Origin of the sequence: Pseudomonas sp. A-RE-19, from assembly GCF_019956555.1 — a bacterium.
Lineage (GTDB): Bacteria > Pseudomonadota > Gammaproteobacteria > Pseudomonadales > Pseudomonadaceae > Aquipseudomonas.
On record NZ_JAHBDQ010000016.1, the window covers coordinates 56,238 to 113,908 of the forward strand.

Annotated in this window: 48 protein-coding genes and 5 pseudogenes (1 of these 53 only partly in view); 22 read left to right on the forward strand and 31 right to left on the reverse strand. The window is 59.9% G+C overall.

The window, feature by feature from the left end:
- Positions 1–1,356: the 3' portion of a DNA ligase D gene (ligD, locus tag KGB14_RS12355; protein ID WP_223486956.1), read on the forward strand. It extends 1,242 nt beyond the left edge of the window; only the last 1,356 of its 2,598 coding nucleotides appear in the window; the start codon falls outside the window, past its left edge; the stop codon is at positions 1,354–1,356.
- Between the two features lie 41 nt (positions 1,357–1,397).
- On the opposite strand, the gene KGB14_RS12360 is transcribed toward ligD, so the two are convergent.
- From KGB14_RS12360 to KGB14_RS12375, 4 genes are all read right to left on the reverse strand, one after another.
- Entirely contained in the window at positions 1,398–1,679 is a 282-nt protein-coding gene (locus KGB14_RS12360) for a DUF3303 domain-containing protein (protein WP_223486958.1), read from the reverse strand.
- A gap of 212 nt (positions 1,680–1,891) precedes the next feature.
- Positions 1,892–2,293 (reverse strand): hypothetical protein, encoded by a 402-nt coding sequence (locus tag KGB14_RS12365; RefSeq protein WP_223486960.1) that lies wholly within the window; start codon positions 2,291–2,293, stop codon positions 1,892–1,894.
- 89 nt (positions 2,294–2,382) lie between these two features.
- Entirely contained in the window at positions 2,383–2,871 is a 489-nt protein-coding gene (locus tag KGB14_RS12370; protein WP_223486962.1) for a VOC family protein, read from the reverse strand.
- Between the two features lie 92 nt (positions 2,872–2,963).
- On the reverse strand, positions 2,964–3,185 hold the full coding sequence (locus KGB14_RS12375; RefSeq protein WP_223486965.1) for a hypothetical protein: 222 nt from the start codon (positions 3,183–3,185) through the stop codon (positions 2,964–2,966).
- 326 nt (positions 3,186–3,511) lie between these two features.
- Between KGB14_RS12375 and KGB14_RS12380 the strand changes: the two genes are divergently transcribed.
- Positions 3,512–4,525: a GlxA family transcriptional regulator gene (locus tag KGB14_RS12380; protein ID WP_223486967.1), complete on the forward strand. Its 1,014-nt coding sequence runs from the start codon at positions 3,512–3,514 to the stop codon at positions 4,523–4,525.
- Here the strand turns inward: KGB14_RS12380 and KGB14_RS12385 are convergent.
- The 9 genes and pseudogenes from KGB14_RS12385 to KGB14_RS12425 form a co-directional block, all read right to left on the reverse strand.
- Positions 4,518–7,637, reverse strand: a complete 3,120-nt coding sequence (locus KGB14_RS12385; RefSeq protein WP_223486969.1) for an efflux RND transporter permease subunit — start codon at positions 7,635–7,637, stop codon at positions 4,518–4,520. The two genes, KGB14_RS12380 and KGB14_RS12385, sit on opposite strands and share 8 nt — an antisense overlap.
- Positions 7,634–8,746 (reverse strand): efflux RND transporter periplasmic adaptor subunit, encoded by a 1,113-nt coding sequence (locus tag KGB14_RS12390; RefSeq protein WP_223486971.1) that lies wholly within the window; start codon positions 8,744–8,746, stop codon positions 7,634–7,636. Before KGB14_RS12390 ends, KGB14_RS12385 begins: the two co-directional genes overlap by 4 nt.
- Before the next feature lie 30 nt (positions 8,747–8,776).
- Positions 8,777–10,285, reverse strand: coding sequence for an efflux transporter outer membrane subunit (locus KGB14_RS12395; protein WP_411740783.1), 1,509 nt, complete (start codon positions 10,283–10,285; stop codon positions 8,777–8,779).
- A gap of 116 nt (positions 10,286–10,401) precedes the next feature.
- Positions 10,402–10,617, reverse strand: coding sequence for a hypothetical protein (locus KGB14_RS12400; protein ID WP_223486975.1), 216 nt, complete (start codon positions 10,615–10,617; stop codon positions 10,402–10,404).
- A gap of 96 nt (positions 10,618–10,713) precedes the next feature.
- Positions 10,714–13,641 carry an AAA family ATPase gene (locus KGB14_RS12405; RefSeq protein WP_223486977.1) on the reverse strand — a complete coding sequence of 976 codons (2,928 nt, stop codon included), beginning with the start codon at positions 13,639–13,641 and terminating at the stop codon, positions 10,714–10,716.
- 716 nt (positions 13,642–14,357) lie between these two features.
- A pseudogene (locus KGB14_RS28655) lies at positions 14,358–14,804 on the reverse strand (4Fe-4S dicluster domain-containing protein); the annotation flags it as partial.
- Positions 14,797–17,796 carry a molybdopterin-dependent oxidoreductase gene (locus KGB14_RS12415; RefSeq protein WP_223486981.1) on the reverse strand — a complete coding sequence of 1,000 codons (3,000 nt, stop codon included), beginning with the start codon at positions 17,794–17,796 and terminating at the stop codon, positions 14,797–14,799. The gene KGB14_RS12415 and the pseudogene KGB14_RS28655, both read right to left, overlap by 8 nt.
- Before the next feature lie 143 nt (positions 17,797–17,939).
- On the reverse strand, positions 17,940–18,854 hold the full coding sequence (locus KGB14_RS12420; RefSeq protein WP_223486983.1) for a VOC family protein: 915 nt from the start codon (positions 18,852–18,854) through the stop codon (positions 17,940–17,942).
- A gap of 151 nt (positions 18,855–19,005) precedes the next feature.
- Entirely contained in the window at positions 19,006–19,356 is a 351-nt protein-coding gene (locus tag KGB14_RS12425) for a winged helix-turn-helix domain-containing protein (protein WP_411740782.1), read from the reverse strand.
- Positions 19,357–19,722: 366 nt separating this feature from the next.
- On the opposite strand from KGB14_RS12425, the gene KGB14_RS12430 reads away from it, so the two are divergent.
- The 5 genes from KGB14_RS12430 (at position 19,723) to KGB14_RS12450 (ending at position 26,035) form a co-directional block, all read left to right on the forward strand.
- Positions 19,723–20,337, forward strand: a complete 615-nt coding sequence (locus KGB14_RS12430; protein WP_223486985.1) for a TetR/AcrR family transcriptional regulator — start codon at positions 19,723–19,725, stop codon at positions 20,335–20,337.
- An 87-nt stretch (positions 20,338–20,424) separates the two neighbouring features.
- Positions 20,425–21,516, forward strand: a complete 1,092-nt coding sequence (locus KGB14_RS12435) for a VOC family protein (RefSeq protein ID WP_223486987.1) — start codon at positions 20,425–20,427, stop codon at positions 21,514–21,516.
- A 177-nt stretch (positions 21,517–21,693) separates the two neighbouring features.
- Positions 21,694–22,650 (forward strand): fumarylacetoacetate hydrolase family protein, encoded by a 957-nt coding sequence (locus KGB14_RS12440; protein WP_223486989.1) that lies wholly within the window; start codon positions 21,694–21,696, stop codon positions 22,648–22,650.
- Entirely contained in the window at positions 22,650–24,551 is a 1,902-nt protein-coding gene (locus KGB14_RS12445) for an acyl-CoA synthetase (protein ID WP_223486991.1), read from the forward strand. The genes KGB14_RS12440 and KGB14_RS12445 overlap by 1 nt, the downstream gene beginning before the upstream one ends.
- Positions 24,552–24,715: 164 nt before the next feature.
- Positions 24,716–26,035 carry an outer membrane protein transport protein gene (locus KGB14_RS12450; RefSeq protein ID WP_223486993.1) on the forward strand — a complete coding sequence of 440 codons (1,320 nt, stop codon included), beginning with the start codon at positions 24,716–24,718 and terminating at the stop codon, positions 26,033–26,035.
- Between the two features lie 564 nt (positions 26,036–26,599).
- Here KGB14_RS12450 and KGB14_RS12455 read toward each other — a convergent pair.
- Both KGB14_RS12455 and KGB14_RS12460 read right to left on the reverse strand, forming a co-directional pair.
- Positions 26,600–27,085, reverse strand: coding sequence for an AAA family ATPase (locus tag KGB14_RS12455; protein WP_223486996.1), 486 nt, complete (start codon positions 27,083–27,085; stop codon positions 26,600–26,602).
- 169 nt (positions 27,086–27,254) lie between these two features.
- On the reverse strand, positions 27,255–27,530 hold the full coding sequence (locus KGB14_RS12460; RefSeq protein ID WP_223486997.1) for a DUF2798 domain-containing protein: 276 nt from the start codon (positions 27,528–27,530) through the stop codon (positions 27,255–27,257).
- Between the two features lie 131 nt (positions 27,531–27,661).
- Here KGB14_RS12460 and KGB14_RS12465 point away from each other — a divergent pair, with 131 nt between their 5' ends.
- Both KGB14_RS12465 and KGB14_RS12470 read left to right on the forward strand, forming a co-directional pair.
- Positions 27,662–28,603: a LysR family transcriptional regulator gene (locus tag KGB14_RS12465; RefSeq protein WP_223487043.1), complete on the forward strand. Its 942-nt coding sequence runs from the start codon at positions 27,662–27,664 to the stop codon at positions 28,601–28,603.
- Positions 28,604–28,749: 146 nt separating this feature from the next.
- The gene (locus KGB14_RS12470; protein WP_223486999.1) at positions 28,750–29,520 is read left to right on the forward strand and encodes a class I SAM-dependent methyltransferase; all 771 of its coding nucleotides are present in this window, start codon (positions 28,750–28,752) and stop codon (positions 29,518–29,520) included.
- Positions 29,521–29,675: 155 nt separating this feature from the next.
- Here KGB14_RS12470 and KGB14_RS12475 read toward each other — a convergent pair whose 3' ends face one another.
- Positions 29,676–30,233, reverse strand: a complete 558-nt coding sequence (locus tag KGB14_RS12475; RefSeq protein ID WP_223487001.1) for an NADPH-dependent FMN reductase — start codon at positions 30,231–30,233, stop codon at positions 29,676–29,678.
- 522 nt (positions 30,234–30,755) lie between these two features.
- Positions 30,756–30,845: pseudogene (locus KGB14_RS28660) on the reverse strand (transposase domain-containing protein); the annotation flags it as partial.
- 19 nt (positions 30,846–30,864) lie between these two features.
- On the opposite strand from KGB14_RS28660, the pseudogene KGB14_RS28545 reads away from it, so the two are divergent.
- Positions 30,865–31,218, forward strand: a pseudogene (locus KGB14_RS28545) (site-specific integrase); the annotation flags it as partial.
- Positions 31,219–31,231: 13 nt separating this feature from the next.
- On the opposite strand, the gene KGB14_RS12480 reads toward KGB14_RS28545, so the two are convergent.
- The gene (locus tag KGB14_RS12480) at positions 31,232–32,509 is read right to left on the reverse strand and encodes a sugar MFS transporter (protein WP_223487003.1); all 1,278 of its coding nucleotides are present in this window, start codon (positions 32,507–32,509) and stop codon (positions 31,232–31,234) included.
- 285 nt (positions 32,510–32,794) lie between these two features.
- Here KGB14_RS12480 and KGB14_RS12485 point away from each other — a divergent pair.
- Both KGB14_RS12485 and KGB14_RS12490 read left to right on the forward strand, forming a co-directional pair.
- Positions 32,795–32,994 (forward strand): annotated as a pseudogene (locus tag KGB14_RS12485) (transposase domain-containing protein); the annotation flags it as partial.
- Between the two features lie 75 nt (positions 32,995–33,069).
- Positions 33,070–33,477, forward strand: coding sequence for a DUF3224 domain-containing protein (locus tag KGB14_RS12490; protein ID WP_030131260.1), 408 nt, complete (start codon positions 33,070–33,072; stop codon positions 33,475–33,477).
- Between the two features lie 243 nt (positions 33,478–33,720).
- On the opposite strand, the gene KGB14_RS12495 is transcribed toward KGB14_RS12490, so the two are convergent.
- The gene (locus tag KGB14_RS12495) at positions 33,721–34,020 is read right to left on the reverse strand and encodes a hypothetical protein (protein WP_223487005.1); all 300 of its coding nucleotides are present in this window, start codon (positions 34,018–34,020) and stop codon (positions 33,721–33,723) included.
- 201 nt (positions 34,021–34,221) lie between these two features.
- A complete protein-coding gene (locus KGB14_RS12500; protein ID WP_223487007.1) occupies positions 34,222–35,082 on the reverse strand; it encodes a LysR family transcriptional regulator in 861 nt (286 codons plus the stop codon).
- A 193-nt stretch (positions 35,083–35,275) separates the two neighbouring features.
- On the opposite strand from KGB14_RS12500, the gene KGB14_RS12505 reads away from it, so the two are divergent.
- The gene (locus KGB14_RS12505) at positions 35,276–36,790 is read left to right on the forward strand and encodes an MFS transporter (protein ID WP_223487009.1); all 1,515 of its coding nucleotides are present in this window, start codon (positions 35,276–35,278) and stop codon (positions 36,788–36,790) included.
- A gap of 187 nt (positions 36,791–36,977) precedes the next feature.
- Here the strand turns inward: KGB14_RS12505 and fabV are convergent, their stop codons facing one another.
- The 7 genes from fabV to KGB14_RS12540 form a co-directional block, all read right to left on the reverse strand.
- Complete coding sequence (fabV, locus tag KGB14_RS12510) at positions 36,978–38,174, reverse strand: enoyl-ACP reductase FabV (protein WP_223487011.1); 1,197 nt, start codon at positions 38,172–38,174, stop codon at positions 36,978–36,980.
- Positions 38,175–38,245: 71 nt separating this feature from the next.
- Positions 38,246–38,446, reverse strand: coding sequence for a GNAT family N-acetyltransferase (locus tag KGB14_RS28550; RefSeq protein WP_223487013.1), 201 nt, complete (start codon positions 38,444–38,446; stop codon positions 38,246–38,248).
- A 104-nt stretch (positions 38,447–38,550) separates the two neighbouring features.
- Complete coding sequence (locus KGB14_RS12520; protein ID WP_223487015.1) at positions 38,551–39,252, reverse strand: VIT family protein; 702 nt, start codon at positions 39,250–39,252, stop codon at positions 38,551–38,553.
- Between the two features lie 69 nt (positions 39,253–39,321).
- The gene (locus KGB14_RS12525; RefSeq protein ID WP_223487044.1) at positions 39,322–40,287 is read right to left on the reverse strand and encodes an FAD:protein FMN transferase; all 966 of its coding nucleotides are present in this window, start codon (positions 40,285–40,287) and stop codon (positions 39,322–39,324) included.
- Positions 40,277–42,457 carry a PepSY domain-containing protein gene (locus tag KGB14_RS12530; RefSeq protein ID WP_223487017.1) on the reverse strand — a complete coding sequence of 727 codons (2,181 nt, stop codon included), beginning with the start codon at positions 42,455–42,457 and terminating at the stop codon, positions 40,277–40,279. The genes KGB14_RS12525 and KGB14_RS12530 overlap by 11 nt, the downstream gene beginning before the upstream one ends.
- Positions 42,458–42,482: 25 nt before the next feature.
- Entirely contained in the window at positions 42,483–42,953 is a 471-nt protein-coding gene (locus KGB14_RS12535; RefSeq protein WP_223487019.1) for a DUF2271 domain-containing protein, read from the reverse strand.
- An 86-nt stretch (positions 42,954–43,039) separates the two neighbouring features.
- Positions 43,040–43,363, reverse strand: coding sequence for a PepSY domain-containing protein (locus KGB14_RS12540; RefSeq protein WP_223487021.1), 324 nt, complete (start codon positions 43,361–43,363; stop codon positions 43,040–43,042).
- Positions 43,364–43,494: 131 nt separating this feature from the next.
- Between KGB14_RS12540 and KGB14_RS12545 the strand changes: the two genes are divergently transcribed.
- Positions 43,495–44,154 carry a response regulator transcription factor gene (locus KGB14_RS12545; RefSeq protein ID WP_223487023.1) on the forward strand — a complete coding sequence of 220 codons (660 nt, stop codon included), beginning with the start codon at positions 43,495–43,497 and terminating at the stop codon, positions 44,152–44,154.
- The gene (locus KGB14_RS12550; RefSeq protein ID WP_223487025.1) at positions 44,151–45,494 is read left to right on the forward strand and encodes a sensor histidine kinase; all 1,344 of its coding nucleotides are present in this window, start codon (positions 44,151–44,153) and stop codon (positions 45,492–45,494) included. Before KGB14_RS12545 ends, KGB14_RS12550 begins: the two co-directional genes overlap by 4 nt.
- Positions 45,495–45,683: 189 nt before the next feature.
- Here KGB14_RS12550 and KGB14_RS12555 read toward each other — a convergent pair whose 3' ends face one another.
- The gene (locus tag KGB14_RS12555; RefSeq protein WP_223487027.1) at positions 45,684–47,399 is read right to left on the reverse strand and encodes an amidase; all 1,716 of its coding nucleotides are present in this window, start codon (positions 47,397–47,399) and stop codon (positions 45,684–45,686) included.
- Positions 47,400–47,615: 216 nt separating this feature from the next.
- A complete protein-coding gene (locus KGB14_RS12560; protein ID WP_223487029.1) occupies positions 47,616–47,996 on the reverse strand; it encodes a RidA family protein in 381 nt (126 codons plus the stop codon).
- A gap of 365 nt (positions 47,997–48,361) precedes the next feature.
- Between KGB14_RS12560 and KGB14_RS12565 the strand changes: the two genes are divergently transcribed.
- Complete coding sequence (locus KGB14_RS12565) at positions 48,362–50,038, forward strand: MFS transporter (RefSeq protein ID WP_223487031.1); 1,677 nt, start codon at positions 48,362–48,364, stop codon at positions 50,036–50,038.
- 149 nt (positions 50,039–50,187) lie between these two features.
- Here the strand turns inward: KGB14_RS12565 and KGB14_RS12570 are convergent, their stop codons facing one another.
- Positions 50,188–50,829, reverse strand: coding sequence for an FMN-dependent NADH-azoreductase (locus KGB14_RS12570; RefSeq protein WP_223487033.1), 642 nt, complete (start codon positions 50,827–50,829; stop codon positions 50,188–50,190).
- A gap of 97 nt (positions 50,830–50,926) precedes the next feature.
- Between KGB14_RS12570 and KGB14_RS12575 the strand changes: the two genes are divergently transcribed.
- Positions 50,927–51,781 (forward strand): LysR family transcriptional regulator, encoded by an 855-nt coding sequence (locus KGB14_RS12575; protein ID WP_223487035.1) that lies wholly within the window; start codon positions 50,927–50,929, stop codon positions 51,779–51,781.
- Positions 51,782–51,883: 102 nt separating this feature from the next.
- Here the strand turns inward: KGB14_RS12575 and KGB14_RS12580 are convergent, their stop codons facing one another.
- On the reverse strand, positions 51,884–52,972 hold the full coding sequence (locus tag KGB14_RS12580) for a LacI family DNA-binding transcriptional regulator (protein ID WP_223487037.1): 1,089 nt from the start codon (positions 52,970–52,972) through the stop codon (positions 51,884–51,886).
- 138 nt (positions 52,973–53,110) lie between these two features.
- Here KGB14_RS12580 and KGB14_RS12585 point away from each other — a divergent pair, with 138 nt between their 5' ends.
- From KGB14_RS12585 to KGB14_RS12605, 5 genes and pseudogenes are all read left to right on the forward strand, one after another.
- The gene (locus KGB14_RS12585; protein ID WP_223487038.1) at positions 53,111–54,034 is read left to right on the forward strand and encodes a TIM barrel protein; all 924 of its coding nucleotides are present in this window, start codon (positions 53,111–53,113) and stop codon (positions 54,032–54,034) included.
- A 25-nt stretch (positions 54,035–54,059) separates the two neighbouring features.
- A complete protein-coding gene (locus tag KGB14_RS12590; RefSeq protein ID WP_223487039.1) occupies positions 54,060–55,229 on the forward strand; it encodes a Gfo/Idh/MocA family protein in 1,170 nt (389 codons plus the stop codon).
- A gap of 165 nt (positions 55,230–55,394) precedes the next feature.
- Positions 55,395–56,615, forward strand: a complete 1,221-nt coding sequence (locus KGB14_RS12595; RefSeq protein WP_223487040.1) for a helix-turn-helix domain-containing protein — start codon at positions 55,395–55,397, stop codon at positions 56,613–56,615.
- Between the two features lie 50 nt (positions 56,616–56,665).
- Complete coding sequence (locus tag KGB14_RS12600) at positions 56,666–57,298, forward strand: PQQ-binding-like beta-propeller repeat protein (protein WP_223487041.1); 633 nt, start codon at positions 56,666–56,668, stop codon at positions 57,296–57,298.
- Between the two features lie 83 nt (positions 57,299–57,381).
- A pseudogene (locus KGB14_RS12605) lies at positions 57,382–57,531 on the forward strand (DUF2238 domain-containing protein); the annotation flags it as partial.
- Positions 57,532–57,671: the final 140 nt, after the last annotated feature.

Below are 57,671 nucleotides of genomic sequence, written 5' to 3' on the forward strand. Positions count from 1 at the left end.
CATCGACAGGAATTCGTCGTGGTAGGCCTCACCGATCCCAAGGGCGCGCGCAGTGCCTTTGGCGCATTGCTGCTGGGTTTGCATGACCGTGACAGCGGCGAGTTACGTTATGCCGGCAAGGTCGGCACCGGGTTCAACGAGGCGACCCTCAAGCGCATTTACGAACGACTCAAGCCCTTGCAGACGAAAAAACCGTCGGTGGTCAATCCGCCTGGCGGTTTTGAAGCCAAAGGCGTGCATTGGCTCAAACCCACGCTGCTGGCGGAAGTGGCCTTTGCCGAAATGACCAAGGAAGGCTCCGTGCGCCATGCTGTGTTCCATGGGCTGCGTGACGACAAGCCTGCCGAAGCAATCACCGAGGAGCTGCCGAAAACCGTGAACACTTCAGCCTCGAAAACCTCAAAAACTGCCGACTCTAAAAGCGCCGCGCCAAAATCCGCGACGACGGTGGCTCCGTCGCAGATCGGCCTGGCCAGCGGCAAGGTGCGCATCACGCACCCGGACCGGGTGATCGATGCCAGCAGCGGCACCACCAAAATGCAACTGGCGCAGTACTACGCCAGCGTTGCCGAGTGGATCCTGCCGCAACTCAAGGACCGACCGGTGGCGCTGGTACGCGCGCCGGACGGCATCGCCGGTGAATTGTTCTTTCAAAAGAACGCCGAACGCCTGGCCATTCCGGGAATGACTACCCTGGACAAGGAACTCACGGGCCAACCGGTGATGATCATCAACAATGCCAAAGCCCTGATCGGTGCCGTGCAGATGAGCACGATAGAGCTGCACACCTGGAACGCCACCGCAGTCGATCTGGACAAACCCGACCGCTTCGTCCTCGACCTCGACCCGGACCCGGCGCTGCCCTGGAAGAGCATGATCGAAGCAACCCAGCTGACCCTCACGGTACTGGATGAACTGGGGCTCAAGACGTTTCTCAAAACCAGTGGCGGCAAGGGGATTCACCTGATCGTACCGCTGACCCGCAAACACGGCTGGGACGAGGTCAAGGACTTCAGCCACGCGATCGTCAGCCACATGGCCAAATTACTGCCAGATCGTTTTTCCGCGGTGTCCGGGCCGAAAAACCGTGTCGGGCGAATCTTCATCGATTACCTGCGTAACGGTCTGGGCGCCACGACTATTTGCGCCTACGCCGTGCGCAGCCGCGAAGGGCTGCCGGTGTCGATGCCGATCTTTCGGGAAGAGGTGGCCGAGCTCAAGGGCGCCAATCAATGGAATGTGCACAACGTGCATGAACGCCTGGCCGAGATCGGTGACGAGCCCTGGGCTGACCTGAAGAAAACCCGGCAGACGATTACCGCCGAAATGCGGCGACGGGTCGGGATGAAAAAGTAGTGAATCAGTAGAAGGCGGCGAGGGCCTCGCCGCCTGAACGGCTATTGCTTGCCGACGGCGGCAGCCAGCAGCGGCGCCACCTGTTCATCGGTCAATGCCGCGTGGACTTCCATGCTCATGAGGTCGTTCCATTCCAGCACCCACTTCTGTATCGACACCGGATCACTGGCTTCTGCAATGCCAAAACCGCTCGAACCGCCGACGGCATGCCAACGCCCCAGCATGCTGACGCCTGCGGGTGGCGCGCCACCGGTCTTGAGAAAACGTTCGATCGCGCTATTGCGATGTTGCGGACTGATGGTCCAACTGACCATGAATAACATCTGCCACCTCCTGCTACGGATGGGCACCTTTTATCTTCGCGCACCTGGCTGGCGCCGGGGCCGCGGTCACGCGTTGTTTCCAGCTCCATCCTGTCTGGCCTGAAACCCTTTCTCCCATGAGTAGGCATAGCAGCGGCCCGTGCCTGGCGTACGACCGCTGATCATCTTTCAGGGCATTTGAAATGAACATATCGGGATAACAGAGCAAACCATCAGGCATCACGCAACAAGTCGTTGGCATTGAGCAACTCGTAGGCAATCTCGGGGCGCTTTTCCAGCCCACGACGAATCGCCGCCGGAATCGATTGACGGGTTTTGCGGCACAGGCCCGGCAGTTCGCCGAGGGTGATATTGATGCCGCGCATGGTGCGCACTTCGTTGAAGCCCGGAGCGATCTCCACGCGCAGACCCAATTGTTCGTACATCCGGCGTTGCAGACGCTCCAGGTCGCTCAGGCTCTGGAGGTTTTCCAGGCGTTCGATCAGGCGCTTTTCTTCCGACCGGGTCAGACTCAGGATGCGCAGGTCCGCGCCGGGAGTTTCCAGCAACGGCTCACGCTCGCAGATGCAGGCACCGGGCGGGCAGGGTTGGCGGATCGGAAGAGAGGTCGTCATGGGGCTCAATCATAGAGCGCTATGATCGGGTTTGCCCATGGGGTTGTTGTGCCTTCGAGCGATGGCTTGCAAATTCAAGACGGAGTCATCTAATCCGGTCGGGCCTCCAGAGCCGCTTCAATCGCAGCGATGTCGATCTTTCTCATCCCCATCATGGCGTCGAACGCGCGCTTGGCGGCCGCTCGATCAGGATCGGCTATCGCGGCCGTCAGAACCCGTGGCGTGATCTGCCACGACAGTCCCCACTTGTCCTTGCACCAGCCGCATGCGCTTTCCTGACCGCCGTTCCCGACAATCGCGTTCCACAAGCGGTCCGTTTCGGTCTGGTCGTCGGTCGCGACCTGGAACGAGAAAGCCTCGTTATGCTTGATCGCCGGCCCTCCGTTCAGGCCGAGGCAAGGGATGCCCATCACCGTGAACTCGACCGTCAAGACATCGCCTTGCTTGCCCGCCGGATAGTCGCCTGGCGCGCGAAGAACAGCTCCCACCACGCTGTCGGGGAACGTCTCGGCGTAGAAGTTCGCAGCATCCAGCGCGGTGCCGTCGTACCAGAGACAAATCGTGTTCTTGCTGATCATTTTGGTTCTCCAAAATCGGGACTTTTGAATTCTAGCAGCGCAGGCAACCGGACTATTTCGGCAGCTTGAGGTCGCGTCCCTGCGGCATTTTTCTAGTTACCATCCGCCACCTTACGTTCTATCTCCGCGATTTTCCGACTGCGCTCTTCAGCCTCCTGCTCCTGGGTGTGAGTTTGATTTATACCTTCGGCGTCACTCTCGCTGTCTTCAAGCTCTCTTTCGACCACATCGACGGGTTTGCCAGACGTATCGGTAGATGGGGCGTTTGAGGTCGTTTCTGATTCGTCGTCATTAACACGGTCATCATTGTTCATTTCGCTCACCTCCATTGGCCTACACATTGGATACGGTGGCATGGATGGAGTTCGGGTTTTTCAGCGTTTAAGACGCGGCTCATCGTTTTTCGCCTTGTCTCAATGGCATGTCGCAAACGCTCTCTGGAGTGTCGTCCCGGCCAACCGCGCTAAACGTCGCTGCGCTGGTAATAAGCCTTATTAGGGAATGATCTAGGCGGGTGGCACCTGTACCTCGGCGCGCATGGTCCAACTGTTTGCTAGGGCTTTTTGAGCTTCTGCAGGTAGCATTACGCTTATCAGCGCACCAAATGACAGGTTGGTTAACGTACCGAGTGGGTCGAACATTGATCGAACGACGTCAATTCAGCGGAGGCATGAAAGGAAAAAACCTCCGCTATCTGAATGAAAACCCCAACGGGCCGACTCAAATGGTACGAGCAGGATTTCTGCTGCTCGAACATTTCTCGCTGCCCGCTTTCACGCAAGCACTGGATACGATTGTCACCGCCAATCTTCTGCGCCCCGGGTTGTTCTCTTCGCGAACGTTCGGCTTGGATGAAGGGGAGGTCGTCAGCGATCTGGGCCTGGTCATTCGGCCAGACGCACGTATCGATTCTTCAGCCATTCACAACCTGGATCTGCTGGTCATTTGCGGCGGCTACAGGACAGAACTGAAGGCGACCGATGAGTTCATCAGCCTGTTGCGAATGGCGGCAGATCTGGGTGTCAGTCTGGCCGGGTTGTGGAATGGTGCCTGGTTTCTGGGAAGCGCAGGCTTGCTCGATGGATATCGTTGCGCCATTCACCCCGAACATCGTCCCGCGCTCGCGGAAATCTCCAAGGCGACGCATGTCACCAGTGAGCCCTATGTCATCGATCGAGACCGGCTCACCGCTTCCAGTCCTTCGGGGGCATTCCACATGGCGTTGGACTGGATCAAGGGCTTACACGATAAAGCCCTCGTCGAGGGTATTGAGGACATTCTTGCTTTCGAGGAGTCTCGCTACCGGCGCATAAAGCCGACTGAAAATATCTGTGTCAGCGCGCCGTTACGAGAGGTGGTCAAACTCATGGATGCCAACCTTGAAGAGCCTCTGGAGCTGGAACAGTTGGCGGTCTACGCGGGCCGCTCCCGGCGACAACTCGAACGTTTGTTCAAGGAGCAACTCGGGACAACGCCGCAGCGGTATTACATGGAGCTGCGTATCACCGAAGCGCGTCGACTCCTGCAACACACGGAGTTGTCCCAAGTTGATGTGCTGGTTGCCTGTGGCTTTGTGTCGCCCAGTCATTTCAGCAAGTGCTACAGCTCGTACTTTGGGTACAGGCCTTCCAAGGAAAAGCGACTCGTTAAATGATTTTTTGAGTCTGCTGAGATACCCCTGCGAGCGTGGCTTCCTCCATCACGTGTTGGGGGCCGGCGGCCGTCTGGCGACCCACCTTGAACCATGCGGCGTACAGCGCCGGGACGAAGAAGATCGTCAGTAGCGTCGCCACGGTAAGGCCGCCCATGATCGCAATTGCCATCGGCCCCCAGAACACACTGCGCGTTAGCGGGATCATTGCCAGCACGGTGGCCAGCGCCGTCAGCATCACCGGACGGGCCCGGTGAATGGCGGCATCGAGCACAGCATTCCATGGGTCGCGCCCTTCGGCGATTTCGGTCTGCACCTGGTCGATCAGGATCACCGAATTGCGCATGATCATGCCACCCAGCGCGATGATGCCCAGAATCGCGACGAAGCCCAGCGGCGACTGGAACACCAGCAGCGCCGGCACCACGCCGATCAGGCCCAGCGGCGCGGTCAGCACCACCATCCACATGCGGGAGAAGTTCTGCAGTTGCAGCATCAACAGCAGAAGGATCGTGACCATCATCAGCGGGGCCACCGCCAGCAGCGCCTTGTTGGCCTTGTCACTTTCCTCCACCGCACCGCCCACGTCGATGCGGTAGCCCGACGGTAGCTTCGCTTCGATGTCCTTGAGCAACGGCTGGATTTCCTGCGTCACCGATACACCTTGCTCGCCATCCTTCACGTCGGCACGCACCGTGATCGCCATGTCGCGGTTGCGGCGCCACAGTACCGGCTCTTCCAGTTCAGAGCGCACCTGTGCGACTTGCGACAGCGGTACCACCGTGCCCTGGCGCGTGTAGAGGTTGATGTCTTTCAGTGTGTCGAGGCTCAAGCGCTCTTCAGGCACGGCACGGGCCACAATGTCGATCAGGTCCTCGTGCTCACGCAGCTGCGACAGGGTTGCGCCGTTCATCACGGTCTGGGTCGCCAGCGACACATCGGCCGGCGTGAGGCCCAGCGCGCTCGCCTTGTCCTGATTGAGCTCGACCTTCAGCGTGCGCACCGGGTCGTTCCAGTCGAGCTGCAGGTCGCGCACTTTCGGGTTGGCCCCGACCACCTTCTCCACGTCGCGGGCGATCCGGCGCACCACCTGGGTATCGGGGCCGACGACGCGGAACTGCACCGGGTAGCCGACAGGCGGCCCCAACTCGAGCCGGGTTACGCGCACCCACGCCTGCGGGAATTGTTGGTCGGCCGAGGCCACCAGCCGCGCACGTACCCGCTCGCGTGCATCCAGGTCCTTGGTCATCACAACGAGCTGGGAAAATCCCGGATTTGGCAGTTCGGGGTTGAGCGAGAGATAGAAGCGCGGTGCGCCGGCGCCGGTGTAGGCGGTATAGAAACGCACGTCCTCGTCCTTCGCCAGGATCTCCTCCATACGCTTGACCTGCTCGGTCGTCGCGGCGAACGAGGCGCCTTCCTTGACGCGCAGGTCAATGACCAGTTCAGGACGCGCACTGTTGGGGAAGAATTGCTGCGGCACCAGCTTGATACAGGCCAGAGCAAGCACCAGAGCGCCAAGCGTCGCACCTATGACCACCCAGCGGCGCTCGATGGCGGCGTCGATCAGGCGGCGCAGGCTGCGGTAGAACTTCGTGTCGTACAGATCACCATGCTGGTGCTTGCCCAAGTCGTTGGGCAGCATCTTGACCGCCAGGTACGGCGTGAAGATGCCGGAGCAGATCCACGAGAACAGCACCGCGGCGCCGACGATCCAGAAGATACCGCCCGCGTACTCACCGGTGGTGGACTTCGAGAGGCCGATCGGCAGGAAACCCACGACGGTGATCAGCGCGCCGGTCAGGCGCGGCATGGCAGTAGACTGATAGGAGAAGGCGGCTGCCTTCACGCGGTCCATGCCGGTTTCCATTTTCGCCACCATCATCTCGATGGCGATGATGGCGTCATCCACCAGCAATCCCAACGCGATAATCAGCGAGCCGAGCGAGATACGCTCCAGGTTCCAGCCCATCGCCAGCATCACCAGCGCCACGCCGCCCAGCACCAGCGGCACCGTGGTCGCGACCACGAGGCCGGCACGCCAGCCCAGGCTGGCCAGGCTCACCGCGATCACGATGATCAGCGCCTCGGCCAACGCGTGCGCGAAGTCGTGGATGGCATCCTTCACCGTGGTGGGTTGGTCGGCCACGAGCTCCAGCTCCACGCCGTGCGCAAGTTCCGACTGGATCCTGGTGACTGCCGTGTCCATCGCCTTGCCAAGGTCCACGATGTTGCCGTCGCTGGTCATCGTGATGCCGAGCATCAGCACGGGCTGACCGTTGTGGCGGACCGTGTAGGTCGGCGGATCCTCGAAACCACGGGTGACGGTCGCGATGTCGCCGAGCTTGATCTGCCGCCCGCCTGCGGCGATGGGCACATTACGGATAGCCTCTTCGCCGGCGAATTGGCCGCTCACGCGCACCATGACGCGGTCGCCGTTGGTGTCGATCTGGCCTGCGGGCAACATGGCGTTCTGGCTTTTGAGGCTTTCGGCGATGGCCAGCGGTGTAATGCCCAGCGCTGCCAGGCGCTCGTGCGAGAACTCGACGTAGACACGCTTGGCCTGCCTGCCGATGAGATCGATCTTCTTGACCATCGGCACCTTCAGCATCTGGCGCTTGATGTCCTCCGCCGCGTCCGACAGGTCGGCGTGACCGATGCCGTCACCCTTGACGGCGTACATCAGGCCATACACGTCGCCGTACTCGTCGTTCAGGATCGGGCCGATCACGCCGTCAGGCATCTCCAGGCTCAGGTCTTTGAGTTTCTTGCGTGCCTGGTACCAGGCCTCGCGCTGGTCGGCCTTGGAAGTGCCGCCGCGCACGGTGAGCGTCATGCCGGCGTAGCCTTGGCGTGCGTAGGTGACCACTTTCTCGAAGTTGTCGATTTGCTCGAATTTCTTCTCCATGCGGTTGAGGACCTGGTCCTGCAACTGCTGAGCGGTGGCGCCCGGCCAGATGACCATGGCGGTCATGGAGGGCACGGAAAAGTTCGGATCCTCGAGCTGACCGAGCCGGGTGAAGCTGAAGGCGCCGGCCGCTGCGACAATGAGGAGCATGAACAGGACGATGGCGCGATGGCGCAACGCCCAGTCGGTGAGGTTGAGGTTGTTCATCGGGCGGCCTGCTGTGTGGTGTTCGCGTCAACGATCGCCGCGCCGGGAAGCGCGACCTTCAGTCCGGACGCCATCTTCTGCACCCCGGCGGTGACGACCAATGCGCCGGCCTGCGGCCCGGAGACGAGTACTTCGTCGTTGCGGTAGCCCCACACCGCCACAGGCACCAGTTCGACGGTACCTATCGGATTCTTGCCCTCGGGCGTGACCACCCACAGCGCCGGCTGGCCGCCGTTTTGTGTCAATGCCGTGGCCGGCACCGCAGCCACCGAGACACTGGCCATCATGCGCTCGGCTTTTACCGTGGCAGTGGCGCCCAGTGGCAGCGCCTGCAGCGGCTTGAGCCGCGCGCGATAGGTGCGCGTCTGCGCCGCAGCCTGCGGCGACAGCTCACGCAGCGTGACATCGAAGGTCTCATTCGGCGCACTGGCCAACGAGGCCTTGAAGCGCGCGTCCTTGAAGACGGACAGCTGATCCTCGGGCACATCGACAACGATCTCGGATTCGTCCGGGTTCGCAACCGAGACAACCGGTTGGCCCTCCGCCACGACCTGCCCGGCCTCAAAGCGCACGGCCGTGACGACGCCGCTACGCGAGGCGCGCAGCACGGTGTACTTGAGCCGGTTGCGCGCGAGCTCAAGCTTTCGCGCCTCGGCTTCGGCGTTCGCATGAGCGGTCTGGGCATTGGTATGGGCACGCTCGTCGTCGGCCGCACTGACCGAGCCGTCAGCCTTCAGCGCGGTCAGGCGCTGGCGGTCCGATTCGGCCTGGCGCGTCTGCTCGACGGCAACCGCCCACTGCTGTTGCGCCGCTTCCTCGGCGAGGCGGTAGTCGCTGTCATCCAGCACAGCCAGAATGTCGCCTTCGCGCACAAACTGGCCAACCTCGACCTTGCGCTGGGCTACCTTGCCGCTCACGCGAAAGGCCTGGTCGACTTCATGCCGCGACTGTACGGTGCCCACGTAGCGACTGACTTCGCGGGCGTTGTCGTAGCTGATTTCAGCGGTGCGTACCGGACGTGGTACTTGCACGGTGGGCTGGTCCGGGCTACACGCGGACAGCATGACGGCTACGACCAAGGCGCCGGCCGCAGTAAGGGAATTCTTCAAGGCGGTTCCTCTTTGAAAAACGACAGATTCTTAGGAGAGTGGTGGCCGGTCGGCTTTGGTGGCGGCAGTGGAAGGGGCGGGTTGTTCGAACACCTGCCAACCCCCGCCCAGTGCCTTGTAGAGCTGCACGCTATCGAGCAGCAGCCGGGTGCTGCTTTCGTTGGCGTTCAAGCGTGCCGCCAGGCGCGCCCGCTGCGAATCCAGCAGCGGCAACAGGTCGATCTGCCCGCGGTTATAGAGCGACTGGGCGCGGTTCTGCGCAGACTCCGCGGACGCGGCGGCCAATTGCAGCGACCCGGAGCGGCGACGTTCCTGCGTCAGCGTGACGAGGGCGTTCTCCACATCCTCGAGCGCCCGTACGATGCCGTCTTCGGCGCGCAGCAGCGCCTCTTGTTGAGCACTTTCGGCAGCGTCGTTGATCGCTTGCGTGCGCCCGGCGTTGAAGATCGGCATCGCCAGCAGGCCCGCCACGTTGGTGAAGCGCGCAGCGCCGAGATCGGCGCCGTTCAGGTTCAGGCCCTGGCGACCGAAGGACGCGTCGAGGAAGAGCCGCGGAAACCACTCGGCCGCGGCCTGTTGGCGGCGCGCATTGGCTGCGTCGAGCTGCGCCATCAGCGCCAGCACGTCAGGTCGACGTTGCAGCAGCGCGGCGGGCTGGCCCGGCTTGGCCTCGGGCACTACCGCCACATCGCTATTGGAGGACTGGATGTTCGCGGTATTGAAAGACTGGTCGGCGATCAGCACCGCGATGCGATGGCGCGATACCTCCGTCAGCGTTTCCAGCGGCGGAATCTGTGCCCGTGCCGACAAGGCGTCGGTCTGTGCACGCTCGACATCGAAGGCGGATGCCAGCCCCACTTGCTGGCGCGCGGTGACCAGACGCAGCGTCTCGTCCTGCATCGCCGAGATGGCGCGCAGGGTCGCGACCTGGCGCTGCGCGCCGATCAGAGTGAAGTAATTGCTGACGACGTCGCTCATCACCAGCAGGCGTACACCGCGCATGCTGTCCTCGGCGGCCAGCGCATCGGCGTTGGCCGCCGCTGCGCCGGCGCGCAGACGGCCGCTCAGGTCGAGTTCCCAGGAGACGTCCAGACCCACACTGGTGGTCTTGGTATCCGGATAACCCTGTTTCGTGGCCGAGTTGTAGCCGGTGCTGCGATCGCTGCCGGAGGCGGATGCGCCGACGCTCGGGAACAGCCAGGAACGGCTGACCGTTTCGCCGGCACGCGCGGCGCGCAGACGCTCGGCGGCAATCTTGACGTCGCGGTTCTCGCGCGCGGCTCGGCGCACCAGATCCGTCAGCACCGGGTCATGGTAGACCTCCCACCATGCCGTCTCGGGTTCCATCTCGGAGGCTGTGCTTGCGGCGAAGTTGCTCGGCAGTTCGACCGACGGCTTGACGACCGGCGTGGAGCAACCGCCCAGGGCGAGGGCGATCGAAGTGGCAAGGGCGGCCGCCACAACGGCGAGCCCGGCCCGTTGCAAGGTCGGCCGACCGGTGTGGAGGGGCAGTGGAAAGGAAACTGGAAGTCGCGGCATCGCATTGGACTCGTGTGAATTCGAGATGGCATCAGCGTAGGGTTCGGTGTGCGCGAAGTCGTCAGCGAAACGTCGCCATTGGGTCGCCATATCGAGCGCTGTTCATGTTGGAGGCGTCACTCGCCGTCGGTGTCTGCCGTGTGCTCGTCGGCCGTCGACACGAGGTCCGAGGCAATCGACTCCAGCAGCTCTTCGGCGCACGAGAACTCGTGCTGTCGTCCAGTGACCAGGTTTTCGAGGCGGCCCACGAGGGCCCCTGGCGCGGCATCGCTACGCAGCTTCACGACGTAGGAGCGGCGGCTCGGGTACTTGGATTCAGGGTTCAGGCTCATCGCAGACCAGGGGCAAGAAAGTTCGCCGACAGCGTAGGCCGGGTCCCCTGGTCGAGTCGTAAGCGAAAGGTCAGATTTCGGTCGGGACAGTGCCGATCACACAGAAATTAATGCCGGTAAGTTGGGGGCTTGAACACCGCAGCCCTGTGGGAGCGAGCGCGCACGTTCCACTAGCTCAGTTCCATCCGTTTCGGGCAATTGGTCAATCAGCGCCGCCAGGGCCTGGCGGTCCTCGGTCGTAGCGTTGTGGTGCCCACACAGTTCGACTAGCGCCTGCATCTCCAGCCACGGTGCTTCCTGGGCGCGAGCCTCCTCAACCGCGCGCCGCACCGCAGTGTTGCCGGCATCGAGCCGGCCCTGCATCCGCGCAATCGTTGCCGCCAGCAGCAACAATTGCGGCAGGTACACGCGCTCGCCCAGTTCTTCCCCCATCCGTAGTGCTTCCTCTAGCTCGACTCGCGCGGCGTCATAATCACCCGCCAACAGCAACGCCTCGGCAGCGTAGCCGAGCACTTCGCTGGCACCGGAGCGCATGCCCAGTCCGGTGTGTTCTTCGTAGGCCTCGCGGATGCTGCGGTAGCCGTCGCGCGGCGCGCCGTTGCGCGCGCTGGCCCAGCCGCGCCACCAACGGCAAGCCGTGCGCCCCAGTGCGAGCGAATACTCATCGACCAGCGTCTGCATGTCGTCAGCCAGCGCTGCCACACGCATAGGGTTCCCCATCCGCACTTCGATCAACACCTCCTGCCAGGCCGCGACCAGCCAGGTCATAGGCTGGCGAAGCGCCTGCGCGCGGGTCCGCGCCTGCTGCATGTGGGTTCGGCCTTGCTCAACCAGGCCAGAACGCACCAGTTCGATGGCCAGCATCCCGTGGAGCATGACCTGAGGGTCGGCCGCAAAGATCTCGTTCGCCCCGATGTCCAGCGGCTCGGCGATCGCGAGCGCGCGCTCCAGCCAGCGGCGGGTCGCCTGCGTGCGCCCCTGGAGATGATGCACTTCGCCGTGCACGATGCACGCCACCAGCATGAGCGCTGGATCGTTCGCCTCGCACGAGAGGGCTTCGGCGCGTTCCGCTACCGCCAGCGCCAACGTGTAGTCGCCGCGCAGACCGAGCAGATAGCCGAATCCGTGCAGCAGGCGACCGCGCATGGGATGTTCGGGTACATCCGCTAGCAGCATGTACGCACGCTCGAACGCGTTCCTGGCTTCGCTGCCGACACCAAGTGTGTGGAAAGCCGACACGCCTTGCAGCGTGGCCAGGGTCATTTCGAGCGCATCGCGCTCCATCCCTTCTGGTGCCTGGCGCAACAGGACCATCGCGCGCTCAGTGAGACTGATGCATGAGACCGGGCTGAAGTGCAGCAGCGCGGTTTCCGCGGCCTCGGCGTAGTAGCGCAGCGCGATCATTGGTTGCCGAGCCCGGTCAAAGTGCGTCGCCAGCTCCGAGGCAGCAACCGGCACGCCGGCCGTGCGCTCGCGTTCGAGCGCAGCGCCAACCTGGCGATGAAGGTGGGTGCGCAATGAGCGCGGGGTGCGGTCGTACAGTACCTGGCGGAAGAGGGCATGTCGGAACGAGTAGGGTGGCTCCACCGTCTCTTCAGGTTCGACGGCCCGCGACCGCGTGAGCCACACCTGCTCGCGCACCAGTTCCTCGCAGGCGTGGGCCACGGAAGCGAGGTCGCGCTCGAGGGCCAGCGAAACCGTCTCAACCCGGAATTCGACTCCGCAGGCCGCTGCCGCCGAGAGCAGCGTTCGCTGCTCTTGCCCGAGCTTGGAGATGTAATGATCAATGATGGCCGCGAGGTTCTCGGGAACCGCCATTCCCGCCAGCCGGGCCTCGATGGTGGCGTCGTCGTCCGCGAGGTCCATCACTTCACTGATGACTGACGACACGAACAGCGGCACACCGTCGGTGCGCTCGTGCAGGGCACGCACGAAAGCTTCATCGTGCGCCAGCGAGGTCGAACGCAGCGCGACATAATCAGCGACCTCGGTTTCCGAGAACGGATCGAGCACCACTTCCTCGCACAGACATTGCAGGCGCAGTTCATGGCGCAACGAGCTGAGCGGATGATCGAGCGCTACCACCTCGGCGACGCGGAAACTGGACAGCCACATAAGCCGCGTGCGGCCACGTCGCCGCGCCATATAGTCGATGAGCTGGAGCGTCGCCCGATCGCTCCAATGCAGGTCTTCGGTCACCAGCAACAGCGGCCGCTGCTCGGTGTAGCGGTCCAGCAGTTCGCCCATTTCCCGCAGCATGCGATCCGGACCGATGCCGGCCAGTTCACGCCGCAACGCGTCCCGCTCCTGCGTAGTACTCAGCCACGGCAGCTGCAGCAGCCAGGTCGGCGCTACCGCGCGGAGCAATGCCGGCAGGGCAGGGTCGCTGCGGCACAAATCAGCCAATGCCTCCAGCACTGGCAGGTATGGCTCGCCGGTGCCGTAGTGCTCCACGCAATGGCCGCGCGCGCAGGCGATGCCGCCAAGGCTGGCGAGGAAATGCTCGATCAACGTGGTCTTGCCAATCCCCGGTTCTCCAGCGAGCCAGACCACTGCACGTTGGCCGCCGTAAGCCCGTTCCCACGCCCGTTGCAACCTTGAGACCTCGTCGGTGCGACCAATGAATGGCGGCGACGGATGTGCATCGGCAGCCGGTACCGTCGCGGGTGCCGGCGGCATTGAAGGCGCAGAGGAGGGCGCGGCGATGAAGCGATAGCCGCGCCGCGACACAGTCTCGATGAAGCGGGGCTGCCTGGGGTCGTCACCCAGCACCTTGCGCAGATCACTGATGGCCGTCTTCAGCACCGAATCGCTGACGAACCGATGCCCCCACACGGCATCAAGCAAGGCGTCTTTGGTCACCAGCGATCCTGGCTGGCGTGCAAGTGCGCACAGCAGCGTGAAGGGCGTTGGAGCCAACGCCACGGCTTCGCCGTTACGTAACAGGCAGGCGTTGGCTTCATCGAGTTCGAACTCGACGAAGCGCAGCTGGACTGGGTTCGGATGGGGCTGCGGACGCGCCACGTTTGATTCCTGAAGACTAAAACATAGTTGTGCGCTGTGTGCGCTCGACACCTGGCTCTCCAATAACAGCGCTGATCGGCGCTGAAGCCAAGCCTCATCGGTCGGAAAATGACGCACGCGTGACTTCACTCCTCGAGCCTGCGGCATTCATCGCTTCGCAGCGGACTCGATTCGCAAGTCCCTGACATCTCGGTATGCCTCTCATCGGGACCTACGGGGCGCAGAAATGACCCTCAAGGCTCTGGACGTTCACCCGCCAGAGCCAAGAAAATTGCCGGTCTGCCGTTACCTTCCCGAGCCTGATCGCAGAGAGCGTTCCTGAGGGCTGCTTACAGCCGGATTTCGCCGAGATAGAGGCTTTCGTCGAGTTCGCATTTCCGCTGCGCATCACCCAGGCCGTGGTGGATTTCGATGCGATAATCGCCGCTTTTCTTTGCCAGATCGCCAAAGCGGAAGTCGCCAAAGGCGTCGCTGGAGGTGACCGCGATGCATTTGTCGTTCTGCAAGAGCGAGATTTCGGCACCGACGACACAATCGACTACGCCGTCAACGCTCGCACTGATGCTGCCGCTGATGAAGCACGTGTCCCAGCGATCCAGATCCCGGTAATAGACCCTCGGTTTTGCGTTCAACTTTGGTAGCAACACCCGTAGCCCTTCGTTGCGCGCCTTCTCCTGCATCGCCTTGTCATCGAGCTTCACCGCTTCGAACACGTCTGTCGGACACACCTGCTGGCAACGCGGGCCTTTCCAGCCGCTGTCGAGCAGGTGAGCGTCGAAGATCCAGGTCTGAGGAAGCTGCAGCTCTTCGTTCCAGACGATGGCCTTGTATGGGCAGGAGCGAACGATGTCCTTGCGGCCTTTGGCCTTCACCGGATCAATGACGACGATGCCATCGGCACGTTTCTTGATCGCGTCGCCGCCGACCTTCATGCACGGTGCATCGTCGCAATGGTTGCACATCACCGGCAGATAGGTCGTCTCGACTAGTGGCGCCGCCCCCTGCACCCGCCGCAGGATGCGAATCGACGCCTCGCTGTCGAGGGAGGCCGGCGCCGCATAGCCCGGATAGTCGTTGCCAACGTGTTCGTCCTGCTCGGCGAGCACGCAGTTGTAGCAATTCTCGCAACGTCCCACGCTGATGATCAGGTTCCACTTACTCATGTTCTGCTCCCGCCTCGGCGCGCAGGCGCTTGAACGCCTCGGTGCCTTGCCATTTTTCGATTTGGACCAGGCATGAATTCGGACTCATGCTGCTGGTCCCCTGGGTCTGCGACCGATCCGGGGTGAGCATGTTCATGCAGCCACCGATTTCCACTGTTTCGCCATCCACTTCCAGCATCTGGAACTCTGCGCTGGCCTCGTAGGACTTCACCACCCCCGGCACCACCAGGGCGGAGACGTCGGCGGCGCAGATCACCACCCCGCGGTCGTTGTAAACCTTGACCAGGTCGCGATGCGAAATGCCGCGGCCAGTCGCATCGACAGGGCTGATGCGCAGCAGCCAGAAATCGTGGCCGGCGATGCGGGCACGGTGGTCCTGCACCCGACTGGTCACGCTATTTTTGCCATCGCTCGAAGTGTGGAAGCTGTAGCGTGAATGGGTCGCAATCATCTGCAGCGGATACTTGCCGACCAGCTCGGTTGTCCCTAATCCTTCCCAGGAGGGGATGTAACGGTTGAGCGCCGGCCGGTCGGAATCATCCTTGGTGTGGCGTTTGAGGATTTCGGGAACGAACTCCAGCTTGCCGCTGGGCGTCTGCAAACCCTTGCCGAATTCCTCCGACCATTGGGATGGCAGCGGATGTGGCTCCGGCACGTCCTTGCCACGCCCTTCGGCGAACCAGCGCATGTCGACCGCCGGACGCAGTTCGGGCTTCTCCGGCGGGACGACGTAATAGCCCTTGCGGCAGAAGTCGGCCCACGAAACATGGTCCGGCAGGTCGGATGAGTCGAAGACCCGTTTGGCCCAGTCGAGTTCGCTGCAACCCTCGGTGAATACCCCGCCCAGGCTCAGGCGTTCGAGGATGGCCGTGAAGATGTCGTAGTCCGAACGAGACTCGCCGAGCGGCTCGATGCACTTGTGTTGCATTGCCATGATGCGATGGTTGACCAGGGTGTAGCCGTGGTGGGCATAGCCGCCTGAATTGCACCATTCGCCGATGTCCCAGCGCTCCAGCTGGGTGCAGGCCGGCAAGATGATGTCGGCGAACTGAGCCTCTCCCTCCATCCAGATCGACTGGTTCACGACGAATTCGATGCTGTCGTGGCGGTAGGCATCGATCCAGCGCCCGGAGCGGGTCACCGTGCTCAGGGACGAGCCGCCGTAGCGGTAGATCATATGGATGGGCGAATAACCCGGCATCGGATAGGTGAAGGGCGCGAATTGCGCCTCCTGCGACATGCCATCCCACAGATAGCCCGTGGCGTGGCCGTCGATGATGGCGTCGGGCAGCTGCTGGCGCGGCACCATCTGCTTGACCGGGTTCATGGTCAGGATGTGCGGCATGCGCTGGTAGTTGTTCACGGCGTTGCCGGTCCACATCAGGTCGCCGGATATCCCGCCGTCGGCATAGCCGGGGAAGTAGAAATGATGGTCCACCGGCGTACCCACCTGCAGGCAGCCGAAATTGACGCCGGGTTTTCCCCAGCCTTGCATACCCATCATCATGATCATGCAGCGCGCCCATTGCTGCCCGGTTGCTCCGCGACAGGCGCCGCCGAAGCCATTCCCGGTCATGCCGGTGGCCAGATAAACTTTGCGGTTACCCCACTTGCGGGCCAGGGCGCGCGCGTCCTTGGCCGGCACGCCGGTTTCCCCTTCTTGCCACTCGGGGGTCTTGGGGATGCCGTCGGTTTCGCCCAACAGATAGGCTTTCCACTCATCGAAGCCGGTCGTGCGGGTGGCGACGTAATCCTTGTCGTACAGTCCTTCGACGGCCCACACGTACATGATTGCAGTGGCCAGGGCGGCGTCGGTCTGCGGCCGGATCGGAATCCAGCGCCCGCCCAGGAGCTGCGCCGTCGGGTTGTTGTGCGGATCGATATGGACGAACTCGATGCCGAGCTCCTTGGCCCACAGGCGGCGGGGCGTGCCCTCGAAACCGGCATAGGCGCCGTTGGTGCTCTCCGGATCGCAGGACCAGAAGACCATCATCTCGGCTTCCTTGAGGCAGTCTTCGATACCGCCATAGCCGGCCGGCACACCGATCCGCATGGAGTTGCCGAAATGGTGCATGGCGCCCCAGTACCAGCCTTCCCAGCTGTCCGGGTTGGCGGCGACACGGGTGAAGCCGATCAGGTTGGCGAAGCGCGTCAGCGAACTGAGGTAATAGCCGACATTGCCCCATTGGTGGTGGGACGACATCGGGAAGGTGATCGAACCTGGCCCGTGAACGCGCTTCTGCCGGTTGATTTCCTTGGCGACGATCGTCAGCGCCTCGTCCCAACTGATGGGCACATAGGGCGACTTGCCGCGGTTCTGCGGATTGCGCTCACCGTCGGGGTCGAAATCGACCCGCTTCATCGGCGTGAGAATGCGCTTTTCGGAGTAAACCAGGGACTTCAGCGACAGGGCGTGCGGCGCTACCAGCGCGCGGCGTTTGGGCCGGAAGGTCTTGCCCCGCGCGTGCAATTCCCAGCTTGGCGCATCCTTGTTGTCCAGTTCGAGCGGCGTGACACGCTGGATCCGACCGTTCTTGACATAAACGAACAGCGGGCCGCCATTAGTGCAAGTGGTGTAGCGGCGTGTGCCGTCGCGCATCGGCAGGCCCATCTCCAGGCTGATCGTCTGGCTCATGCTTAGTGTCTGTGTGAACCACACAATCAGATGGTCCGGGCCTTTGGCGATGACCTTGAAATTCTTGGCCGCATGGACGATCTCACCCATGTCCGGATTGGGCATCATGAATTTCAGCGCGGTCGGCAGGTCCTTGAACAGGATGCTGACATCGGCCTGCGCCGCTGTGCCGGCGCGCGTCGTCACCTTGCCGCCTTTGATCTGCAGGAAGCGGCCGATGCTGCCGTCCTGCAGCCCCATATAGGCGGTGCAATTCTTCTGCTTGAGCCGGGCACGAAATTGCGGATGTTTGCGAGCGGTGAAGCCGAGCACCTTCGGCAAGGCGAACAAAATGGTCTTCAGTATTATTTTTTTCATGTCTGATTAGTTTGCCAAATGCAAGGGGGGGGCAGTTACCCCAAGGGGGCGATTCGCCCGATTCGGAACCGCGGTGGTCGGGACGCCCGTCCGGATTGCGGGCGGGCTCCTTTCACCGGTCGATTACCGTCCGTCCAGCGGCCTCAAATACCGGGGAAGGCCGGCCCCCACTGGAGCAGGGTGTCGCGGCCAAAGGGGTAGCGCAGTGTTTGCGTATCCTCGTTGACCATGTCGCCGTCGCAGTAATGCTCCACGTGGAATCCGGCCGGATCGGTCCAGTAGTCGAAGATCTGACTGCCGTAGAAGTGCCGGCCGATGCCCCAGCGGTGCTGGTATTGCTTGTCCTGCATGACCATGTGCCCCATGCCGACATCATCGAAATCGCGGCATTCGAAGGAAGCATGCTCCAGACCCGGCGCCGGCGCCCCGACGATTGCCAGGGTGTGGTGGTCAGTCCATTCCGATCCCTTGTTCAGGTGCATGAAGGCGGCCAGCACGCTGGTCTCGTTGTCGCCGTGGATCAGCTCGGACGGTTTCATGCCGAGGTTCTCGCCATACCACTCGATGATCTGCTGAGGCGCCGGGGAGAAGACCGCTACGTGGCCCAGCCGCTGGATGTGCGAAGGGGCATACTTGGGGCGCTGGTAGCGACCGAGCCGGTTCTTCGCGTGTGCATCGTTCCAGGCTATCGGCGCGCCGTCGCAAGGCACGGGCTGAAGGCGTTGGGCGCCGAAAACGAATTCCAGCCGACGGCCGTCCGGATCGATCGTATGGAAATACTTGCCACCGCCAGGATGCCGGCAGTCCTCGATGTCCGCACCGAAGCGGGCGGCGAGTTGAGCCAGGGCTTCCTGGCTGGCGACGCGAAAGCCCATGCCGACGAAGGCGGCTTCGCCTTGGGTGGTCACGTAGGAAAACGGTGCGTCGCCATAGGCGCGCAAATACACGGAGTCCCCCTCCTGCGAAACATCCAGCAGGCCGTAATCGATCATGAACTGGCGGACCGCAGAAAGGTCGGGGTGGCGGAAGATGACGTATTCGATATCGTCGATGAGCATTTCTTATTCTCCTGACTAAAGGGTGCGCCAAGTCTGATTGCTTGAAAAATCATCAATCCTGGCGAGATGGAACAGATGAAACCGAGTCCTCGCGAAGACAGCTGAACGAAGATGCTTGCGCAAGGCGGAGCGGGCATCCGGACTATTGTTTTTATGTTTTGGCAGCCTTTGGCGTGCCTCTTGTTTCCACCGTGTCAGTTTCGCGCGCGATACTTTGGGTCAGGCAATACCCTCGGTTTCTCACGCTGCAGAACAATCGTTCACCGCTGCTGGCCCTTTTGAATTTGTCCTGCAGGCGGCTGAGGCACATTTCCAGGCCCCGGTACTGGTCCGGTTCTCGACCGATACTTCGAATCAAGTCATCTCTACTGACCACACAGTTATCCGCTTGCAACAGGGCCCTCATCAGAGCCGACTCGATGCAGGTGAGGATTATGTTGACGTTATCCTTGGCCAGCGCCTTGCGGCCGATGTCCAGCTTCCAATCTTCCTTGATGGGCACGATCTGTCGGGTCTCCGCCAGTTGAATACAGGTGTTCACCGCACCTGTGCAGCGCACCTCGCCATGTGTAACGTGCGTTCATCGGTTGCAAACCGTATCCAGGCTGGCCAAAGCCAGGCGAATGGCTGCGGTCGGAACGTCAGATCGCTCGACGTATTTCACATCAATTGAACACGGATGTTCAATTACGTCAAAAAAATAATGATCTCGCAAGCGATGAGCAGCCAGAAAACCTTTCTCTAATACCCAGATTTGTTGAGCCTGACGACAAATCAGGTACGACAACCGATCTTGGTCAAAAAAACGCATTGACACGAATTGAACACGTGTGTTCAATTCGTAATCAGACAAGTCTGGAGATAAATTGTGCAATCCCTGAATCCAGTACAGCGACGCATCCATCAAGCCGCCGTTCGCCTTTTCTCCGAGCGAGGCGCGATTGACGTGAGCATCAGCGATCTCGCGCTTGAAGCCGGTGTTGCGCGCGGGACGATCTACAACAACGTACAGAGCATGGAGCAGCTGTTCGAAGCGGTTGCCGCGCATCTGAGTGCTGAAATGCATGAGCGGGTCAAGAAAAGTTTCGAAGGCCTTGCCGACCCTGCTCAGCGCCTTGCCAATGGCATTCGATTCTTCATTCGCCGAGCTCACGAGGACTCCCGGTGGGGGGCATTCATCCATAAATTCGCCATGAGCAATTCTTCGTTGCGCGAAATGTTCAGCAGCCAAGCGACGACGGATCTTCTGAGTGGACTTTCCACCGGGCGCTACACGTTTGCGCAGGAGCAATTGCTCTCAGTACTGACGCTGATATCGAGCAGCGTCCTCGGCTCTATTTTCCTGGTGCTGGAAGGGCACAAAACGTGGCGCGAAGCGGGCTCTGACACGGCCGAGCTGGTGCTGCGGGCATTGGGCGTGCCACCAGAGGAGGCTCGTGCGCTGGCGACCATAGAGTTGCCGGCACTTCCCTCTATCGACTGAGCTCGTTAACCGTCAACCAGACAACACCCTTGGCATTTTCAGGGGTGCGGGGACGGCTTTACCCTTAAAAACCGGAAAACAAGAACAATGAACAACAAAAATGAAATGCCTCAGTTGGCGACGCCACAACCTGCCCGGCATCCGCAGCCGACGGTGAAGGCCCGGAATCTGACTCACCTGATCTTTCAAAGACCGGATTTGAATGAGGCGGCGCGTTTCCTGACTGACTTCGGCCTGACGGTAAGTCAGCAGGATGCCAATACGCTCTATCTACGGGCCACCGAACCCACTGCATATTGCTACCGTGTCCATCGTGCGGAGCAGGCACGTTTTGTCGGGTTCGGCCTGGCAGTCCAGTCTCGCAAGGATCTTGAAAAACTGACGCGAATCCCAGGCGCGTCACCGGTAGAGAAATCGGAACATCCTGGTGGCGGGTATCACGTCAGACTGACCGATCCTTCCGGTTTCATTGTGGAAGCTGTTTGCGACCAGACTCCAGGTAAAACACTGGACCACAGAGCTCCTCTTCTTTGGAATCTGGCGCACGAGCAACCGCGAATCAACGCCACGCAGCGCCCACCAGTAGCACCGCCGCAAGTGCTGAAACTCGGCCATATCGTCATGGAAGTCGCCGACTATCAGGCAACCTGTGCCTGGTATTCGCAGCATTTCGGGTTTATTCCCAGCGATGTACAGGTACTCCCCGACGGCACGCCTATCGTCGCCTTCATGCGCCTTGACCTCGGTGAAACGCCCGCGGATCACCATACGCTCGCGATAGCGCAAGGCTTCATGGCGACCTATAGCCATAGCGCCTATGAGGTCGTCGACGCAGACGCTGTCGGAATGGGGCAGCGTGTCCTGCGCGAGCGCGGTTGGGAGCATTCATGGGGCATCGGCCGACACATTCTGGGCAGTCAGATTTTCGATTACTGGCAAGACCCTTGGGGCGATAAGCATGAGCATTACTGCGACGGCGATCTCTTCACGGCCGTACAGCCCACCGGCATTCATCCCGTGAGCCCCGAGGCAATGGCCCAGTGGGGGCAGCGCATGCCCAAGCGTTTTACCAAACCCAAGATGAGCCTGGCCAATGTGCGTCTGCTGATCCGCAACCTGCGACGCAGCCCGGACTTGACCCTTCGCAAGTTGATAACACTCATGCGGATGTTCGGGTAAAGCTGCCGCCATATCGGGTCATTCAACCCGATATGGCCGTCGCGATGTGCTCAAAGCCGGCGCTTTGATCGCCGGCGGCTCGTTGGTCTATAGCGTCACCAGCAGCCCTCCTCAGAACAACACCCTAGTTCTCGCGCCGACGAGCGCGAGACAAACACTGCTCCAGGAGTACCTTCAATGTCTGCAGTACACGTAGTCCGCTTTGAATTTCAGAATGGTATCCATTGGGGCGTGCTGCGCCAGGGTCGTATCACGGTTGTTCCCGGTACTTTTGAAACCACCGGTGACTTCATTCGCCAGAACAGTATCGAGGACCTTGCTCAAATCAAAGGTACGGAGTTGGATGAGGTTGAGGTGAAACTGCTGTCGCCGGTGACCCGTAACCAGCAGTTCGTCTGCCAGGGTGCCAACTACCGTCAGCACATGATCGAGTCGGGCATGGACCCGGATGCGAAGAAATTCAACATGATCTTCACCAAGGCGACGAGTTGCCTGGTGGCGGCTGACAGCGACCTGATCAAGCCGCGCCACGTGCGCTTCCTCGACTACGAGATCGAACTGGGCCTTGTGATGAAGCGCTCGATCACCGGGTCTGTGACTGTCACCGACGCCAATCTGCATGAGTTCATTGCAGGCGTCGTCATCGTCAATGACTACTCGGCGCGTGACATTCAGATTCCCCAGATGCAGTTCTACAAGGGCAAGAGCTACCGCACTTTCGGCCCGGTCGGCCCGTACCTCTGCCTGCTGGATGCCAAGAGCATCCGTTACCTGAAAGAACTGCAACTGCGCCTGACGGTCAACGACCAGGTGCGACAGAACGACAGCACGGCCAATCTGGTTTACGGCCCCGCTGAAACCCTTGCCGAACTCTCCGGCTTGCAAGATCTCGCCGTTGGCGACCTGATCGCCACTGGTACGCCTGCCGGCTGCGCTCTGACGATTCCTTCGCCAGCCAAAATGCGCATTGCAGCCCTGTTGCCAGAAGCCACCAAGTGGAAGCTTTTCCTCAAGGCGCAGGAGGGCCGGACGCAATATCTCAAGGCAGGTGACGTGGTCGAGGCGCGTATTCGCAGCGCCGATGGCGTGATCGACCTCGGCGTGCAACGCAACCGAGTCGTGGGGGAAGCCTGATGGTCGTACAGACGCTGAGCGACATCGAAAGTCTCGAACAAGTCCCCTTGTCGGAGCGTGGCCTGGCTTGCAGCACTTATGAAGCACTGCGAGATGCAGCCCGGTGCTCCCCCCAGGCACCGGCACTAAGCTTCTTCGCCGATGCCGCCGATTTCACGCGCACCTACAAGTGGAACTACTCCCAGCTCTTCGCGGATATCACTCGCGCGGCGAATGCCTTCCATGACCTGGGTATAAAACCGGGCGAGGTGCTTGCCTTTATCTTGCCCAATCTGCCGGAAACCCATTTCACGATATGGGGCGGGGAGGCGGCGGGCATCGTCATGGCGATCAATCCAATGCTTGAGGCCAAGCAGATGGTTGGCTTGCTGAATGCCGCGAAGGCATCCGTGGTGGTGACGCTCGCGCCGACGGCGGGCAGCGATCTGTGGCCCAAACTGGCCTCGCAGCTGGATCAGTTACCCGGGGTCAAGTCTGTCGTTTGGGTCAGCATGGAGCCCTATGTCGCCGAACCCGTGCGGGGGGCCCTGAAAGCAGCGGCACTGAAGGAACGAGACGTACACCGCGGTATCGCGATCCACGATTGGCAATCGCTGATGAGTACTCAGCCGCATACACACCTCAAGAGTGGTCGGCAAATCCGCCGGGATGAGTGCTCCTCCTACATCTGTACGGGCGGCACCACCGGGCTCCCCAAGATCGCCGCGCGTAGCCATGGTTCTGAAGTATTCAATGCGTGGGCCGTGGCCGCTCACTTGCAGCCACGCACGGCTGGCCAGGTGATCTTTTGTGGCCTGCCGTTATTTCACGTCAATGGACAAATGGTGACTGGCCTGATGCCTTGGACTCAAGGCGACCATGTGATCCTCGGGACGCCTAATGGGTATCGTGGCGAGGGGGTGATCCCGCGATTCTGGGAGATGGTCGAGCACTTCGGTATCAACCTCTTTTCCGGCGTGCCAACGGTCTACGCTGCACTTCTGCAAAATGAATGGCAGGGCCGCGACCTGTCCAGCCTTCGCTTTGCAATGTGTGGCGCCGCACCCATGCCGGCTGAGCTTTTCCGAGAGTTCGAACGCCGGACCGGGGTAAAGATCCTTGAAGGTTACGGTCTTACTGAAGGCGCCTGCGCCTCCTCAGTCAATCCGCCCCATGGCGAGCGCCGTATCGGCTCCATCGGGATACGGATCGCCTACCAGGGTATGCGCGCGGTCGTGCTCGATGATGCTGGAGAGTACCTGCGCGACGCCGACGTGGATGAGATCGGCCTCATCACGATCAGTGGTCCGAACCTCTTCGAAGGCTATCTGGAGGAGCGTCATAACCAGGGGCTTTGGATCGATATCGACGGTCAGCGCTGGTTGAATACGGGCGATTTGGGTCGCCAGGATGGGCAGGGTTACTTCTGGCTGACCGGACGCAAGAAGGAGTTGATTATCCGCGGTGGCCACAACATCGATCCCAAGCAAATCGAGGAGGCTCTGCAGGTGCATCCTGCCGTCGCCTTGGTCGCTGCAATTGGCAGCCCCGATGCCTACTCGGGCGAAGTGCCGGTCGCCTACGTTCAACTGTGCCCCGGGCAAGCCTGCAACGCCGAAGAACTTGAGGCATTCGCTCATCTGAACATCAGCGAGCGGGCAGCAGTGCCCAAGCGCATCGAAATCCTCGAAGCATTACCACTGACTGCCGTGGGCAAGATATTCAAGCCCGCTTTGCAGCAGCGCGAGATTGCCAAAGTAGTCCAGCAGGAAGTGGAGCGCCTGGGACTTTCGGATATTGCTGTCGAGGTCGTGCAGGACAATCGCCGTGGGCATGTCGCCTGCATCCGGGCCGGAACTGGCCAAGAAGTACTGGCTCCGCTCTTGGGGCGCTATAGCTTTCAAATCGAGTGGCTTGATTGAGTTCCTGATTCACATCTGTAAGTTCCAGCAGTCATGCCCTGGCGCTGTTTAGCCAGGGCCTTTTACACAACTTCGATCAACTCCAACCGGCACTGAAAAAGTGCACAGGACGGCGAAGCCTTGCCTGCGTGCAATCAACAAAAACAATAAACAAGAGGTGGAAAATGAAACTGAATAGTCATGCGATCCCGTGTCTCGATGCTCAGCGAAAGTGTGCTGTCTGGATTAAGTTCACCAGTGCCATGGCACTCCTCAGCGCCTCTACAATTGCCGGTGCCAATGGCATTGCCCTTAACGAACAAAGTGCAAGCAGTGCGGGAACGGCTTATGCGGGAAGGTCGTCATCCGCGCTGGACGCCAGCACCATCTTTGGAAATCCTGCAGGGTTGACCAAGTTGAAGCGTACCGAGATTTCCGGCGGCGCCGCGGTCGTCTCGGTGAGCGACGACATCAGTAATGCGCAGAGCAGTGCCCCGGGAACGAATAAAGGGGACTCGGTACCTTTGGGGGTCGTGCCCTTCGTCTATATGTCGACGCCACTTGACGATCGTTTTTCGATTGGTCTTGGCCTTTATGCTCCGAGTGGTCTGATCAATGATTACGAGAGCAGTTTTCAGGGTCGCTACCATGGTTCCTATAGCACGACCAAGGAAGTAACCCTGCAGCCCACCATTGCCTATCGGATCAACGATTACGTGTCCATTGGTGGCGGACCGACCATCAACCGTTTCACTGCAAAGCTTAAGAATGACTTGGCCACCGGCGCCCTGAACAACGGCCGGGACACAGAGGTCACTATCAAAGGCGATGACACGGCACTTGGCTACAATCTCGGCATCTTGTTTGACTTGAGTGAGGCGACAAGTTGGGGGATTAACTATCACTCAAAAGTGGTTTATCACCTCGAAGGGCATACTGAGGTTTCCGGCTCCCCGAGCGTTATCCCGCTGGACGGAAACTACAACAACAAGATAGACATCACGATGCCCGAGTCAGTGGACACGTCCATCACCCATCATTTCAATAGTCGCTGGACGGGATACCTGGGGACCACCTGGAAACGTTGGAGCCGGATCGAGAAGGTCGAGACAAAGAACAGCGGTCTTTCCCCCTTGGGCGAGGCGGCTGGCCTGGGACGTATGACCGAAGAAATGAACTGGCACGACACCTGGTCCACCGCAGTCGGCGCATCCTATCAATTGAACCAGCAATGGCTGCTGCGCGCAGGCTACGCCTATGATCCGTCGCCCATCAGGAATGCCGATCGCAGCGTGCGCGTTCCGGTGGGTAACCGCCAAGCCGTGACCCTGGGCGGCGCTTATTTGCCGAACCCCGACCTGACGATAGACTTTGCGTATGGTTATCTCTGGGATTCCAAAGCCTCTGTTAAGCAGTCGAACGACTCCGGTCTTCAACCGGAATACAGTGCCAACTACAAAAATAGTGCGCATGGAATTTCAGTGCAGGCAACCTATCGGTACTAATCGCCACGACTTCCTTTTTTAAGGGAGTTCATTTTCGCAAGCCGTCCTGAAGGTTCACTTTTAATCGAAGGCCACTATTCCAATGAGGTCGTGATGCAGTTCCGCCTGTCAATCGGCACCCGCTGCCGCGAACACTTTCGCGGTGGTGGGTGGGTTGTTGGCAATAACCCATTGGAGAATATGCCATTCGATTTGCAGGTACCGTCGCCTTCGCTTCATCGTCGTTTCCTGCGAAAGATACTCAACGGTAAGAGACAGTTGTTGGCCTGGCTTTGCCAGTCGTCATCGGCTGCTTTTGGCCGATTTATGCCTGTCGCGAAGGGTTGAAATCGGCCGATTCTGTTGAAAAAGTCGGTCTGCCCAAACTGCCTGATCATTGACTGGCGAAAACGCCTTTTTTGCACGCTGCTACGTGAAATCCGAGTCCGGAAGCCTCTGCCAAAAATAAAGATTTCAATCTCGGACGCGTACTTTTCTGATGCGCAAACCATGGCCGACTTTTTCAACACAATCGGCCAATAGCAGACCTTCCAGATATCTCATTACCTTGGCGATTACTGGCCGTCAGAGACGGTGAATTTTAATCTGGAGCCCCTCCTGCTCCTCGGGTGTCCGAAAGTAGCTTGTGATCAAATCGAACTCAGCGTCGGTTGCTGCAAACTCATGCTCTGCGCGGCCATTACGAAGATGCAACCGGCCTCGGCAAGTATCATCGTCCACCTCGATGTAGTGGACGCAGTGGGAAACCTCGACTGCGTCAGCCAAGCCGCGTAACCATTGGCGGTCCTCAGGCGTATTGGCAGGAAAATCCAGAACCACGCTTACGCCGGCATTTAGCACATCGGTGACAAGCGGGCCCACAACTTCCCGAATCTGATGCGCAAGCTTCACGTAATCGGCCACTGACTTGATTTGGTCCGGATAGAGCCGTGAGAGCCAATAATCTTCACTAAGCAAAATCGCCAACTGCTCGGCCGCCAGAGACCGAGCCAGCGTTGATTTGCCGGATGCAATTTTGCCAGACATTAAATGAAGTATTGGTTTTGGCACGGGACGTTTCCTTATGTCGAATTCTGATGATGCTTATCGAACAGTGTTGGCGCAACTGCAAGTTATTCAGCGTCAGCTTTGGGTCGACTCCGACCTGTGACGGCCGGCAACAGCCGACCCAATAGGGTTGTCCACAACGCCCCATCAATTGGGCCGCAAGCGGCCGCCCTTAACGATGTGGGTGTACAGTCCAAGACACCAGTTTGAGCACAATGGGGCGAACGACGAGTATGCACAGGAATGCCACTGGCATGGCCAATTTATAGGCGTGCAGCGCATTACTTAGGTAATCAATCTCAATACCGGAATTTGCCGCAGTGATCACGAATGACATCAAGAGCGCCATGATTGTGGCCATATACAGTGCGAAAACATAAGGCGTAGCGCGAACCGAGAGCTTACGTTGGTTGAAAAATAGAGCTTTAGAGGATGTTTTTGGATTCATATCAGACCTTTTTGATCTTCGATTGATAGGTGATGAACACCATAGCAAGATCAAAAATTAGCAACTAGACGGCTAGCAGTGGTTGCTTTATAAACAAAATCTTATGAATGACTCTTCTCGCTGGGACAAAGATGAACCTGTTAGGGGCGATTGCTAGCTTTATCAAGGTGGTTGAAGCGGGCTCCATCGTGGGCGCGGCCAAAAACCTGGGCGTCAGTGCGGCAGCCATTAGCCAGACCATAAATCGCTTGGAAACCCACCTAGGTACGCGCCTTCTCCAGCGCACCACGCGTAGCATGGCGCTAACCGAAAGCGGCATGGTGTACTACGAAAAAGTGAAACGCATAGCGCGTGATCTCGAATCGGCGCAAAGCGCGATCACCAGCGCGCAGACTCAACTCCAAGGGCGACTGTGCATCGCTTCTACCTCCGCTTTCGGGCGACATGTGTTGGCATCACTAATCGCCGGCTTCGCTGCACGTTACCCACGCCTGACACTTGAACTCTCAACCACAGATCGCAAAATTAATCATATTCAAGAAGGCATTGATCTGAGCCTGCGGATAAAACCACAACTAGAAGAGGGGATCGTCGCTCGCAAGATCGTTTCAGTCCCTTTTATCATCTGCGCGTCACCCATCTATTTGGAACGAGTCGGCTGGCCACGCGATCCTGAAGAACTCCAACACCATGCCTGTCTAGCGTTTCGCTACCCGCTAGACGGACGCTTTCTACGTTGGGGGTTTATCCGGGATGGGCAACGTTACGACGCTACTCTCAATGCGACCGCAATCAGCGACGATATTGACGCTCTAGCCCAAATGGCCATCCGCGGCGCGGGAATAACCCGTTTGGCGGAGTTCGTGGCGACGCCCTATATCGAAAGTGGCCAACTCGTTCCTCTGTTTGAACATCGCCACGCTTCAACTTATGCCTACGCTGAACCGCTCGATATTTATGTATGCGTCCAGGAGCGCGCCGCCATCACCCCCAAGGTCAAAGCTTTTATGAATTATTTGACTGAACATCTGGAAATTCGCTGGCCGATGGAAAATACCTTTACGGCGTCCTGATACGGTGCTTTGTAAGCGTCCGCCAATCACGTGTTGCCTGACAAAGATATGTAGTGTGATTGCTGACAGTGACGACGTATGTGGGTGATGATCTAAACACGCCGCATAATGTGTGTATCGCTCATTCACATAGAGGGTCGCTGGAAATGACAATTGTTCATAAGGCTGCTCAGGTAGGTTTCTCAACAGAAGCCAGTACCTATACGCAGGGGCGCCCGGACTATCCAAGCGAAATACGTACATGGTTTAGAGATGCGTTGGACATCAGCCCTGGATCGACGGTTATTGATTTAGGAGCCGGTACCGGCAAGCTCACTCGACTGCTGGATTCAATGGAAATTGATGTCATTGCCGTCGAGCCGGTCAAGGCTATGCGAATCGAGTTTGCCAAGCATCTACCGGACGCTAAAATTCTGGAGGGAACGGCCGAATCTATTCCTCTCGAGGCTGGAGCGGCGCAGGCGCTCATATGCGCCCAGGCCTTCCACTGGTTCGCGAATGAAACAGCGCTCGGTGAGATTCACCGAGTGCTCAAACCGGACGGCCGGCTCGGACTAATCTGGAATGTGCGTGATGAGTCAGTGGACTGGGTGGCTGCCATCACTAAAATCATCACTCCCTACGAAGGCGATACCCCACGCTTTCATACTGGAGACTGGCGACTACCGTTCAAGAGAGGCTACTTCTCGGAGCCCGAATTGACCTGCTTTAATTACATCCATTCAGGCAGCGCCAAGTCTGTCATCTTGGATCGCTTCCTGTCAGTGAGCTTCATCGCGGCTCTACCATCCGAAGAGAAAGAGGTGGTGGCCGATCAACTGATGACTTTGATTCAGACCCATCCGGCTCTGCGCGGGCGTGAGACCATTGAGTTCCCTTATCAGACCCACGCTTATTTATGTCGCCGTCTGGATTGAATCAGGCCGTTTCAACTTAAAAGTCCCCATTTATGCGGCAGCAGTTCGGTAATCGCACTGCCGACGCAGCGGGCTAGTGAAATCGCCGAATTGTTGCCACATAACTGGGCACCGTCACCCACCCACCGCCGCCCAAACGCTTACTATCGACTTAACTAGCGGAATCTCTGTGAAGATAGCCCGCTTTTTTTGCCATCGATTTGCTGCTTGAATGCTTCAAGTGCGGAAACAATCAGTGGGCGGATCGTTGGATCATTTGCGATGGTCTCTGCACTCAATTCCGTGGAAAGCAAATTTACGGATATTGATGCTTCCTCCACGATACAAGCCGACATTGTTTCCAGAACCAGCCGCAGTGCCGCCTGCGCGTGCGAAGCCCGAGGTGAAGCGTTGAAAAGAGCAACGGGTTTGCCTGGGAACTCCTCAGAGCTAACGAGCCAGTCCAGCATATTCTTGAATGAGCCGGGAATTCCGCGAGCGTACTCAGGGCAAGAGATCAGAACGCCGTCCGCGTGGGCGATACTGAAGCGCAAGCCCATGATGGATTCAGGAGGAGTTTCCGTGAAGTCCGGGTTGAAATGAGGTAACTGGCCAACCTCGTGATAATGCGCTACCGACAGCCCTTTGGGACAGAGAACCTCAGCAGCACGCAATAGCACTGAGTTGGAGGAGGCCTCGCGAAGACTCCCTGAAACTGCAAGCAAACGCACCATGTCAACACTCTCCCTGATTTGTAGGGCGGGGAGTGTCGCATGAGGGCCACTTACCGCACCATCATTGGCCCTACCACCGGAGTCAAACCCTATGTCCTGGTTTCGCAGGGATGACCAGATGGCTTTGCCAGACGCTTACGGATGAAGCGCTTCATGGACGATCCCCGTGTAAATGCTGACTATTCTAAGCTTCAATGCCGCCAATCGGCGCAGCAACATCAAAGCTGCTTCTGCTAGTCTGCTGGGCCAGACAGTTAACAAAGCCAGGCTCAATCAATGTTCAACATCCGTGTCGTGACCATGGACGGTTAGGTGGACTGACCCTTATTGCTGACCGCGTGCCCGCGCAGAGCCGAAGCCAACGCAGTGTTCAACATGGGGGGTACGTGCCCGCTGGGGCGATCCCGGTGTTAACAGGTTACTTGATCGACTTTTGGGGGCTGAGCATTGGAATAAGCTCACTTGCGCTCATTATCGCGAGTCTTGCTTCTTTGGCGCTCATGCAGCTTTTGAGGTACGTCCCTAAGCAAAGTCAAGCTTATGTGGCAGCAGATCGATAATCTGACTGGCGCGCTGGGCTGGCAAGCGCGTGAGGACGTCTTTCAGATATGCAACTGATGCCTTGGGGGGGATTCTTCTGATATTCGCAACAAAAGACCTGTCGTTAGCAGGTCGATCTTTCGAAGGTTTTCCGCTGTTGGTTGGCTCGGATGGCTGGCCTGTTGAGTCCGTGCAATCCTTCCTCAGGCATATTCTCGTGGAGTCCGGTGAGGCACGAAGATAACTGACTTGGGAAGCCTACGGACGTCGTCTGTACGACTACTTCGCCTTCTTGGAAGCCAATGGCCTGGGATGAAGCCCTGCTAACGGTCTGAGCGTCCTATCCCGTTACCGGGACTGGTCTCAAGGCGAGCTGGGGCTCGATCCTGGCACGGCGAACAAGCGGTTGAATCTGGTCGTTAGCTTCTACCAATGGGCTAGCCGCGCGCCAGGGAATGCTAGTGCTTCGGAGCGCGGGCATACCAACCGTAGATTGCGATGCCGGCATAACAGGTCGCTGGCACGCTCAATGCCATCGCGAGCGTCGAGAGATCGGCCGCATACCCTGTCAATGGCGGAATAAATGCCCCGCCAACAATGGCGCAACAGAACAGGCCCGAACCTTCTGCCGCGCGATGACCGAGTCCTGCGGTCGCAAGGGTAAAGATCGTCGGAAACATGATGGAGTTGAACAGCCCGACGGCCAGCAGTGACCATCCGGCAACAACGCCTTGTGTGGTGGCAGAGATCGTCAACAGCACAATGACTGCCGTGGCGGCAAAGGCCAGCAGTTTCCCGGGCGCGAAAGTGCGCATCAGCGCCGAGCCGATAAAGCGGCCAACCAGGGCGCCGCCCCAATAGAAGGCAACATGCTTGCCTGCGGCTTCGGCGGGAAGGGCCAGGGTTGTCGGCAGCATGAGGTAGTCGGTGATGAGGCTGCCAATCGTGACTTCAGCGCCGACATAGAGAAATATGCAAACGGTGCCAAGTGCAAAACGCGACTGCTTTAGAAGGTCGAGCGCAGCGAGTGGATTGAGACGTTCAGGTCTTGTTGACGGTTGCAGCTCATTTCTTTTCAGCCAGACGATCAAGGCGACGATGCAGATGAAGAGCGTAATGCTTGCATAGGTGTTGCTGATCACGCTGGCTTCCTGCGACAGGAAGGACGTCAGTTCTGCTGGTGACAATGCGGAGGTATCTACCGCATTGAGGGAGCCCAGGATCAGTATGGCACCCAGGTAGGGCGCGACCGTGGTTCCGAGCGAATTGAACGCATGGCCGAGGGTGAGGCGGCTAGAGGCCGTTGCGACGGTTCCGAGCAGTGAAAGCAGCGGGTTCGCAACGACCTGAACGGTTGTCACGCCAATCGCAAGCACAAAGAGGGCGCCGAGGAAGGCTGGAAACAATGCGGACTGGGTGGCAGGAATGAAGAGCAGGCATCCACCAGCCATCAGCAGCAACCCAAGGACGGCTGCTCTCATGTAGCCGATTCGCGAAATGAGCAGGCCTGCGGGTATGGCGAAAATGAAATAGGCAAAAAAGAATGACGACTGCACAAGCATGGCCTCGGTATAGCTGAGGCTGAAGAGGTGCTTGAGTTTTGGCACCAGGACATCGTTAAGGCTGGTGATGCTGCCGAGGATGAAAAACAGCGCGAACACGTAGGTGCTCATCCGTTGGGCGTGGGGTGTTGCCAAACTGTTGGTGACAGTCGCGCTAGCACTAGCATTCGTCATCACGGGCTTCCTTTCTTGTGATTGTTACTATCAAGGAAAGCTCTATCGAGCCTCGGGCACCTTGACAGCGAGACAGCGCTATCTTTGTGCGGTGAAGTACTCGCCAAAGGAGGGTGCGCTGCCATCTGATTTTTTGTTTGTAGCCGCTACCGCTTACCCAAAGTCCCGGGCCAGTCGTTAGAGGGCGCTACCTTAGTGCCTGACTTTTCGTTTGGCAAGCCGCTAGATCTCTTGGGGGTTATGCCGAGATAAGGGGTAATTTCGCTCATTTGGGCTGCAGCAGGGCCGTGGGCATTTGGACGCTCGAACTGGTTGTCGCCGGCTCGCTACGCCGCGGTAAACGGGTAGCTGCGATCATGAGCTTGATTCAGTCAGCCCGCATGAATGGGCATGATCCTTATGCGTATCTCAAAGATGTGCTGACGCGCCTGCCGACGCAGCGAGCGAGTGAGATCGATCAACTGCTACCACAGCATTGGGTCTAGGCCTGACGTTCTCAACGTGAGGGTGCTCTTGCATTAGAATGACCGCTCAACTCATATGGAACAGGACTGATCCGAATGGAAGCGCGAGCCACTTTTTCCTCCAAGAATTTCAAACCAACTGACCTGACTCCCACGCCCGAAATTACAACAGGCTTACCAGTGTCGATCAGCTCCATGGAAAAGTCCTATACAGGAGCTATCGATGGTATTTCTTCAACAGCCTTTACTGCGGCGTTCGACCAAGCGTCAAGAAGGGGCAGCTACATCGCGATGGAGAGCTTCAAGGGTACGGTGAATGGGGTAGAGGGTTCCTTTAACTTCATTCATTCCGCCTCCACGACCGGAATTGATCGTGCAGATGAGTTTTTCTGCATAGTTGGAGGCAGTGGTACGGATGGTTTGAAAGGGATATCAGGGTCAGGAGGGATCACAATTGACATCGATGGAACGCACCATATTTGGTTGAACTACCACCTCGAATAATTTAACAAGCCGTAAAGGGCACCGCCCCTGACGCATCAGGGAGGTGTCTTCGCTAGGTGCTTACCGTGGCTTTGCCGGACGCTTACGCAGAAAAGTACGTGAGTGAGATTGAAATTCGTGTTTTGCGCAGAAGGTTCACGGCTCATATTTGACGTAGTCATGGGTAGCCAGGCCGGATCGACTTTTTCAACGCAATCGGCCGATTGCTGCCCTTCGCGACAGGCAAAAAACGGCCAGAAGCGGTCATCCAGGTTGAGCGCTATCCAGAATGACTTTGGCCTCGATTTCAAATCTGCTCAACAACGCGGCACCATCCGTAACACCAAGAATCTCATCGATCGCGGCGATTTTCCGGGTTGCGTGGTCGATCTGAAAATCAGCGTTGCTGTATGCAGCCTCCGCCTCATTGTGGAGTGCATAGGCCATATGCGCCGCGACACGGACGCTCATTGGAGCATCGACATCGCTGCCCAGATAATCAGCAAGCAATGTCCTGATCTCAAGCAATGCGAGGGCGAGTAGCCTGGTCTGGTCAGTCAGCATAAAAGGATCCTAGATATTGCAACGAGTGTGCGAAACGAATTTCGCGAGGTTATATAAACTCGCAGACAGGCAAAAGCAAAAGACCGCTTCGGGTCGTTTTTTGCCTGTCGCGAAGGGCAGCAATCGACCGGTTGAATCCACAACCCAAAGCGGCCATTCGCAATCGACAGGGCACCTACCCTCGAATAGCAGTCAGCTTGTCTAAACCGATGGCGACTCAGACATCTCCACCAGCAGTTGCCCGAATGCATTGGCCGCAGGGGTCTTTCCTGTGACACTCCATACCAGTCTGAAATCAGCATCCACCAGCGGTGGCAGGCCATGTTGACCGTCAATCACCACCATGCCGGGCTCTAGATCTCCCAGCGGTAGAGCGGTGACGGCAAGTCCGGCCAATACCGCCGCCCGCAGTCCTTGTTGACTTGGAGAGGTAAAGGCGACCCGCCAATCCACGCTGGAACTCTCCAATGCCTCTACGGCTACCTGGCGGTGCACGCAGGGCGTTGGTGCAAACGCCAACGGCAAAGGGGCATCGCCGGCAAAGTCGAAACTCTGCGCCGCAGCCCAGACAAACCGGGTTTTGCGCAGTACGGTACCGCCGGCCTGGCTGCCCGGCAATGCCATGACCACGGCCAGATCGAGCCCATCGGCATCGACCAGCGCGCGCAGATCGAGATAGGTGGCGACGGTTACATCCAGACGTACGGCGGGAAATTGTCTGGCGAACCGAGTCAGTAACGGTGGCAGACCGTCGCCGATAAAGTTTTCTGGCACACCGAAACGCACGGCCCCGGATACCGGCGACGCTTCGAAACGCCGGGAGAGGGCGTCTTGTGCTCTGAGGATTTGTTCGGCATGGCGCAGAAAATCTTCGCCATCTTCTGTCAGCGTCAAACGTCGAGTGGTGCGCATCAGCAGCGCGGTACCGGCCTGTTCTTCCAAACGCCGGATCTGATGACTGATCGCTGACTGACTCAAGTGCAGCCGCTCTGCGGCACGCGTGAAACTACCGGTTTCCTTGATTGCGACAAAAGCACGCAATAGAGCTGGGTCGAAGTCCATTAAGTCAACTCATGACGAATATTAATAAAACTTACGAAATTAAATCATTTCTGTCATTTTTTAATTACTTCCAGAATGCGGCTGGTCACTTGGAGTTATGTCTGGTGACGCTGGCGAGGCTATCGCGTCTCCCCCCCTGACGACGTTCAGAGCGGTCTTGCCAGTGCCCATCAACTTGATCTGGAAGATCACGATGCAGTTCTCTTCTTCGCAAAAAGATGTTTTCACAATAGCCGCCGTTTGCCTGGCCTCGCTGATGTTCGGCCTGGAAATCTCGAGTGTGCCGGCAATCCTGCCCACGCTTGAATCGGTTCTGCGCAGCGATTTCAAAGATATGCAGTGGATCATGAATGCCTACACCATCGCCTGCACCACGGTGCTGATGGCCACCGGCACACTGGCGGATCGGTATGGGCGCAAACGAGTGTTTGTCATTAGCCTGGTACTTTTCGGCATTACCTCACTGAGCTGTGGATGGGCACAAAGCACCAGTGTGTTGATCGCAAGCCGATTCCTGCAAGGTATGTCCGGTGGAGCCATGCTGATTTGTCAGGTGGCAGTGCTGTCTCATCGGTTCCAGTCGGGAGCTGTGCGCGGCAAAGCGTTCAGTGCCTGGGGGATCGTGTTCGGCATCGGTCTGGGGTTCGGTCCGATTATCGGCGCAGCTATCGTGGCGCTGTCGAGTTGGGAATGGGTATTCCTGGTGCATGCGCCAATTGCCGTGCTCGCGCTGGTACTGGTGATCGCCGGTGTCGATGAATCGCGCGACCCGCAGCGTCGCAGGCTGGATGTGCTGGGCATTATTTCGCTATCGCTGGCAGTGTTGGGTCTTTCCTGGTTCATCACTCAGGGAGCGGGTGTGGGCTTCTCCAGTGGTTCGGCCATCGCCAGCCTGGTTGTGGCAATGGTCAGCTTCATTGTCTTTGTCATTGCACAGCGACGCTATCTCGATCCCATGTTCGACTTCTCTGTATTCCGGATCCGCCGCTTCTCGGGTGCCTTGCTAGGGTCGGCAGGCATGAACTTCAGCTTCTGGCCATTCATGATTTACCTGCCTCTGTACTTTCAAAATAGCCTGGGCTACGCCAGTGTCGGCACCGGTCTGGCACTGCTGGCTTATACGCTGCCGACGCTGGTTGTCCCCCCGTTAGGCGAGCGGCTGGCGCTGCGTTATCGACCTGACGTGGTGATTCCCGCAGGCTTGTTCACCATCGGTCTGGGGTTCCTGCTGATGAAGTGGGGCAGCAGTGTCACGCATGCCAGCTGGCTGACGATGCTTCCAGGCTGCCTGATCGCCGGGATCGGACTGGGGCTGACCAATACGCCTGTTACCAATACCACCACAGGATCGGTGCCCAGTGACCGTGCTGGCATGGCATCGGGTATCGATATCAGCGCTCGCATGATCAGTCTTGCCATCAATATCGCGCTGATGGGATTTATCTTGGTGGAAGGCATCCTGTCTTCCCTGCGTAATCAGCTATCTGGCTCGCCCGATGATGTGCAACTGAGGTTGCTGGCGGAGAATATTTCAGCCGGCAACTCTGCCGTGTTAACGCAGACTGGCCAGGGGACTACGATTTCGGTCGATGTCGCCAACGCAGCTTTGGCGCATGGGTTTGGCTGGGTGATGCTGTATGGCGGTATTGCTGCGTGGGTGCTAGTGGCGGCGAGCTGGGTGGTCTTTCGTCCGAGCAAAGCTTGTTGAATCTCAGCAGTGACTATCATCCGAAGGACTGCTTTTGGAACTGTCCCATCATGCTGCATGCTTTCCTGCTGGCCAATGCAGAGATTTTGCCGCAGGCCAGACAGGGGAGCTACTTGTTCAACAGAGTCGGCCAAAAACAGCAGCTGCCTCTGCATGGGGCATCGAGGCAGCTGTCTGTACTTACGACCTAAGCCTGGTACAGGTTGGAGATTTTGACGTCCGGATCTACCTCAGCCTCGTAGTCAACCCCTTCGATCCCGAAACCGAAGAGACGCAGGAACTCCGCTTTGTAACCGACGAAGTCAGTTAGTTCATAGAGGTTATCGTTGCTGACCTGATCCCAGAGTTGCTTGACGCGGTCCTGCACTTCGGGAGCCAGCTCCTTGTAGTCCGCGCGCAGGCGACCCTCTTCATCCATCACTGGAGAATGGCCGTACAAGCTGTCTTTGTAGAGCGCATAGACCTGCTCGATACACCCCTCGTGCGTGCCCTGCGCTTTCATCACTTTAAACAACAGTGACAGATACAGCGGCATGATCGGGATAGCTGAACTTGCCTGGGTAACCACCGCTTTCAATACCGAGACCCGCGCATCGCCCCCCAGAACAGCCAACCGTTCACGGATACCAAGGACTTTCTGATCCAGGTCCTTCTTGGCCGCACCAATGGAGCCATTCCAATAGATGTCATGAGTCAGCTTTTCGCCCAGGTAAGTGAACGCGGTCGTTTTCGCCCCATCAGCCAAAACACCCGCTTCGTGCAGGGCATTGATCCACATCTGCCAGTCTTCGCCGCCCATCACGGCCACCGTGCCATCGATTTCGCTTTGGGTCGCCGGTTGTAGCGTGGTGTCCTTGACCACTTCCTTATCAGTATCCAGGCCCCGCAAGGTCACGGCCTTGTCGAGCGGCTTGAGGGTAGAACTGAATACTTCACCCGTCTTGGGGTGTGTCCGGCGCGGTGCGGCAAGACTGTAAACAACCAGGTCGACCTTCCCGAAGTCGCGCTTGATAACGTCGATGGTCTTCTGTTTGATCTCATCGGAAAAAGCATCGCCGTTGATGCTCTTGGCGTAGAGGCCGTCGGACTCGGCAAACGTGTGAAAGGCCGCTGTGTTGTACCAGCCGGCGGTGCCGAGCTTGCCCTCATCGCCTTCACGTTCGAAAAACACACCGAGAGTGCTGGCGCCATAACCAAAAGCTGCCGTTATCCGCGCAGCAAGTCCGTATCCGGTCGATGCACCGATCACGAGTACGTTCTTTGGCCCTCCGGTGATCAATCCTTTCGAAGTAACGTAATCGACCTGATTCTTGACGTTGGCTTCGCAGCCAGTGGGGTGGGTAGTCACACAGACAAAGCCGCGAACGCGCGGTTTAACGATCATAAAGATCTCCCTCTTCCAGGATGAGAGCCAACCTTGGCTACAAAGTTATAGACGCCTGGAAAACTGGAGCGTCACGATTGGTGCCTCGCCAAGCAATGCCTGAACAAACGGATCAGGTTTGCTCCTAAGCCTTTTCTGCGAAGTGAAGGATGCACCGCAACCGAGTACAACCATCCACGATGGCCGACGTACCCTGCCAGAACGGTACCAACAACTTCTTTTTTCGGGTGAATTCTGAGTCCGGAAGCCTTTGCATAAAGTAAAGAATTCAATCTCAGACGCGCACTTTTCTGCAGAGCAAACCATGGCCGACTTTTTCAACAGAATCGGCCGTTAGTAGCCAGCCCTGAGGTCGACTATGGATTCGTGCAGCGAACTAAACCACCGCTCCGAACAACGATCCCACCAGCGCTGTAATGCCCATGGCCAACACCCCCCAAAGCGTCACGCGCCAGGCGCCGATCATGACCTTGGCACCACCGGCCTTGGCCGCGACAGCCCCCAGGCTGCCGAGAAATACCAGTGACATGCCGCAAATCCATGGCACAGCGCTCTGCGTGGGTGCGATGAAAACCACTGCCAGCGGCAAGGCTGCGCCGACCACGAAACTGGCGGCCGAGGCGAGGGCCGCTTGCAAGGGTTTGGCCGTGAGTGCTTCGCTGATGCCCAGTTCGTCTCGGGCGTGGGAGCCCAGCGCGTCATGTTTCATCAATTGGTCGGCCACCTGATGGGCCAGTTCGGGTGATACACCGCGATGCATGTAAATGTTGGCCAGCTCGATGCGTTCGGCTTTCGGGTCGCTGGCCAGTTCGGCCCGTTCCCGGGACAGGTCCGCCCGTTCGGTATCCGCTTGAGAGTGCACGGAGACGTATTCACCCGCCGCCATGGACATGGCTCCCGCCACCAGACCGGCCATCCCGGTGACCAGCAAGGTGGTGTGGCTGGCGTTGGCGGCCGCGACGCCGATCAACAGGCTCGCGGTGGAGACGATGCCGTCGTTGGCCCCCAGGACGGCGGCGCGAAGCCAGCCGATACGATCACTTCGGTGGTACTCGGTGTGCCGGTGCATGAATTTCATTGTTTAACAGGACTCCCTGTCATCAGGCGGTTCAAGTCGGACGGGATTCGAGTGGCCCGGCAATTGGCTTCAGCGCGTTTCAATCTGCGCCTGCAACTGGCCGCCGACAATGGATATTTCTTTGAACTGTTCACCGTCGCGCAGCACGAACAACGCGTCCATCCCGCGTTCTTGTGCCAGGCGTGGGCCTTCGGTTTCGCCCAGCACCATCAGCGCCGTGGCCCAGGCGTCGGCGAGCATGCAGGAGGCCGCCACCACCGTGACGGCCGCGAGCGAGTTGCACAGGGGGGCGCCGGTGGCCGGGTTCATGGTGTGGGCATAGGACTGCCCCCTCACATCGACCCAGTGTCGGTAGTCCCCGGACGTGGCGATGGCGGCGTTGCTGAGTTCCATCACCCCCATGACTTCACGCACGCCCCGGCAGGGTTTTTCAATGGCCACGACCCAGGGTTGAGCGTCAGGTTTGACGCCACGGGCGCGCATCTCGCCGTCGATGCCGACCAGGTAGCGACAGATGCCAAAACCCTCCAGGCAGCGGGCCAGTTCATCGACACCAAAACCCTTGGCGATACCGTTCAGGTTGAGGTTCAGCGGCGCGCGTTTACGCACCTGATGATGTTGCGGGTCAACCACCAGCGCCGCGCTGGCGGACAGGCGCGCTCGCGGCGGCATCGTGTCGAGCACCTGCTCGGTGACGGTCTGTTCGCCGGAACCGAACCCCCAGGCGTCCACCAGATCACCGACGGCGATGTCGAAGGCGCCACTGGATTGCTGACTGATACGCAGCGCGGCAGACAGCACCATGGCCAGCTCCTTGGGCACTGACACCCATTCCTGCTCGGGGGCGGCGTTGAGGCGGTTGAGGTCGGAGCCGGGTTTCCAGGTGGACATTTGCTGGTCCACCCGGGCCACGGCGCGCGCCAGTCCGTGGCTGATTTTGTCGGTATCGGCCCCGGTTTCGGCATAGAACAGGGCGGTGTAACGGGTGCCCATGGTTTCGCCATTCAGGCTGTAGCGTTGCAAGTCAGTAGACATCTTCACGGTAGCGTCCTTGTGCCTTGAGGGTCAGCACACTCAGGTTGAGCGGCGCCAACACTTCATCCAGGGCCTGCATCACGCCCTTGGCCATCTCGCGACCGCCGCACACCAACACCTGGGCGCCTTTTTCAATCAGCCGGCGCAACACCAGAGCGTCGCTGATCAACCGGTCTTGCACGTAGCTGCCGTCCATCACCTGGGAGAAGGCGGCGCGCAATGCCGTCAGGCGTCGGTCCGCCAAGTAATGGTTAAGCTCCGATTCGTAGAGAAAATCCGAGGCCGGGTTGCGCCCGCCCCAATACAAATGCATGGGGTGTCGGGCCTTGTTGTTGCGGATAAAACCGGCCAAGGGACCTATGCCGGTACCGGCGCCGATCAGGATCACCGGGTGGGTGCCCGACGCCGGACGAAATTGCGGGTTGGGCTGGATAAAGGCTTCGATCGGCGCGCCGATGTTCAGGCCATGAAGGAATTGCGAGCACACGCCGCCTTCATGTTTACGCACGCAGATCTCCAGCACGCCGTCTTCTGAGCTACTGGCCAGCGAGTAAAAACGCGGGACCGGGCTATTCGGAGGGAAAATCCCGACCAGGTCACCGGCCAGAAAGCCCGGTAGCTCACCGGGTGCTTTGAAGCGCAGTACGTGGGTCGGCGCATTCACCTGTTCGCCGTAGGCAATGCGCTCCATCAATACCAGTTGATGGGTAGGCGGCTGTTCCGGGGTGTGAGCCAGCATCAGGTCATGCCCCAACACTTCGCCCAGTGCATGGCCCCAGCGAGCAAATTCCTGTGAGGACTGGCGGTTGACGGTTTCCAGCCCCAGCAATGGCGAGCCACCGGCCTGTAACATCGCGTCCTGCACCTGATGGGCGTACCGACAGAACTGTGGAAACTGCCGGTCACCCAGGCCCAGTACGGCAAACGGCAGGCCGGGTTTGAGGCCGGTTTGGGTCAGCCGTGACAGAAACTGCGAAGCCGAGGCGGGTGCATCGCCGTCGCCATGGGTCGCGGTGAGGATGAACACGCGTTGGGCATTGCCGTAGTCGTTAGCGTATTGATTCATCGCCGCGCTATGTACTCGGTGTCCAGCCTGGTGCAAGGCGTCGTGCAAGGTGTTGGCAAAGCCCCAGGTGCTGTTGTTTTCACTGCCCACCAGAATCACGCTGTCGGCGGATTGCGCGGCGCAGTTGTCGCGGATGTTCGGAGCGGCCTTGCGGCGGCGCCACCACAGCAGGATGCCGGTCACGCTCATCAACGGCACGCAGAGGGCGCAGAGCCCCAGCGGCAGGCCTAGCCACCAGAGGCCTTCACCGGTGTGCAACTGATAAATCAATTCGTAGGCGTTGTGCATCGAGTCGTGGGCTTGATAAGACAGCAAGGCGCCGCTGGCCTGGTCCACGTAGCCATCACCTTGGGCCGTGCGCAGGGAAAACACGTCCTGCGGGTTATTGGGACTCGGGTAGACCAGCTCGCGCAGGTCATTCAGGTCGGTGGCCTGCAAGGCTTGCAGGTTCGCCACCGGCAAGGCCGGGCCGGCGCTGAGGTGGGCGGGGAAGGTGGGCTCACTCTGACTGCCATCGGCGATAAAACCGAAGGTTGTGGCACTCATATAGAGCCCGCTCAGCGCCGACAGCAGCAGCCCAAGCAATGCCAGGCGCCCGACTTCAGCATGCCAGCGCTGGCTGAAGGTGCCTCGCAGTGGCCGCAACAGGTTGCGCCAGCCGCCCAGCCGCCGGGCCAGCAACAGCGCGCCGGACACCGACAGCATCAGCATGAACAGCGCGCCGACTCCCGACACCCCGTGGCCCGGTGTGCCAAGGAACAGCGAGCGGTGCAGGTCTTTCATCCAGCGTGAGAAGGCGGATGGCTCGTAAGGCGCGAGGCCTTGACCGGTCAGTGGGTCGACTTTTTCGGCCCCGGCCTGACCGTCCTGGCTGTAGTAGACAATGACCGTCCCGGACGCTGTGCGCTGGATCTGCTCCACGCCCGGGAAGTGGCTGGCGACGCGCCCGGCCAATTGACCGACGTTGACTTGCCCGGCAGCGGTGGACGTGTTGTGCAGGCGTTCCAGGGCCGGGTCGACAGACAACATCGCGCCGCTGATGGCCAACAGCATGACCAGCAGGGCGGCGATCAGGCCGGGCAGGGAATGGAACTGGCGAAGCATGTTCAGCCTCCAGAAATGGCAGGTGCTACAGATCGTAAGTGAAGGATTCGACGTAAGTACTGCCGGTCGCCGGCTTGCCTGCGCCCTTGGACGTCAGGGGCACGCTGACATCGGCGCGGGCGTCACGTTTGTCCTCGACGGCGCTGTCGATGCGGATTTGATACCCGGCATCGATCAGGGTGTCTGCCAGTTCGACGCTGACTTTGAGCGTGCGCCCACTGCCGACACTGGCGCCGCTGACCCCGTCAAACTCGCTCGGGTTCATCCCGCTTCCACGGGCCCAGTCGGCCAGATGCTTGTAATACTTGGCCTTCTTGCCGGCCACCCAGAGGGTTTTCTGATATTGGCCAGTGGCGTCGGTGACGTAGATCGCCAGATACGCATCATTTCCACTGTAATCCTTGAGCTGTGTGGTCAAGGTCACTTCACGGGCCTGGGCCAACCCCGGCAGGGCAATGGCGCCGGCGAGGCAGGTTGCAGCGATGATCTTTTTCATGGCGTTGTCCTTTTGATCGTTAGGTCGAGAGCCTGGACCTGCTTGCTGACAGCAACCTGAAGCGCAGGGAAAAATCTTCGACAGGCTCATTCGGTGTGCGGGTTGCCGAGGTAATCCCTGGCATCGCCGTCGTCCCGGAAATGGATCTCGAGTGTGTGCAGGTGCAGCGATGCCGGTGAGTAACTGGCTTCGATGGTGTTGCCTTTGCGGTCCAATCCCTTGAGCTTGTAACAACCGTCGTCGACCTTGATGCGCTGCACGCTCCAGCCGTATTGCTGCTCCACCTGCTGACGCAAGGTTTCGCGTGGTTGCCAGTCGCTCACCGGGTCGCTGCAGTCTTCATCGGCCAAGGCGTAACCGTTGAGCAGAAAGCTCAATAACGCAGTACTGGCAATAAAAGCGGATTTCATGATCTGTCTCCTGCCGGGGCGGCGTCTGTGGCATACCCTAAGGTGCATTCCTGACAACCACCTGAATCTTCAGATTCACGTCAGGTAAGGCGATTAAGGTGCTGCACGACAATCATCCCAGGAGGTACCAGATGCGGGTTTTATTGGTCGAGGATGCACCCGGGTTGGGGGAGGCGGTGCGCGAGCAGATCGCCGATGACGGCCACGCAGTCGATTGGGTGCAGCGCCTGGACCATGCGCGTAACAGCGTGCGCACCACCCCTTACGACTTGATCTTGCTTGATTTGATGCTGCCGGACGGTCGCGGGCTGGATTTTTTGCGTCAGCAGCGTTCCGCAGGGGACGCGACGCCGGTGATCATCCTGACCGCCCAGGATCAGATATCCGATCGCATCGCCGGCCTCAACGCCGGGGCCGACGACTATCTGGTCAAACCGTTCGACCTGTTTGAGCTCTCGGCCCGCGTGGCTGCGGTGGCCCGCCGTTACAGCGGCAACCCTAACCCGCAGATCAGGCTCGGCCAATTGCAGGTCGACATGAGCGCCCGTACGGTGATGCGGGCCGGCGCGACGGTGGATCTTACGGCGCGGGAGTGGGCGCTGTTCGAGGCATTTGTCCAGCGCCCCAGCGCGCTGCTGTCCAAGGCGCAGCTCGAAGAGCGGTTGTACGCCTTCGGCGCCGAAATCGAGAGCAACACGATCGAGGTCTATATCAGCCGGCTGCGTAAGAAGCTCGGGCGCGACCTGATTGAAACCGTGCGCGGCATGGGTTATCGGTTGGTGTCCGCATGAAGACATCGTCAAGCCTGCAAAAACGTCTCGGCCTGGGGTTGACCCTGGGCATGACCTTGCTTTGGCTGGGGGCGACCGTCGGCGCCTGGCTGGTGGTGCAACATGAATTGAACGAGGCGTTCGACAGCGCGCTGGAAGAGACCGCGCAACGCATCCTGCCCCTGGCCGTTCTGGAAATCAGCAATCGTGAGGAGCCTGGTGATGCACAGCACGTGGCCACCCTGAAAATGCACAAGGAATACCTGACGTATCTGGTGCGCGATGCCAGCGGCAAGATCCTGATGCAGTCCCACGACGCCAACCCGAAGATCTTCAACAAACAGCCGGCTGAAGGTTTCTCCACCACTGAAAAATACCGACTGTATGGCGCCAGTGCGCTGCGCGAAACGCTGTTCATCGAGATCGCCGAACCCCTTGGCCATCGCCGGGAAGCCGCGCGGGAAGCCTTGTTTGCCTTGTTGTTGCCCTTATTGGCGCTGATCCCCATCAGCCTGTTGGGCACCTGGTTATTCGTGCGCATCAGCCTGCGCAGCGTGTTGGCCTATCGTCGTGCCGTGGAGGCTCGTGGGGTGGGTGATCTGTCGCCGATCAAGGTGTCGCGCCTGCCGGCAGAAATCGATCCGTTGGCTGATGCGGTCAACCATCTGCTGGAGCGCTTGCGCAAGGCTTTGGAGGCCGAGCGCAGCTTCACCGCCAATAGCGCCCATGAGCTGCGCACGCCACTGGCCGCGACCCTGGCGCAGGTCCAGCGGCTGCGCCACGAAGCGCCCGAAGGCCCATTGCGGCTGCGTGCGGCAAAGATCGAAAACTCGTTGCGCGAGTTGGCGCGGCTCTCGGAAAAACTCATGCAACTGGCCAAGGCCGAGGGCGGTGGGCTGTTGTCCGAAACGCCCCAGGACCTCATTCCGTTGTTGGCCCATGTGGTTGATGAGTGGAACCACAGCAGCGCTCGCCACATCGAGCTGCAGCTGCCAACCCAGGCCAGCGTGTACTCGGCGATAGATCCGGATGCTTTCGGTATTCTGTTGCGCAACCTGATCGAGAATGCGCTGAAGTACGGCGCGACGGATCAACCGATCGAAGTCAGCCTCACCGACCAGGCGCTGCTGCGGGTGGTCAATGGCGGCCCCGCGGTGCCGGAGCCCGTGTTGCAGCACCTGACCGAACGTTTTGTGCGCGGTCACAGTGAAGTCAGCGGGTCAGGGTTGGGGTTGGCGATTGCCAAAACCATTGTGCAGGGGGTCAACGGGCGAATGACGTTGGTATCGCCGGCAACCGGCCGACGGGAGGGATTCGAAGTCCGCGTCTGGTTGCCGCTTGCGTCGACTATTGAAGGCTGAAGGCAACGCTTTGCATGCGTTTTCACATCCACGCGAGGCGCTCGCCAAGGCAATAATCGAAGTGATGGCGGAGCCTCTTCACGGTGGGTCGGGCAGCGGTACCCAAGTGCACCTGCTGCCCTTCGAAATCGTGACGATTGAAAGTCTCTGAAATAACGAATGGTCAGGGATCAACGATCCCCGCCATTGCTATTTTTTGCCGCCCGACAAGGGTGGGGTTCGAGGCGGGATCAATCGTTTCGTCCCCATCGATTCAAACGCCGACGCCAGGCGAAGCAGCGTCGAATCGTCATAGGCACGACCGGCAAAGGTCAGCCCGACGGGCATGCCGATGTCCGGCATGACGCCCATCGGCACAGTGACCGTGGGAACACCCAGATGGCGAATGGCAAGGTTGCCGTTGGCGACCCAGATGCCGTTGCTCCACGCGATATCCGCAGACTTCGGATCGACATCGGCATTCGCCGGGCCAACGTCGGCCACCGTCGGGAAGATCACCGCGTCGAGCCCCAACCGATCCATCCAGTCCTCAAGGTCGATTCGGCGCGTCTGTTCAAGGCCGCGTAGTCCGTCCGGCACCGTAGCGATCTGGTCCCACGGAGTGATGCCGCGCTCGGCCATCCGCACATACTCGTCCATGCCGGCGGCAAGGTCGCCCTCGCGGTTGGGCAGCGTCCCCGGGTCGTGCGGGAAAATCAGCGGTCCGTTCACATCGACCAGGCGATTGAGTGTTGGATCGCCGTTGGCCCGCAGAAAATCATCGAACGCCCAGGCCGTCAGATCCCACAATTCATGGTGGAGGAACTCCTTGGAAACGATGCCGCGATTGAACACTGTCGGCGCACCCGGACGATCACCCTCGCAATTGGAGACCAGCGGGAAATCGACCTCGACCACTTCGGCACCACAAGCTTCGAGTGCCTTGCGCGCCTGTTCCCAGAGCCCGATCACAGAGGGACGGGTGTTGATTCGCTGCCCCGTCGGACCACCGATGCCGGGCGCATCGCTCGTGCCTGCATCGGCATCTGCGTTGATGTACATACGAGGAACGCCAAAGCGCTTTCCAGCGAGTGCATCGGTATTCGCGGCAAGCGACCCATAGGAGGCAGGACGCACCGAGGCGACACTCGGAATGGGCACCCAGGGTTGCATCCGCCACAGATCACCCCGGGTGTCGGGATCCTCCGCCACCACCACGTCGAGCACTTCGAGCAGGTCGGCCATGGTTCTGGCAAACGGCACGACAACGTCCATGGTCGGCGTCAACGGCCAGTTCCCGCGCACCGAAATCACCCCGCGCGAAGGCGTATAGGCGCACAAACCATTGTTCGAGGCAGGACCGCGGCCGCTCGACCAGGTTTCTTCAGCCAGGCCGAAGGCCGCGAAACTGGCGGCGGTTGCAGTACCGGCGCCGTTCGATGAGCCCGATGCGAAGGGGGCGGTGAGATAGTCAGCGTTGTACGGGCTCTCGGCACGGCCGTAGACCCCGCGCTGCATACCGCCGTTGGCCATGGGCGGCATGTTGGTCTTGCCCAGGCAGATCGCCCCGGCGGCGCGAAGCCGTTCGATGGTGAACGCATCGCGATAAGCAATCAGGTTGGCGAAGGCGGGACTTCCGGAGGCTGCGGTAAGCCCCTTCACCAGATAACTGTCCTTGGCCGTATAGGGGATGCCATCGAGCGGACCCAGCGTCTGGCCCTTGGCCCGACGGGCATCGGACGCCTGCGCTTCGTTGAGCGCATCGGGGTTGCGAACCACCACTGCGTTGAGGGCGGTGGGCGTGTCGGGGCCGTCATAGGCATCGATCCGGGCGAGATAGGCCTGGACAAGCTCAACCGCCGTTGTCTGGCCGGATTCGAGCGCGGCACGCAGTTCGGCGATGGAAACTTCGGTGACTTCGATCATGCTGTTACCGTGGGCTGCTGATGGGTGACTTGATGTTGGGCTCAGGGACATCACTTATCTCAAAATGGGTTTTCATATCGGTTCTCATTGCACGGCATTACGTAACAGGGCCTGGAGCTACAACCTGAGTTCTGTTTAATACTATGCCGGGAACAGAGGAATCGGTGTAACGGTTCGCACGCCGTTGTCGACTTCTGGCCGGACAAGCCCACGAACTCAGCCCTTGGCCGCCATCGCAGTAACTTCCACACGCATGCCTTCGACCGCCAGAGCGGCCACGCCAACGGCGGCGCGTACCGGCCAGGGCTGGGTGAAGAAGCGCTGGTAGACTTCGTTGAAGGCGGCGCGGTCGGCCATGTCGGTGAGGTAGATGGTCAGATGCAGCACCCGGTCCATGGAACTGCCGGCGTGCTCCAGCGCTACCTTGAGCGCTTGCAGCGTGCATTCGCTTTGCAAGGTGATGTCGCCCAGCTCCAGACTGCCGTCGGCGCGGGTGGGGATTTGCGTGGAGACCAGCAGGCCGCCGAAACCGGCGACGTCGGAGGAGATGGATTCCGGGTCCGGGTCGGGGAGGAAGGTGAGGTCGTGGTTTGCCATAAGGATCTCTTATTGGAGGTGGTAAGCGGCGGTGTAGGGGGCGGCCGGCCCCCATCGTCAGCGGGCTCGGTCTGGGGCATTCAATGAGGCAATGCCTTTTGAACGGCCAGTTTACAGCCCCATCGTCGGGCTGGTCGTGAATTAGCTCGAAAAGCCGGAAGGGCGCGTTCGGCGCGGGATGGCGGGCGAGTGGATATCTGCGGGAAGCCGATTATGCTTCAAGAAACCTTCCAGTGATGTGAGGCCGTCCGCCTGTTTCCATGCTTCGCGCAATCCGTAATCCGATGACATCAGCCCTAGGGCCTGGGTGCGGCAAAACAGTAATGAGGTACTCCGGCCTACAACAAGAAAGACGGAGAAGACTCATGGCCGCAATCGACACTACAACCACGGGCAGCGCGCCCAACCGAGGGATAACCAGGGAGGAGCGCAAGGTTATTTTCGCCTCGTCCCTGGGCACCGTTTTCGAATGGTATGACTTCTACCTTTACGGCTCCCTCGCCGCGATCATCGCCAAGCACTTCTTCGCCGGCGTCAATGAGACAACGTCCTTCATCTTCGCGCTGCTCGCGTTCGCCGCGGGCTTCGCCGTACGCCCCTTCGGCGCCATTGTGTTCGGGCGACTGGGCGACATGATCGGGCGCAAGCACACGTTCCTCATCACCATTGTCATCATGGGTACATCCACTGCCGTAGTGGGTTTTCTGCCCGGCTATACGACCATCGGGGTGGCGGCGCCAGTCATCCTGATCACCCTGCGCCTGCTGCAAGGCCTGGCCCTGGGCGGTGAATACGGTGGCGCGGCGACTTACGTGGCCGAACATGCGCCGAAAGGCAAGCGCGGCTACTTCACTTCGTGGATCCAGACCACTGCGACCCTCGGTCTGTTCCTCTCGCTGCTGGTGATCCTCGCCTGCCGCACTATCCTCGGCACCGAAGCCTTCGAGGCCTGGGGCTGGCGGATTCCCTTCCTGCTGTCGATCCTGCTGCTGATCGTCTCGGTCTACATCCGCTTGCAACTCAGCGAGTCGCCGGTGTTCAAGAAGATGAAGGAAGAAGGCAAGTCTTCCATGGCACCGCTGACCGAATCCTTCGCCCGTTGGGACAATCTCAAGATAGTGATCATGGCATTGCTCGGCGGTACCGCCGGCCAGGCCGTGGTCTGGTACACCGGGCAGTTCTACGCGCTGTTTTTCCTGCTGCAGACGCTCAAGATCGACCCGCAGACCGCCAACTATCTGATTGCCGGTTCCCTGTTGATCGGCACGCCGTTCTTCGTTGTGTTCGGCAGCCTGTCCGACCGCATCGGCCGCAAGGGAATCATCATGGCCGGCTGCATTCTCGCGGCGCTGACCTACTTCCCGATCTTCCATGCGTTGACTCAATACGGTAACCCCGACGTGTTCATCGCACAGGCGAAGAACCCGGTCACTGTGATTGCCGATCCCAGCCAGTGCTCGTTCCAGTTCGACCCGGTGGGCAAGGCCAAATTCACCAGCTCCTGCGACCTCGCCAAGACTCTGCTGGCGAAGAAGGCCATCCCCTACAAAAACGAGAAGGCCGAAGCGGGCGCGGTCGCGCAGGTTCGCATCGGCGACAAGGTGATCCCGAGCTTCGAGGGCACCGGCATGCCGGCCGCCGACTTCAAGACCCGCAACGATGCCTTGACCGCCACCCTCGGCACTGCCCTCAAGGACGCCGGCTACCCCGAAAAGGCCGATCCGGCCAAGACCAATTACCCGATGGTGCTGCTGCTCCTGACCATCCTGGTGATCTACGTGACCATGGTTTACGGCCCGATCGCCGCGTGGCTGGTGGAACTCTTCCCGGCGCGCATCCGCTACACCTCGATGTCGCTGCCATACCACATCGGTAACGGATGGTTCGGCGGCTTTCTGCCCACAGTGGCATTCGCGATGGTCGCGGCCACGGGGGATATCTACTACGGCCTGTGGTACCCCATCGTCATCGCCGTGATGACGGCCATTCTCGGCACTTTCTTCCTGCCGGAAACCAAGGATCGGGAAATTCATCACGCATAGGTTGGGCCGCTCACCCGTCCGAAACCTGATTCCGGGTCGGCGAGGTGAAGATTGCAGGCGCAGGTTCAACCGCCGCAATGAAAATGGGCGATCTCTTGGATCGCCCATTTTTTTCTTAACGCAATCATCCAGCGAGAGCGCCTGAAGCGTCAGCCAACGAGACTGTCTGCCAACCTCCTGGCCTGCTGAGTCGCGGCCTCACGCGCACTAAGGTCAACGTCCTCCCCCAGGATGGTTTTCTCGACAATCACCGAGTGCACATCGCTCACTCCAATAAATTGCAGCCACGCTTCCACGTAGGGCTTCTGAAAGTCGAAGCGCTCCGCCGGCGTGATCGATTGCGCCGAAAAATCCAGGCCGCGGGCGTATATCACCACGGCGGTTTTGTTGTGCAGCATGCCCTCCAGTCCGCGTTCCGGATCAAAGCTGAACAGAATGTCTTTCTGTGACACCAAGTCGATGAAGTGCTTGAGTTTGTACGGGATGCTGAAATTCCACAGCGGCACGGACATCACCAGGACGTCCGCGCGGTGCAGGAACGCGGCCAGATCTTTCAAGGTGTTCCAGGCGTCCTGCTGCGCCGGAGTCAAGGGGGTGCCATTAAGCCCAGCGTATTTGGCGTCCATGGCAAGCTCGTCGAATTCCGGCAAAACCCTGTTCCAAAGATCGAGGGTGATGATTTCGGTATCTGAGGTGTTTTCTTGATAACGCGCAATGAAGCGGCGGGCGACTTCAAGGGAGGCCGACCGCTGTTTGCGCGGGGAACATTCGATATGCAGAAGGGTGGTCATGGAGTGTCTCGGTCGGTGGGGAATTTGGAACATTGCAACATAGTTTTATTTGGAATATAAATTGTGAATAAATAAACAATTAATCACGAATACAACTATGTTCGATGTTCTGTTGTTAAAAACATTCGTCACCGTCGTCGATGAAGAAGGTTTCAGTCGCGCAGCCGAAAAGCTGCACCTGACCCAATCTGCGGTCAGCGGTCACTTGCGGCGACTGGAAGAACAGGTCGGTAAACCGCTGTTGAAGCGTACGACCCGTTCCCAGCAATTGACGCCCGATGGTGAGCGCCTGATCGCTTATGCGCGGACGATCCTCGCGCTGAACCGTGATGCCTGGGCGCAACTGACGCGCACGCCGTTTCACGGGCGGGTGCGGATCGGGGTGTCGGAGGATTTTGTCGAAGTGCGGTTACTGCGGGCTTTTCAGGATTTCGCGACGCAGTACCCGGGCATGGAAATCGACGTGCAGGTGGGCATTCCTGGTACGTTGCTGAGCCTGATGAAGCAAGGCGATCTGGAGCTGGTCATCGGTTCTCTGTGCGAAACCAGCGAAGCAGGGTTGCTACTGTGGCAAGAACCGCTGGTGTGGGCCTGGTCGGCGCAACCCGTCACCCAGTTACCGACACCGTTGCCGCTGGCGCTGTTCCCTGAGCCCTGTCCTTATCGTGAGATAGCGCTGAGGCGGCTGGCTCAGGCAGGGATTGCCCAACGTACGGCGATGTCATGCACCAGCACCGCCGGGTTGCGGGCGGCGGCGTTGGCTGGTTTTGCGGTGGCGCCGATGACGGTCAGTCAATTGGGGTTGGGACTGGCGGCTCTGGGTGCGGAACAAGGGTTGCCGGATCTGCCGGATGCGCAGTTTCGGTTGTTTACCTCTGCTGACGCGGATCAGGCGATTGTGGCAGCGCTCTCTCAGCTCATTGTGGAGTATTGCTCCACGCGAAGGGCTTGACAGTCATCGGTAACAAATTCGGGGAGTAGGGGGCTGCGGGCTTCATTCCACATCAACCCGACGGTGTTGCCCGGCAAAATCCGCTCGATGCCTTGTCCGCCACTAAACACTTTCCGGTACGTCAATCTGCAGCGAAAGCATGAACTTCGCTGCGTTGTCCGACGCTGGATCTATCGCCGCGTCCACCATGGTCCTGACTGCCGTTTGCGCCAGTGCCTCGACGGGATGTGACAGCACGGCTTGAACGATGCCGTCACGCAGGGCGGCCCGGGTGATGGGGGTCAGGTCGTGACACACCACGACGGGCAGCGCGATGCGCTGGGCTTTCAGTTCGCGCAGGGCGCTGATGACGCCTTCGATACCGCCGCCCGCGACATACAGGCCGATGAGGTCGGGCTGGCTGGTCAGCAGGTCGAGCGTGCCGGCATAGGCGAACTCTTCATCCTCCAGGGTCAGGCGCGTCGCCAGTAATTCCCAGTCCTGGGGTTGTTCCGACAGGAAAGAACGCCAACTCATTTCGCACAGCTCCTGGCACTGAAAGCGCTGGGTGCCGACCATCACGGCCACAGGTCCCGGTTGCGCGGCCAGGTGCTTGATGAACCAGCCGGCGGTCCGGCCCATGGCGCGGTTGTCGACACCGACATAACCGGCACCGGCCGAGGCGCTCAACTCGGACACCAGAGCGACCACGGGAATGCCCGCCGCTCGCAACTGTGCCATGGCCTCGCGCACGGCCGGATGATCAGCGGCCACCACGCCCAGGGCATCGACTTCGCCTTTCAGTTTGAGGATGCGTTCTGCGGTGGCGGCCGGGGCCAGGTCATCGATGTAGTGGATCATTACCCGAACCTGTGCCCGCACGCTGGTCGTCGCAGCCTCGGCCAGGGCCTTGGCCAGCCCCTGATAAAACGCCACGCCACGCTTTTGCAGCAGGAACCCCAACCGCACCGTCGGGCGCTGCTGCAGCACGCGTTGTTCGATCACATTACGTCCGTAGAAACCGAGTCGGGCGGCGGCCTCGGCGATGCGTTGCGCGGTATCGGCGCGCACATTGGCTCGCAGGTTCATCACCCGGTCCACGGTGGACAGGCTCACTCCGGCGGCCAGGGCCACGTCTTCCATGGTTGAACGACGACCGAGCGGGTTGCCGGCTTCTGACAAGGAATGCTCTGACCAAGAATCTTCTGACATGAAATGAAAGCCTATCTGAAGCTTTTGACGGGTTTTGACAGGTTATGCCGAGGGACTATAGCAGCCGTGGACCTGCTCACCTTAGGATTTCTTCGAGCCAGACAACGCGACTCATAACAATAATCATCGGAGCCCGACATGACCCTCCACATCTCCACCGCGCCTTGTTGCTGGGGCGTAGACGACGTCAACAATCCTCATCTGCCAGCGTGGCAACAGGTCCTTGGCGAAGCGGCGCAAGCGGGGTATCGCGGCATTGAACTGGGGCCATACGGCTACCTTCCGCAAGACGCTGTCGCGGTAGGCCCGGTACTGGCCGAACAGGGCCTGCACGTGGTGGCCGGCACGGTGTTCGACGATCTGGTCGACCCGGCCAATCTGCCTGATCTGCTGGAGCAAACCCGAAATATCTGTGCGTTGCTAAAGCAGTTGCCGGCGATACCACTGGAGCCAGGGCAACGCTTTGCCATGCCCTGTCTGGTGGTGATCGATTGGGGGCATGAGGAACGCGATTACGCCGCCGGCCACTCCGAACGCGCACCGCGTCTGGCGCCCGATGCCTGGCGGGGCATGATGGCCCACATCCGCGCCATCGCTGAGCTGGCATGGACGGAATATGGCATCCGCACGGTGATTCATCCGCACGCCGGGGGCTACATCGAGTTCGCTGACGAGTTGGCTCGACTGGTCGAAGACATCCCCGACGAAGTGGCCGGCCTCTGTCTGGACACCGGCCATCTGTACTACGCCGGCATGGACCCGGTGCAGACCCTGCGTCAGTACGCGGACCGCGTGGATTACCTGCATTTCAAAGACATCGATCAGGCCGTGTTCGATCAGGTACTGGGCGAACACATCACCTTCTTTGCCGCGTGCGCAAAAGGCGTGATGTGCCCGATCGGCCAGGGCGTCATCGACTACCGCGCCTTGCGCGACCTGATCACCGAGATCGGTTATCAGGGTTACATCACGGTCGAGCAAGAACGTGATCCCCGTAACGCCCATGGCAGTTTGCGCGACGTGGCTGCCAGCCGTGCCTACCTGTCTCGGGCAGGTTTCTGATTCCTCTCATGCGAAGGATTTATCGATGATCAATGGCAGCAAGCGTATTCCCCAACCGATCCGTTGGGCCATGGTGGGCGGTGGACGTGACAGTCAGATCGGCTACATCCATCGTTCGGCGGCGCTGCGCGATCAGTCGTTTGTACTGGTGGCCGGCGCCTTCGACCTGGACCCGCAGCGCGGTCGGGACTTCGGCGTGCAACTGGGGGTCGACCCCGAGCGTTGCTATGCCGACTATCGCCGTCTGTTCGAGGGCGAGGCCGGGCGGGCGGATGGCATCCAGGCCGTTTCCGTGGCGACGCCCAATGGCACCCACTTTGAAATCACCAAGGCCGCTCTGGAAGCGGGGCTGCATGTGGTCTGTGAAAAACCATTGTGCTTCACGCTCGAGGAGGCGCAGACCCTGCGGGAAATCGCGTTGTCCCGAAACCGGATAGTGGGGGTGACCTACGGCTACGCCGGACACCAGCTGATCGAGCAGGCTCGGGAAATGATTGCCCGGGGCGAGTTGGGTGAGGTGCGCATGGTGCACATGCAGTTTGCCCATGGCTTCCACTGTGAGGCGGTCGAGGCGCAGAGCGAGGCGACCCAATGGCGGGTCGATCCGCGCCTCGCCGGCCCCAGCTACGTGCTGGGAGACGTCGGCACCCATCCGCTGTACCTGTCGGAAGTCATGCTGCCCGACCTCAAAATCAAAAGGCTGCTGTGCACGCGGCAGAGCTTCGTCAAAAGCCGCGCGCCGCTTGAGGACAACGCCTACACACTGATGGAATACGAAGGCGGGGCGATGGGCAGTTTATGGTCAAGTGCGGTGAACGCCGGCTCGATGCATGGCCAGAAAATTCGCGTGATCGGCTCCAGGGCCAGCCTTGAATGGTGGGACGAGCGACCAAACCAACTGTCATTCGAAGTCCAGGGCCAACCCGCCCAAGTGTTGGAGCGCGGGATGGGTTATCTGCATCCCCACGCGTTGCTCGATGACCGGATCGGCGCCGGGCACCCGGAAGGGCTGTTCGACGCCTGGGCCAACCTCTACTACCGTTTTGCCCTGGCCATGGACGCCGCCAACCGCGGCGATCATGAATTGCTCGCGACGCTGCGTTATCCGGATATCAATGCCGGTGTCGAAGGCGTGCGCTGGGTCGAGCGTTGCGTTCGTTCCGCGGACCTGGGTGGGGTGTGGGTCGATTATTGACGCTTCGCAGGCTGTAGGAGCTGCCGAAGGCTGCGATCTTTTGACTTTGTTTTTCAAGGTCAAGATCAAAAAATCGCAGCCTTCGGCAGCTCCAACAGGGATCAAGTCGTGAGATAGACTGATCAGCGGGCATCGGACGGTGGGGGTGACAGTGGCGCGCTTCAGATGGATTCGCTGATCACGGCGGCGGCGCGTGCACTCGCGGCGGGTGATCCGCTGGGCGCGCTGAACCGCATCGCCTTGCGCGACGATGCGCCTGCGCTCGCGCTTCGCGGCATTGCGATGGCGCAACTGGGCGACCTTGTGCGAGCGAAGGCTCTGGTGCGCCGTGCCGCGCGAGCCTTCGGTCCGAAGGAGGCCTGGGCCCGGGCGCGGTGTGTCGTCGCCGAGGCCGAGATCGCGCTCGCTTCGCGGGACCTGAACTGGCCAACCAAGGCACTCGATGCCGCGCGGGCGATACTTCAGGCACACGGTGATTGGGTCAACGCCGCCCATGCGCGCTACCTCGAGATCCGTCGCTTGCTGCTGATCGGGCACCTCGACGCGGCCGAGCACCGGCTCGTCGAGTTCGATCCGATGCCATTACCGCCCGCTTCGAGGGCGGCCTATGAACTGGTGCTGGCGGGCATCGCGATGCGCCGCTTGCAGACGAAAGCGGCGCGCGCGGCACTTGAACGGGCTGAACATGCCGCACAACACGCCGGGATTGCTGCACTGACCGCAGAGGTCGAAAGCGCCTCGCGCATGCTCGATACTCCGGCGGCGCGGCTGATTGTCGGTGGCCAGGAACAGCCGCTGTTGCTCGATGAAATTGAAGCGTTATTGGCATCGCCCGCGCTGGTCGTGGACGCGTGCCGGTATGTCGTGCGCGACGCAGGCTCTTCGGTTTCGCTTGCCAGGCGTCCGGTATTGTTCGCGCTCGCCCGGGCGCTAAGCGAAGCATGGCCCGCCGACGTGCCGAGGGAGACGCTGATTGCGCGAGCCTTTCGAATGAAGTTCGCGGATGATTCCCATCGCGCGCGGTTACGCGTCGAACTCGGGCGGCTGCGTGGGGCCTTGCGCCTGATCGCCGATGTGGTCGCGACCCGGCGAGGATTTGCGCTGGTGCCGCACGTTGCGCGTGACGTCGTGGTGCTCGCGCGGCCTGTCGAAGAACAGCATGCGACGCTGCTCGCCTTCCTCGCTGACGGTGAGTCGTGGTCGAGTTCGGCCCTGGCGTTGGCGCTGGGTGCCAGTCAGCGCACCGTGCAACGAACCCTCGACATGCTGGCGGCTGCCGGCAAGGTGCAGTCGTTCGGTCATGGTCGGGCCCGTCGCTGGATGACTCCGCCGGTTCCGGGATTCGCGACGGCTTTGTTACTCACAGGGTTGCTGCCGAGTGACTAGCATCGGCTTCACCAACCCAGTGAATGCAGTCAGTGAACGAGGAGCAAGACATGAAACATTCAACAGCTGAAATCATCCGCGAATACGGACCTTTCCCGGGCGTCGACAGCGTGCACGGCGTCACCCATGACGGTCAGCAGGTCTGGTTTGCCTCCGGTGACAAACTCAACGCGCTCGATCCTGAGAGCGGCAAGACGCTGCGCTCGATCGATGTCGCCGCCCATGCCGGCACAGCCTTCGACGGTCAACACCTGTTTCAGATCGCCGAGGACCGCATCCAGAAAATTGACCCGCAGACGGGCCGCGTGCTCTCCACCATCCCCGCGCCCGGCGGTGGCGGTGACTCGGGGCTCGCGTGGGCCGAAGGGACGCTCTGGGTAGGTGAATATCGCGAGCGCAAGATTCATCAGGTCGATCCCCAGACCGGGGCGGTGTTGCGCACCCTCGAGTCCAACCGCTTCGTCACCGGGGTGACCTGGCTCGAGGGCGATCTGTGGCACGGCACTTGGGAAGGTGACGAGAGTGAGCTGCGGCGAGTCGATCCGGCGACGGGCGAGGTTTTGGAGAGTGTCCGGATGCCGGCTGGCGTCGGGGTGTCGGGGCTTGAGTCCGATGGCCATGACCGGTTTTTCTGCGGCGGTGGCAATAGCGGGAAGGTGAGGGCTGTGCGCCGGCCTCAATAAGCGTTGGAGGCGGGTATCGGGCCGCGATACCCGCCCAGTAAAAAACGAACTTGCGAAGCGGCCGTTGCTCGAGCCTGAGCGCTTTCAGCGTCAACAAAGCCCTTGGGTTGCAGCGTAATCATTACGATCGGCTGGTTCATCTGACGTATGGAGCGCTGATGGTCTATCCACTGCGGGAAGTGCTGCTGCGAGTGACGCCGTTGCGCGGTTTCTGGGGCGGTTTTTTTGCGCTGCTACAATCTCATTTATTGCTGCCGAGACCAGGATGCCTGTGCGACGCGCTGGGGGACGGCGCGTGCCCTGTCGAGGCTAGAGAAATAAAAATGCTGTGGAATATTTGGCGAGCCAGTGAGTTGATTTAAGCCATGAGCCC

Bases quoted from the DNA above. Each gene is read 5' to 3' on its own strand.
- KGB14_RS12420 (WP_223486983.1), bottom strand. From the start codon at position 18,854: ATGCTCATCGACGATATCGAATACGTCATCTTCCGCCACCCCGACCTT.
- KGB14_RS12470 (WP_223486999.1), top strand. From the start codon at position 28,750: ATGACAATTGTTCATAAGGCTGCTCAGGTAGGTTTCTCAACAGAAGCC.
- KGB14_RS12375 (WP_223486965.1), bottom strand. From the start codon at position 3,185: ATGAACAATGATGACCGTGTTAATGACGACGAATCAGAAACGACCTCA.
- KGB14_RS12525 (WP_223487044.1), bottom strand. From the start codon at position 40,287: ATGTCTACTGACTTGCAACGCTACAGCCTGAATGGCGAAACCATGGGC.
- KGB14_RS12505 (WP_223487009.1), top strand. From the start codon at position 35,276: ATGCAGTTCTCTTCTTCGCAAAAAGATGTTTTCACAATAGCCGCCGTT.
- KGB14_RS12440 (WP_223486989.1), top strand. From the start codon at position 21,694: ATGTCTGCAGTACACGTAGTCCGCTTTGAATTTCAGAATGGTATCCAT.
- KGB14_RS12445 (WP_223486991.1), top strand. From the start codon at position 22,650: ATGGTCGTACAGACGCTGAGCGACATCGAAAGTCTCGAACAAGTCCCC.
- KGB14_RS12400 (WP_223486975.1), bottom strand. From the start codon at position 10,617: ATGAGCCTGAACCCTGAATCCAAGTACCCGAGCCGCCGCTCCTACGTC.
- KGB14_RS12575 (WP_223487035.1), top strand. From the start codon at position 50,927: ATGTTCGATGTTCTGTTGTTAAAAACATTCGTCACCGTCGTCGATGAA.
- KGB14_RS12550 (WP_223487025.1), top strand. From the start codon at position 44,151: ATGAAGACATCGTCAAGCCTGCAAAAACGTCTCGGCCTGGGGTTGACC.
- KGB14_RS12595 (WP_223487040.1), top strand. From the start codon at position 55,395: ATGGATTCGCTGATCACGGCGGCGGCGCGTGCACTCGCGGCGGGTGAT.
- KGB14_RS12560 (WP_223487029.1), bottom strand. From the start codon at position 47,996: ATGGCAAACCACGACCTCACCTTCCTCCCCGACCCGGACCCGGAATCC.
- KGB14_RS12385 (WP_223486969.1), bottom strand. From the start codon at position 7,637: ATGAACAACCTCAACCTCACCGACTGGGCGTTGCGCCATCGCGCCATC.
- KGB14_RS12370 (WP_223486962.1), bottom strand. From the start codon at position 2,871: ATGATCAGCAAGAACACGATTTGTCTCTGGTACGACGGCACCGCGCTG.
- KGB14_RS12460 (WP_223486997.1), bottom strand. From the start codon at position 27,530: ATGAATCCAAAAACATCCTCTAAAGCTCTATTTTTCAACCAACGTAAG.
- KGB14_RS12415 (WP_223486981.1), bottom strand. From the start codon at position 17,796: ATGAAAAAAATAATACTGAAGACCATTTTGTTCGCCTTGCCGAAGGTG.
- KGB14_RS12600 (WP_223487041.1), top strand. From the start codon at position 56,666: ATGAAACATTCAACAGCTGAAATCATCCGCGAATACGGACCTTTCCCG.
- KGB14_RS12520 (WP_223487015.1), bottom strand. From the start codon at position 39,252: ATGAAATTCATGCACCGGCACACCGAGTACCACCGAAGTGATCGTATC.
- KGB14_RS12570 (WP_223487033.1), bottom strand. From the start codon at position 50,829: ATGACCACCCTTCTGCATATCGAATGTTCCCCGCGCAAACAGCGGTCG.
- KGB14_RS12395 (WP_411740783.1), bottom strand. From the start codon at position 10,285: ATGCCGCGACTTCCAGTTTCCTTTCCACTGCCCCTCCACACCGGTCGG.
- KGB14_RS12450 (WP_223486993.1), top strand. From the start codon at position 24,716: ATGAAACTGAATAGTCATGCGATCCCGTGTCTCGATGCTCAGCGAAAG.
- KGB14_RS12590 (WP_223487039.1), top strand. From the start codon at position 54,060: ATGATCAATGGCAGCAAGCGTATTCCCCAACCGATCCGTTGGGCCATG.
- KGB14_RS12465 (WP_223487043.1), top strand. From the start codon at position 27,662: ATGAACCTGTTAGGGGCGATTGCTAGCTTTATCAAGGTGGTTGAAGCG.
- KGB14_RS12565 (WP_223487031.1), top strand. From the start codon at position 48,362: ATGGCCGCAATCGACACTACAACCACGGGCAGCGCGCCCAACCGAGGG.
- KGB14_RS12585 (WP_223487038.1), top strand. From the start codon at position 53,111: ATGACCCTCCACATCTCCACCGCGCCTTGTTGCTGGGGCGTAGACGAC.
- KGB14_RS12580 (WP_223487037.1), bottom strand. From the start codon at position 52,972: ATGTCAGAAGATTCTTGGTCAGAGCATTCCTTGTCAGAAGCCGGCAAC.
- KGB14_RS12555 (WP_223487027.1), bottom strand. From the start codon at position 47,399: ATGATCGAAGTCACCGAAGTTTCCATCGCCGAACTGCGTGCCGCGCTC.
- KGB14_RS12475 (WP_223487001.1), bottom strand. From the start codon at position 30,233: ATGGTGCGTTTGCTTGCAGTTTCAGGGAGTCTTCGCGAGGCCTCCTCC.
- fabV (WP_223487011.1), bottom strand. From the start codon at position 38,174: ATGATCGTTAAACCGCGCGTTCGCGGCTTTGTCTGTGTGACTACCCAC.
- KGB14_RS12495 (WP_223487005.1), bottom strand. From the start codon at position 34,020: ATGCTGACTGACCAGACCAGGCTACTCGCCCTCGCATTGCTTGAGATC.
- KGB14_RS12500 (WP_223487007.1), bottom strand. From the start codon at position 35,082: ATGGACTTCGACCCAGCTCTATTGCGTGCTTTTGTCGCAATCAAGGAA.
- KGB14_RS12365 (WP_223486960.1), bottom strand. From the start codon at position 2,293: ATGACGACCTCTCTTCCGATCCGCCAACCCTGCCCGCCCGGTGCCTGC.
- KGB14_RS12490 (WP_030131260.1), top strand. From the start codon at position 33,070: ATGGAAGCGCGAGCCACTTTTTCCTCCAAGAATTTCAAACCAACTGAC.
- KGB14_RS12530 (WP_223487017.1), bottom strand. From the start codon at position 42,457: ATGCTTCGCCAGTTCCATTCCCTGCCCGGCCTGATCGCCGCCCTGCTG.
- KGB14_RS12540 (WP_223487021.1), bottom strand. From the start codon at position 43,363: ATGAAATCCGCTTTTATTGCCAGTACTGCGTTATTGAGCTTTCTGCTC.
- KGB14_RS12535 (WP_223487019.1), bottom strand. From the start codon at position 42,953: ATGAAAAAGATCATCGCTGCAACCTGCCTCGCCGGCGCCATTGCCCTG.
- KGB14_RS12545 (WP_223487023.1), top strand. From the start codon at position 43,495: ATGCGGGTTTTATTGGTCGAGGATGCACCCGGGTTGGGGGAGGCGGTG.
- KGB14_RS12480 (WP_223487003.1), bottom strand. From the start codon at position 32,509: ATGACGAATGCTAGTGCTAGCGCGACTGTCACCAACAGTTTGGCAACA.
- KGB14_RS12435 (WP_223486987.1), top strand. From the start codon at position 20,425: ATGAACAACAAAAATGAAATGCCTCAGTTGGCGACGCCACAACCTGCC.
- KGB14_RS12360 (WP_223486958.1), bottom strand. From the start codon at position 1,679: ATGTTATTCATGGTCAGTTGGACCATCAGTCCGCAACATCGCAATAGC.